This window comes from Streptosporangium sp. NPDC049644 (assembly GCF_040675205.1).
Taxonomy (GTDB): domain Bacteria; phylum Actinomycetota; class Actinomycetes; order Streptosporangiales; family Streptosporangiaceae; genus Streptosporangium; species Streptosporangium fukuiense.
Map to the genome: position 1 here is coordinate 57,672 of NZ_JBFAOJ010000005.1, position 56,889 is coordinate 114,560.

The following is a 56,889-nucleotide window of genomic DNA, read 5'->3' on the forward strand; positions in this document are numbered from 1 at the left end:
CCAGTTCAGTGGCTCGGGCCGCGTCACCGTCCCGGTCACCACGTCAAGCCAGGTGGCGGCCCCGTAGGCCACGACGCACAGCGCGGCGAGAACCGCCGCCCCAACCGCCAGGCGCCGGTCCACGGCAGAGGCACCACCGACTGTGGAGACAGCATGGCCACCGGAGGCGTGCCCCGGCGGGACCTGGACGCAGCCGGCGAGGGAAGGGTCGGGCACATCGCCCAGAGTGCCATATAGCGCCCAGCCATGCAGGGGTGACATCCCGGCCGGGACCCGCGTCCTGCCTGGAGTGGACACAGCCGGGCCTGCCGATGGTTCGCCCCATCACGCGGAACTACACCACTTGCCGGATTTCTTTACCTTCCACCGTCACGAGACGGCGAGACCGGAATCCGGCCCGATCAAGCAGACAGCCAGGCCGGACCCTGTCCGACCTGGCTGTTGAGAAGTGCCCCCTGCAAGATTCGAACTTGCGCTCCCGGCTCCGGAGGCCGGTGCTCTATCCCCTGAGCTAAGGGGGCCAACGCGTCATTACATTACCAGCATCCTGGGGTTGACCGACACTCACTTCGGGGAGCGAGCGATCTTCGGGGAGAGCTCGGGGACGGAGGATCATCCGGCGGGCCGGCTCGGAGAGGGGCGGACGGCGCCCCGGTAGCGGGAGAGGTGGTAGGCCGAGGCGGCGAAGTCGGTCGTCCTGACGACGTCACCGGCCCCCGGGGCGTGGACCATGACGCCGTCCTTCACGTAGACGCCCACGTGGGTGGGGTCTTTGACACCTCCGCCGAAGAAGACCAGGTCTCCCGCTCGGAGCTGCGAGAACGGCACCCGGCGGCCCTGCCTGAACTGGGCTCCGGTGTAGTGGGGGAGCCTGGCCCCGGCCCTGGACCAGGCGTGCAGGGCGAGCCCTGAGCAGTCGAAGCCCCCACCGGTCGGGCCGGCGCTCGAACCGCCGCCCCAGACGTACGGCCTGCCGACCTGGCGGAGCGCCGCGACCGCTGCGATCTGTCCCCGCGAGGGCGCGCCGCGTCCACCCGAGACCGCCGCCTGCCCGCGTGCGGACGCCGCCCGCCCCCTGGATGGGGCTTTCCGGCCGAGTGAGGGCGCCGCCCATCCGCCGGATGGCGTTTCCCACCCGCGTGGGGGGCGCTGTGACCGCTCGGCGAGCGCTCGCGAGGGCTCCGGCCGGGAGGAGACCCGAGGAGCCCTCCGCTTCGCCGAGGGGGCGGAGGCGGAACCCGAACCGACAGGAGGATCCACCGAAGCACCGGCGAGGGGACCCGTGCCGGTCCTGGCAGGGGAATCCGGAGGGGTGACGAGCCGTCGGACGCGGCGGGGGTGGTCGCCTCCCTGAGGGCTGTCGCTTCCCGGCCGTTCGTCATGCTCACCCTGGGAGCCCTGGGAGCCCTGGGAGCCCTGGGAGCCCTGGGAGTAGGCCGTCAGGCCGCCGTCAGGACTTCGAGGGGCGCCCGTCCACTCACCGTCCTCGTCCGCGAGGTCCACCGGCCGGTCGCCGTCCATGCCCGGGAGGACGGTGCCGGGCAGTGCCGGTGCGGGGCGGCCCCTCAAGGCTCCCGTGTCCTGGAGAACGGGGCGCCGGGTCTCGCAGGCGGAGGTGAGGACGGTGCGGATCTCCTCCGGCAGCCAGCGCGGGGCGGCCGTGGAGAGCAGGCCGGCCCAGATGTCGCAGGCTTCCGGGGAGAGGCGGGGCGCGGGGAGTTGGAGGCTCCCCGCGAGGGTCGCCGAGAGGATGGAGACGGTGACGAGTGCGGTGATCACGCACGCCCTCCTTGGGCTCGCTGAAGGATCGAGGCCCCAGGATCGGCGGGAGAGGGTGACCCCCAAGGAGCCGAACAGGATTCTGTGGAAAACCTGTCGCCTGTGGACAACTGTGCGTACACATCCGCGGAAACCCGCGCGGGGACGGGAAAGAGGAGTTAGCCTCACGCCGTGGGAGAGGTTCTGGGCAGAGTTCTGGTAGTGGATGACGACGACGTCATCCGGCAGCTCATCGCGGTCAACCTGACCCTGGAGGGGTTCCAGGTCGACACGGCCTCCGACGGGCAGGACTGCCTGGACCGGGTGCTGGACGTGATGCCCGACGTCATCACGCTGGACGTCATGATGCCCAGACTGGACGGCTGGATGACCGCCACCAGGCTGCGGGGCGACAAGGGGACCAGGCATATCAAGGTGGTCCTGATCACCGCGCGGGCGCAGGAGGACGACAAGCGGCGGGGCCTCGGGATCGGAGTCGACGCCTACCTGACGAAACCCTTCGACCCCGCCGAGCTGATCCAGGTCGTCCGCGATCTGGCCCTGACCGCGCGCAGCGGTTAGAGCAGGTCCTGACCGGGCGGGACGGAACGGGCCCCGATCACGCGAATCCGGCCACGACGGGTCGTGGTCGCACTGCCGATCGGAACGAGCCCGGCCCGGCGACCACGGTGGCTGGGTGAGTCAGAGCAGGCCGTCCCTGCGGGCCACCGCGGCGGCCTGGGTGCGGGATGAGACGCCCAGCTTGGCGAGAATGTTGGAGACGTGCACGCTCACCGTCTTCTGCGCGATGAACAGCCGCTCGCCGATCTCGCGGTTGGGCAGCCCCTCGGCCACCAGGGCGAGCACCTCCTGCTCACGAGCCGTGAGCAGGGCCGACGACGCGGAGACGAAGCGCGCCCTGCGGCCCAGCTCGGCCAGGGCCGTGACGAGCGGCCTGGCGCGCAGTGACTCGGCGGCCTCGACGGCGAGTTCCCATTCCTTCAGGGCGGCGGCGCGCTCGCCCGCGGCGAGCAGCGCCTCGGCCAGCCGCCACCGCGAGCGCGCGACCTCGTAGACGAATCCGAAGTCGAACGCCTCGACCACCGCGCGCCACGCCGCGACGTCGAGGCGGCCGTGCGCCCGGTGCCACTCGGCCTCGGCCCTGGCCAGCCAGGCCAGCCCTTCGGGGCCCATCGACCCCCGGCGTACGGTGCCGGGCCCGACCTCGGCGGGCACCCTGGCCCGTTCCAGCAGGGCGTCGGCCCCGTCGGCGCGTCCCAGGTCCGCCAGCGCCCACAGGGCGATGCTGCTGAGCCGGATCACGGCCGGGTCGTCGGGAGCATGGGCGTCGAGTCCCCCGAGGGCGTGTTCGAGCGCGCTCTCCGGGTCGCCGCGCCACAGCGCGTGCTCGGCCGCCAGGCCGCGGCCCATGGAGGTGATCGTGACGTCGGCGGGCCAGAAGGGCTCCAGCCAGGACAGGCGCTCCTCGACCCTGGGCAGCCCCCTGGCCACCTCGACGAAGAGCGCGAAGGACGACAGCAGCGCCTCGGCCGGGGTGCCGACGCGGACGCCGAACCCGGAGGCGACCTGCTCCGCCTGGTCCCACTCTCCCGCGACGTAGTGGATCAGAAGCCGCAGGAAGCGCAGGTCGGTGCCGAAGGTGCTCCAGTTGAGCCCGGTCTCCTGCGCCAGCCGGAGCCCCCGGTCGGTGGTGACCGCCGCCTCGGCCAGGTCTCCGTTCTCGTACTGCAGGCGGGCCTGGTTGAAGATGGCCCGCAGATCGATGGCGAGGTTGCCCGAGCTCTCCGCGGTGGCGCAGGCGAGCAGTTCCTTGGACCTGGAGATGTCGCCGGCGAGGGCCGCGAGAGTCGCGAGGGTGATCAGCGCGCTGGTCTCCGCGTCGGTGGCGCCGCTCGTGCGGGCCGTCTCCAGGGCTCGGACCGCCAGCGCCTCGACCTCGTCGTGCCGCTCGGTCCAGTAGAGCGAGCGGGCGTAGGTCGCGAGCGCGCGGGCGAGCACCGGCCCCTCCGGCGCCGCCTCGACCGCCGCGTGCGCGGCGGCGATCGCACCCTCGACGTCCTCGGTGTCGATGAGGGCGTACGCGAGCCGCTCGTTGATCTCCGCCGAGGGCGGGAGGCGCCGGAGCTGGGAGATCGCCCGGTGGTTGTCGCCGCTGTCGGCCGCCGCGTCGGCACTGCGCCTGGCGAGGCCGACGTGGTCGATCCCGGCCAGTCGCTCGGCGTCCGGGACCCGGTCCCAGAGCCCGAGCGCCCGGTCGAAATGGCGGTGCGCCTCGGCCGGGGCGCCCAGCCGCTCGGCCCTCCGCCCGGCCTCCACCGACGCCGCCAGCGCCCCCGGCAGGTCGTGGCCCGCCAGGTAGTGGTGGGCGAGTTCGGCCGCGGAACCACCTCGGGCGGTCAGCAGGCGGGCGAACTCGGCGTGCGTCCTGATCCGCTCGCCGGGCAGCAGGTCGGTGTAGACGACCTCCTGCAGGAGCGCGTGCCGGAAGGCGTAGCCGTACTCCCCGTCGAGGCGGAGCAGGCCGCGCGAGACGATCTCCCGCATGGCCTCGTCGAAGGCCAGGTCGTCGAGGCCGGAGGCCTGCTGGAGCAGGTCGTGGTCGGCTCGGCGGCCCGCAACGGCCGCGCTGCGGAGCACCCCCTGCGCGGGGTCGGAGAGCAGTTCCGCGCGGGAGAGCAGCAGGCCGGCCAGACCGTCGGGCATCGAGCAGCCGGCGGATACCGCGTCCAGCAGCTCCTGGGCGTAGAAGGGGTTGCCCTCGGCCCGGTCGACCACCTCCCGCATCACGCGGGCGTCGGTGCCGCCGAGCATGGCCAGATAGTCGGTCATCTCGTGCGGGTCGAGGGGTTCCAGCTCCACGGACGTCACCGAGGGGAGCCGCTTGAGCTCGGCGAGGACCCGGCGCAGCGGATGGCGGCGGTGCAGGTCGTCGGTGCGGTAGGTGCCGACGAGGCAGACGGCCTCGGTCTGCAGCATCCGGCTGAGGAAGACCAGCAGGTCACGGGTGGACTGGTCGGCCCAGTGCAGGTCTTCGAGCACCAGCAGCACCGGCCGGACGCCCAGGAAGCCGAGCATCGAGCCGAAGAGCTGCTGCTGCGTCAGGCCCGATGTGCTCTCCCTGCCCGGGTCGGTGCCGCCGGGCAGCAGCCTGCCGAGAACCGGCCGCGCGTCGAGTTCAGCGCGCAGTTCCCCGCGCACGGAGCGCAGCGCGTCGGCGAGCGGGAGGTACGGAAGAGCGTCGCCGAGTTCGGCGCACTGCCCGACGAGCACGGCGAACCCGGCGGCCTCGGCCCGCTCTGCCAGCTCGGTGACCATCCGGGTCTTGCCGATGCCCGCGTCACCTCCCAGCAAGGCGACTCCGGCCTGCCCCGCCGCGGCGGCGTCGAGCACGACGGTCAGCCGGCTGAGTTCTGTCGCCCGCCCAATAAGAACGTTTTGCACGCTTTCCTCCCCCCGTCGGCGAGTATCGCACGTGACACCGACCGGAACGGATGGCCGACGTCGCATCGGCTCGGGGATCGCCCGAGACCTCTCGTATGGGGCACCGGCGGAGCCGATTCCGGCCGGCTCCGCACCGCGGTCGCCATCGCGTCGCCGTCGCGTCGGCGTCGCGTCGCCGTCGCGTCGGCGCCGGGATCGATCGCCCGGCCGGAACGCCCCACAAGGCACCGGCGAGGCCGGTTCCGGCCGACGCGGGGACCCGATTGGTACCCCGCGAGGCCCGCGCATTGGCCCTGACGACGGAGAACCGGGCGACCCTAAGGTCGGAGCATGGTCTCCCCGTCCACATTGCTGATCTTCTCGGCCGCGTCACTGGCACTGGTCCTGGTGCCGGGCCCGAACCACATCTACATCATCACCCGCGCCGTCTCGCAGGGCCGCGCCGCCGGTGTGGCGAGCGCGTTCGGCGTGGAGGTCGGCACGCTGGTGCACATCGCCGCGGCGGCGGCCGGTCTCTCGTACGTGATCGCACAGTCCGCGACCCTGTTCAACGTGATCAAGTGGGCCGGTGTGGCCTACCTGGTCTACCTGGGTGTCCGGGCGCTGACGAGCAGGCAGGAGCTCGCAGCCCGGGAGACGGCCCGGCAACCACTGCGGGCGATCTTCCTTGAGGGCGTGGTCGTCAACCTGCTCAATCCCAAGGTCATCCTCTTCTTCCTGGCGTTCCTGCCGCAGTTCGTGGAACCGGAGGCGGGTGCGGTACCGCTGCAGATCGCCATCCTGGGCACGACCCTGCTGGTCCTGGGCCTGTTCTCCGACCTGATCTACGCGATGACCGCGGGTCTCCTCGGCAGCCGGCTGAGGATCAGGTCGACCCTGCTCGGCCACTTCAGCGGGGTCGTCTACCTCGTCCTCGGCGTCGCGACCGCGCTCTCCGGCCGCTCCGTCTGAACCTACGAAGTCTGGACGTACGAACCCAGCTGGTCGCACAGGTCCCCCGCCAGGCGGGCCAGCGGTCCGGGGGCCGCCAGCACGCCCAGGTGCCCCCGGTGGGGGATCAGGATCAGGCGCCCGTTCCGGCAGGCCCGGAGAAAGTCGCGCTCGTTCGCCCGGAACGGGTCCCGGGCGCCGTTGACCAGCCAGACGCGTCCCGGGTAGGCGGCCAGCGCCGCGAGCTGGTCGTGGCCGGTGACGGCCTCGACGACCTGGGGCATCACCTCGCAGGAGAGCCCACCCGCCACCATCGCCTCTCCGACGGGACCCGGCAGGAGGCGGCGGAGGCCGTAGGAGCTGATCCGGTTCGCGAGCGAGGGGTTCCTGGCGGCGAGCGAGGCGGCGAACCGGTAGGTTCCGGCCGCCGCCGGGCCACGGGCCGTACATCCCATCGCCATCAGCCCCGCCACCCGTCCGGGGAAGCGCTCGGCGGTGGCGATGCCGACGTACCCGCCGAGCGAGAGACCGGCCACCAGTGCCCTGCCGCCCAGCGCGTCGACGGCGTCGGCGACCGCCGACGTCGCCGCGTCCATGGTGAACGGCTCACCGGAGCGGGTGCCGTGGCCGGGCAGGTCGACCGCCATCGCGGGGCGGTCGAGGTGGGAGATGACGGGGCCCCACATGGTCGCGCTGAGCCGGATGCCGTGAACGAAAACGACGGGGAGCATGAGGTCTCCAGTTCGAAGAGGTGTCCCGATTAAAACACAACGCACCGTTGCGTTGCTATGGTTGGACGTATGGCACCCCGTAAGGAACAGCAGATCTTCCAGGCGACGCTCGAACTGCTCGCGGCCAAAGGCTACGAGGGCCTGACCGTGGAGGGGGTGGCCGAGCGGTCTGGGGTCAACAAGACCACGATCTACCGCTGGTGGCCGTCGAAGGCGGCGCTGCTGGCCGCCGCCCTGGTCGAGGCCGACCTGCTCGCGATGGAGCCGCCGGACACCGGCGACCTCAGAGGGGATCTGGAGGCCCTGGTCGAAGGGGTGGCCGCGCTGCTCACCCGTCCTCCGGCCTCCGACGTCGCGGTGGCCGCCCTCGGCGCTGCCGTCCACCACCCCGAGCTGGCGGAGGCGACCCGGCACTTCTTCGCCGACCGGTTCGCGCGGGAGGCGGCCGTCTTCGAGCGCGCGCGGCGGCGCGGCGAGCTGTCCGCCGAGGCCGACCCCATGCTGATCGTGGACCTGCTCGCCGGAGCGGTCTGGCTGCGCGTGGTCTTCCGCGCCCTCCCCCTCGACGACGACTTCGCCGCCCGGGCCGTGAGCGCCGTCCTGGACGGCTCCCTCGCCCGGTGAGGTCAGGTGAGGGTCAGGCGGAGAGCGCGCCCGGGATTCGGTCCAGGATCGGGTAGGGCATGAGCCCGTACGCGTAGAAGTCGACCGCGTCCGCCCCCGAGGCCCGCACGGCGCGGACCTTGGCCGCGAGGCGCTCGGCCGAGTCGGTGTCGGGGAGGCCCGGCCGGAGGACGACCCGCAGTTCCCTGTCCTTGCCCGTCGAGCGGCGGTAGGCGACCACGTCGTCCGCCACCCTGCCCGCGTCGCGGGCGTAGGCGAGCACGCCGAGCGAGGGCACCAGGTCGCCGAGGGCGACCAGGTCGACGCCGAGTTGCCAGGAGTCGTGCGCGGCGAGCCCCGGCGAGGGCAGACCGTCGCGGTAGCCCTTGACGGAGCCGGTGGCGTCCAGGAAGACCAGTCGTGAGCCCTCGGCGGAGACGGCGGCGGAGACGTCGGAGACCAGCGAGGTCACCACCTCGGAGCGGGCCCGCGCGTAGGCGACCACCTCGGGACCCGCGTACGCGGTCAGTGCCGCGCGGGTCACCTCGCCCTGGACGGGCGGGGCGCCGTCCAGAACGGCCCCCACGATCCTGGTGCACTCCTCACGTGCCACCTCGGCGTTGACCCCCAGGCCGGCCGCTCCGCGCATGCAGAAGTCACAGAAGCAGAGACCGAGCAGGAACGCGTCCATCGGCCCGAGCGGGACGAAGCCGCACTCGTGGTGGCCGAGGCCGAACGTCGAGAAGTGCAGCGCCTCGGCCACCACGCTGTCGACGCCCTGCCTGGCCACCGCCCTGCCCAGCGCGACCGCGTACCGCCTGACGTCGGGGTGGGAGGGGCACAGGTCCGCGGGCGAACTCCGGTCACCGAAGCAGTTGCGTACCGTCACGTCCGGATTGGCCAGGCCGAGCGTGGTGTTCTGCAGGAAGACGGTCCAGCCGTGCAGCGCGAGTCCCCGCTCGGCGGTGGCCAGGCGGAGCGCGGCCAGCGGCTCCTCTTCCGCGCCCTCCTGGACCGGCGGGACCAGCCGCAGCTCGCCGAACAGGTCGGCGGGCGGTGTGAAGTGCGCGCCGTCGCTGCGGAGCGTCACCCGGGATCGGCCGTGCGGGGTGACGTCGCGGGCGCGGCGGTATGCCGCGGCCACGGTCATCCCCGTCAGGCCGTATCCGGTGATCCGGTCAAGGACCGCCTCCATGCCCTCCCCGCGTACGTCCTCGACGTAGACGTATAGCGAGCTGTCCAAGCCGCCGCCCTCCCATGAAGTCGGTCAGACTCTAACGCGGCTTGTAGGCCACGAAGTCGATCTCGACAAGGATGTCCATCAGGTCGGAGCCGACGGTCGTGCGGACGGGATAGGGGCGGGTGAAATAGGACTTGTACGCCTCGTTGTAGGCGGCGAAGTCACGCTTGAGGTGCTGCAGGTGCACCGTCGACTTCACCACGTCGTCGAAGCCGAGGCCGTGCGCCGCGAGGATGGCGCCGAGGTTGCGCATCACCTGATGCGTCTGCTCGGCCACCTCGGTCCCGACGACCTCTCCGGTCTCGGGGCTCAGCGGCCCCATGCCCGAGGTGTAGACGAAATCGCCGACCACGAGGCCCTGCGAGTACGCCCCCACGGGCGCCGCGCCCTCGTCGGTACGCAGCTCCTGCTTGCCGCTCATCTCGCCACTCCTCAAAAGGGGAAAAAGGGGGATCAGAAGAAGGTGTTTATCAGATCGACGACGACGTACTCCTCGTCGACCACCGGCATGACCCGCCACTTGTCGAAGGCGGTGCACGGGTGGGAGATGCCGAACGACACCAGGTCTCCCGGCTTCACCGGCGATCCCGGCGCCAGTTCCAGGATCGTGTGCTGGTCCTGAACCTTGAGCACCGTCGCGCCCGCGACGGCTCCGCGCGGGATCGGCAGCCCCTCGTCGAAGGGGGCGTCGCGCTTGCCGAATCCGACCACGGCCAGACCGGGCTCGGGAACGCTCAGCACGTGTGCCCAGATCTCCAGCGCGGCGCGCAGTTCCCCGTCCATCCGGGTGTACGGGGTGCGCTCGCGGTAGTAGCCGTCGTCGTGGGAGACGTAGGCGCCGCTGCGCAGCATGACCCTTGCCCGGCAGGTGGCGAGCTCACGGCCGATCACGTCGAACCACTGGCTGCCGCCCACGGACAGGATCGGGTCGCGCACCCGCAGGTGCTCCAGCGCCTCCAGCAGCCGGTGCAGGTAGGCCCGCACCTCGCCGGCGGAGCCCAGCGAACCCTCGTACCCGGCGACGCCGGCCAGTTGCACGCCCTCGGCCGCCTGCGCCGCCGAGGCGACCTCCAGCAGCTCGGCGAGAGTACGGCTGCCGCCCCGGCCGCCCTCGTGGCCCAGCTCCGCCAGGACCCGGAACGGTCTGGCCCCGGCGTGCCGGGAGAGCGTCTCGACCCCGGCGGGCGAGTCGACGAAGCAGAGGAACTCGAACGCGGGGTCCTCCGCCAGTTGCGCGGCGAGCGCGTCCAGGCCCGCGGGGTCGAAGACCTGGTTGGCGAGGACGATCCTTGCGACTCCGAACTCGCGCAGGGTGAGCGCCTGGCTGGGGGTGGCGACGGTCATCCCCCACGCGCCCGCCTCCAGCTGCGCCCTGACGAGCTCCGGCGACATGGTGGTCTTGGCGTGCGGGGCGAAGATCAGCCCGTACGCCCCGGTGAAGGCGGCGAGCGTCGCGATGTTGTGTTCCAGTGCGCTCGCGTGGGCCACCATCACCGGGAAGGTGAACGCCCCACCGAACAGCGAGGCCCCCAGCGCCCCCTCGGGATCCACGATCCCCTTCACGTCCCGGCCCTTCCTGTGGTCACCTATGCGGATTTAGCGGGCCATCTGCCGTTGAATCCGGGCGTGGGAGATCACATCCCCGTTGGTCGCCCTGAGGACCCTATCCTCCTGGCGCCCTCTCCGGTGCCGTGTTGTCAGAGCCGCAACTCGTCAGGGCCGCGGCTTTTCAGGGCTGCGGCTTTCAGGGGCACGGCTTTCAGGGGCGCAGCGCCCTGCCGGGGGTGGCGCCGGTGAGCCGGCCTCCGGCGAGGACCGGGACCCCGGAGACGAGGACGTCGTCGATCCCGGTGGCCGGGGTGCGCGGAGCGGCGTAGGTGGCCAGGTCTGCGACCGCTCCCGCGTCGAGGACGACCAGGTCGGCGACCTGTCCTGGGCGGACGAGCCCGCGCCCGTCGAGGCCGAAGCGGCGTGCCGGGTGCGAGGCGAGGTGGACCGCCGCCTGCTCCAGGGTCCAGTCCCCGGTCTGGCGGACGTGGTGGCCGAGCATCCTGGCGAACGCCCCGTAGCCTCGGGGGTGGGGGTGGCCGCCCACGTAGATGCCGTCGGAGCCGCCGGTGTGCGCCGGGTGGCGCAGGATCGCACGGACCGACGCCTCCCCCTCGGGACCCTCGTCGGGGCGGGCCACCACGCATCCGGCCTCCAGCCGGGTGTCGATCAGGATCCGGCGGCAGAACTCTCCCGCCTCCAGCCCCGCCTCGTCGGCGGCCTCGGGCAACGTCAGGCCCTCGGCCCACTCGGCACCCGGCACGTGGGAGAGGGTGACCCTCGGCCAGAGCCGCTCGTCCCACTCGATCCGTTCGGACTCCAGCGTCTCCATCGCCCGGTCGACGTCGGCGGCCGGGACCCACGAAGGCAGCGCGACCATCGCCAGGATGGTGCTGCCCCGCAGGTAGGGGTAGGTGTCGAAGGTGACGTCCAGCCCCCGGAGCCGGGCCTCGTCGACCAGCGGCAGGAGGGTCGCGGCCGGGCCATGGTAGTGCGAGACGTGCACCGCGACGCCCGAGCGCCGGGCGATGTCGGTCGCCTCGGCCATCCCCTCCGGGGCCGCCGCCCCGTACCCGCGCATGTGCGTCACGTACGGCAGGCGGCCGAGCGGCGCGCAGAGCGCGGCGAGCTCGGCGGCGTCGGCGTAGCGGCCGGGGGCGTACTCCAACCCGGTGGAGAGGCCGGCCGCCCCCTCGGCCAGGCCGCGCTCGACGCGGTCCAGCATCGCGGCCAGTTCGTCGGCGGAGGCGGCCCGTTCGGCGGCGCCCATCACGTCGTACCGGATCGTGCCGTGCGGCAGCAGGTAGGCGGTGTTCAACGCGGTCGCCCGGTCGTAGCCGTCGAGCAGTTCCCCGAGGCCGATCGGCCCGTCGGCCGAAGGGTGGACCCCGTTGACCGCCGCGAAGTAGCGGGTGGCGTAGGCGAAGGTCTGCGGGGTGGTGGAGGGTGCGAAGGAGAGCCCGTCCTGGCCGAGGACGAAGGTGGTCACCCCCTGCCGGAGCGCGGCGAACTGCACCTCCTTGTCGAGGACGAGCGCGTCGCCGTGCGCGTGGCAGTCCACCAGGCCGGGCATGACATGGCGCCCGGCGGCCTCGACCACCGTGGTGGCCGCCGCCGCGTCCAGGCGGCCCACCGCTGCGATCCGGTCACCGGTGACGCCGACGTCGGCCCGGCAGGCCGGGGCGCCGGTGCCGTCGAGCACCCAGCCATCCCTGATCAACACATCAAACGACATGCCCGGATTCAATCACCGGGAAGGTGTTCGAGGCACCCGACACCTGTCTGCGTTCTCCCTGGATTTCCCCCGCATCACACGCAACCGGGAATTTGGGCCCCCTGTCCTCTTGACCGTGAGGTGTCATGGATGGTGGCATCTTTTCCTAGTTAGGAATCTTTCCTAACTAGATGATCGCAGAGAGGGCACCCCCTGTGCATGCGAGACCGCGTCTCCAACGCCCCTCGACCGTCCTCGTCCTGGCACTGGCGTCGGCACTGATCGCATCGGTGTTCGTGCTGGCGGCCCCGCCCGGCTTCACCGCCGACTCCCTGCTGTCCCAGGGCCGTCCGGCCACCTCGTCCTCCAACGAGGACGCCACGTTCCTCCCCTCGGCCGCCTTCGACGGCAACACCGGCACTCGCTGGGCCTCCGCCGAGGGCCACGATCCCGAGTGGCTCCGCGTCGACCTCGGCGCCTCCGCCACGATCTCCCGGGTCAAGCTGACCTGGGAGGCCGCGTACGGCAAGTCGTACCGGATCGAGACCTCTCCCGACGGCAACGCCTGGACCTCCGTCTACTCCACCACCTCCGGCGACGGCGGCGTCGACGACCTGACCCTGTCCGGCACCGGCCGCTACGTGCGGATGTACGGCACCGCGCGCGGCACCGTCTACGGCTACTCGCTGTACGAGATGGAGGTCTACGGCAGCACCGGTGGCACCACCCCGAGTCCCACCCCGACGGTCACTCCCGGTGGCCCCGGCGTGCCGTTCGGCTCGCACACGATCCCCTACGCGGCCGGGATGCTGCGCCCCAGCGGCGCCCAGGCCACGCTCGACCAGAAGGTGATCGACTACTACCAGCGCTGGAAGGCCGCCTTCGTCAAGCAGAACTGCGGCAACGGCTGGTACCAGATCATCTCCCCCGACGCCGACCACCCGTACGTGGCCGAGGCGCAGGGCTACGGCATGGTCATCACCGCCACGATGGCCGGGGCCGACCCGGACGCGAAGAAGATCTTCGACGGCCTGGTGAAGTACGTGCTGGCCCACCCGTCGTCGATCACCCCCGGTCTGCTCGCCGCCGAGCAGAACACCGCCTGCCAGAGCGTCAACGGCGGCGACTCGGCCACCGACGGCGACCTGGACGTGGCCTACGGCCTGCTCCTGGCCGACCGGCAGTGGGGCAGCACGGGCACCTACAACTACAAGCAGCTCGCGATCAACCACATCAACGCGATCAAGGCCGGTGAGGTCAACCCGACCACCAAGCTGATGAAGCTCGGCGACTGGAGCAGCTCGGGCGACCAGTACTACTGGATCAGCCGCTCCTCGGACTGGATGATCGACCACTTCAGGGCGTTCCGCAAGGCCACCGGTGACACGACCTGGGACACCGTCCGCACCAACCACCAGAACCTGATCGCGTCCCAGCAGTCGACCTACGCGCCGAGCACCGGCCTGCTGGCCGACTTCGTGGTCAACACCAACACCAGCCCGAAGCCCGCTCCGGGCGAGGTCCTGGAGAGCCCCGACGACGGCAAGTACGGGTGGAACGCCTGCCGGGACCCGTGGCGGATCGGCAACGACGCGGTGACCAGCGGAAACGCCCAGTCCCTGGCCGCCGCGCGCAAGCTCAACACCTGGATCAAGAGCAAGACCGGCGGCAACCCGAACAACATCGCCCTCGGCTACGCCCTCAACGGCACCCAGATCGCCGGCGGCAGCGCCCCGGCCTTCTTCGCCCCGTTCGCGGTGGCGGCGATGACCGACTCCGGCAGCCAGGCCTGGCTGGACGCCCTGTGGACCAAGATGCTCAACACCCCGTTCACCGCGAGTGACTACTACTCGACCAGCATCCAGCTCCAAGTCATGATCACCGTAACCGGCAACCACTGGGTGCCCTGACCCTCACCTGACCCGACGCGGCCCCTGCCTTCCGGCGGGGGCCGCGCCTTCTCCTTACCTCGACTCCCGGCCGTGGGCGGGGCGTACGGGGGGCCAGCTGAAGATCAGGCGACCGGAGGTGATCGATGATGGTCCGCAGGGCATTGTGGAGATTGACGAAAACGCTGTCCGTGGTCGACGCCCCGGCGATGGCGTTGCCGATCCGCACCTGCCTCGTCGCGGCACGTGTCTGCTGCGCCGCGAAACCAACGGCCACCACGGCTACCGAGGGTGAAAGCGGCGTTACCCGTGATCATATCTCTGACCTAGGAGGGCAGATATTTTCCGGGTAACGCCGACCTTTGATCACCAGTACATGGAACCGGTGACCGCTGCCCCTCGTTGATCATATGGAAATGCCCCCCGAGATACGAGGGAATTTGTCCCCAAGCATTCTCCGGCCGTTGTGCACGATCCTCGCGGCCTTTCTGCTGACCGGTTGCGCGTTCGATTATCCGGTGCCCTTCCCCACGGAGGCGATCTCTGAGGATCCGGAGGACATCATGGAGCTGGAGGCCCCGGAGGACATCGAGGAACTGGAGGAGGATCCATCGTACATAGTGATCTGCGTCAGGAAGCGAACACGGATTCGCGTCGCCTATCGCCCGTGTGACGACGCTGAATCCGGCTTTGCCTGGTATTTCACGCCGATAGAGGTAAAAGTTCCGGCCACCGGCAGGAAGGCGAGGGGCGGCTCCTTCAGAGACCCGGGCTACGAGGGCAGCCGTGCCCGCGCCCGTGGAGGCCTCGGCTTTGAGGCGGCCCTCCTCCACAAGGACCGGGTCGAGGTGTGCGTGAAGCAGAGTACGCGCATCAGGACGGCAGACAGTAGGTGTGACGACTTCGAAGAAGGTTTCGCCTGGTACCGCATTCCCCTCGACGGCTACGTTCCCGCGCTGGGGAAGAAGGCCCATGGGGGCTCTTTCTACTCCACCGGTACGCAGGAGCTTCGGGCGAGCGAGAAGGGCGGTGCCGCGGCCAAGGCCGTCATCGAACCCAACAAGCCGAACAACGTCACACCCACGAAGAGACCTCGCTGCACTTGGACGATCAACGGAAGGTGCGCCGGTTCGAGCACTGTTCACGGAAAACCGCACGTGGCCCGGCGCGGGCCGCGTGCGGAGTCGGCGGGCCTTGTCACGTGGACTGCAGGTGTCCCCTGAACCGGTAGGAGAACCCCTTGCCGGCGGGTGAGGAAGCGTCGATCTCCTGATAGCCGCCCGTGGCGGTCACCGGGATGCGCAGCAGCAGATCGTCGCCGATGAGGTCGTCCTCCCACACCTCGATGGTGAACGAGCCTCCGGCGACGGTGGTCTGGCTCTTGTACGATCCGGCGGCGCGCTCTGTGGAGCCGGCGGTGCATACCGAATACTTCCAGACCCAGCAGGTTCCGGCCTTGGTGTCGACCTCGCCGCCGTCGGTGGGCCAGCCGATGTATTCGGTGCCGTTCTGACCTATGATCCGCACCCGGATCTCGTCCTCGCCGCTCTCCTCCAGGTCGAAGGCCTGGAGCGAGCCGAACACGATCTCAAGGAGGGGTCCGGCGGCGGCCGTATCGGCGCCGGGATTGCTGGGCTCGGCGGCCTGGGCCGGAGACGCAAGGGCGGCGACGAGTGTCAGCCCGGCGGCCAGAGTGCCGACCCTGGACAGGATGTTGTTCATGTGCTCCTCGTTTCCCGTTGACAGGCGGGCTCCAGGCGGAAATCGAGCCTGTGCTGGTAGCCGTTCACGTCGACCTGACGTTCGCCATACAGCCTGTCGGGGGTGTCTTGCCGATGGCTTGGAGCCTGCTGGTGGTGAAGAACGGCGGTTCAGACCGGATTACTGCCGCGATCCGGGTCAGCGCCATATGAGGGAGTAATAGGCCCAGTAAGCGAGCAATGCCATCAGAAGCAAGCTGGAGACAAATACCCCCAACGCGATTCCAAAGAAGCTGCCGCCCATCCCCTGGAATCTCAACAAGGCCCCGACAAGCGCCCCGGCCACAGGCAGTCCAACCAAGATGAGCACCTGAACGAGCAGTTGCCGCAGGCCGAATTCATTTACCTCGATCACCACATGGCGGATCGGCATTACCATAAAGATCGCGCCCAGCAAGACGAGCACGAAGGCGATGGGCTTGTAATTCCGCTCATTCGGGTCCGACTTTCCGGAAACCGCCTCACTCAACCCACCACCAGCCCTCGCCGAGATCATATGTTGGGCCTCCGATGTCGCCTTCCGCAGTTTGAATGATCGTCTGAGAGTCGGCCTTTCCCGGTATGTAGGCGAACCCCTCACCGGATTCGGCACGCCACTTGTCAACGAAAACCGGGAAATAAAGACCGCACTCTTGGGCTTGCGCGTCTCCCTCTATCGACAGGTATTCCATCCACGAGGGGATCTCCAGCGGCCGGCCGCTCTCATAGGAGGAGGCGAGGTTGGCGAATGTCTCATGGTGCAGCCGGAGCCAGCTCTCCAGATAAACCACTTTCCAGTCTGTCGTCCAGATCAGCGCACCCAAGATCGGGGTGATCACCAGCACCGCCATCGAGCGTCCATACGCTTTGACGGCCAGGTAGGAAGTCACCCCGGCGAAGGACCACAGCAGCGACCACAACCAGCCCCACACAAGCAGCAGCACATAAAGCAGAGGAGCCTCCAGAAACAGCGGTATTCGAAGGTAGGAAACGAGCGCCAAAAGAATCCAGCCGGCCGCCGCCAGCAAGGAGAGCAGCCACGATTTCTGCATAGCAGGGGGAATCGGCACCGAAAAAGTATGGCGACATCTCCGCACCGCTCGCCATGCCTTGCTCGACGTCTCTACCAAAGCTGCACAATCTCCGCACAAGCTTCCGCCGACGATCCAGATGAAAAGCACCGGCCTCCGAGTTCACCTGACGAACCGTGAGCAACTGAGCGCACCGGGATAAAGCAGCAGACGGTGGCGCGCTTCGAAGCGGACGGAACGATGCCGACCATCCTGATGCCGGAGCGGCTCGCGAAGGCTCTGGAAATGCGGTTGCCGCACGAGACGAGCTGACTCACCGCAACAGGAGTGGCTTCCCGATCACTGCCCGCCGCCATGGAACGCGGCTGTGATCCGGTCGTCCCGAAGAGACAGCATCGGCGCGACGGAAGATGGATTTTTGTGATCTGGGTGACGGGGCGCCTACCCGGCGTACAACATTCACCTGCGGTGGATCGACCGGCAAGCTCTCCTGACGCTCCACCTCCGAACCCGGTTCGTATGACAACAACAGGGTAATCTGTATGACAGGGAAGGTCGTGGATGAGCAAGCCACTCCCGATCATCGAACTGCCGTTGGATTGGGACGAGTGGAACATCGACCATGCACAGCGGCATGGCATCTCGCGAGAGGAGATCGAGCAGGTCGTCCGCAACCTGCCTGACGTGCGCCAGTCACGCAAGGACGGGAAACCGATCCCTGATCACTATCTCCTGATGGGAGTTACCGATGCGGGGCGGTGTGTCACCGTGGTCGTCCTCTACCCCGTCACCAGGAAGCGTGACTGGGGTGTGTACGAACTGGAAATCGCACGACCGGTTACCGCATACGACACACCAAAGAAGGGCTGAGCATGACTGAGAACGAACCGACCGCGCGGGACATCGCCGCGATGGACGAGGCTGAACGCGCCCAGTGGTTCTACGACAACCGCGAGCAGGTCGCCGAAGAATCCACACCTGCCGTTCTTGACCGAGTCGTATCAGTACGGGTCAGCCCCGATGACCTCGGCCTGCTGACCGAGGCCGCGGCGGCAGCGGGCATGAAACTGAGCGCCTGGTTGCGCAAGGTGGGGTTGGAAGCCGCAGCGATGGCATCTGCCGCCCCGCCTGCGGCAGTGCTGTCGGGCGAGGAGACGCGGCAGCTCCAGGATTCGGTTCTGAACATCGTGGAACTACTGGAGCGTAGTGGCATCAAGCTTGAGACGGCAGCGGGCGAACGCGACCAGTCGCTGGTTCTGAAGTCACTACGCCGTACGCGAAAGAAGAAGATCAAGACTGGAAAGTAGTCCGCGCTCAACGTCAGTGTCGTAGCCAGTCCGCAGGTCAGCTGCCGAAGAAGTCACACAGGGAGGCGGCGACCTCTGCGGGGGCCTCCTCCGCCATGTGGTGCCCGGAGTCGATCCCGTGGCCACGTACGTCGCCGGCCCAGTGCTCCCAGATCTTCACCGGGTCGCCGTACAGGTCTTCGAGGTCGTCTCGTAGCGACCACAGGACCAGGGTGGGGCACCGCAGCCGCACGCCGGCGGCCCGGTCGGCTTCTTCGTGACGCCTGTCGATCGTGAGATCGGCCCGATAGTCCTCCAGCATGGCCCGCACCACGGCGGGGTTCCTGGTGGCCTCGCGCCACTCGTCGTGGTTCGCCTGGCCCATGCTCCGCAGGTCACCGCGATACCAGCTGTCCGGGTCGGCGTTGATGACGCGCTCGGGTATGTCCGGCTGGGCGAAGAAGAACCAGTGCCACCACTGGGTCGCGAACCTCTCGGTGATGCGGGACAGGTGCTCGCTGATCGGCAGGAGTCCATGAACGCCACCTGGGAGACCGCGTCGTGGTGATCGAGAGCGAGGCGCAACGCGACCGCGCCCCCGCGGTCGTGCCCGGCGAGTGCGAACCGGCCGTGCCCCAGAGAACCCATCACCGCCACCGCGTCGTTCGCGACGGCGCGCTTGGAGTACCCGGCGTGGTCGGCCGTGGGTGCCGGACCGCGCGAACGACCGTACCCCCGCAGGTCGGGGCAGACGACCGTGAAGCCGCGCTCGACGAGTCGGGGCGCGACGCGATGCCAGGTCGCGGAAGTCCGAGGATGACCGTGCTGCAACAACAGCACCGGCGGGCCCCTCCCGCCATAGCGGACGAAAATGGATGCCTCTCCGACGTGAATCGGATCGGTTTCGAAGTCCTCGAACATCGCCCCAACATCTCCCATGAACAATGCCTGCCATCGGCATTCGGCCGCTCAGCAGCGAGCGGAGCCGTTTAGGACGAGTGCCCGCATTCGGTGCCCTTAAGAGTTCGATGAGGTCAGCGAGGATTCGGGAACCCGCCGCGACTGGTTTCCCTGGTCACTCTGCCCTGCCCGCCGCTGTGAAACACGGTCAGGATCCGGTCGGCGAGGCATTCCCCTGACGCGGCAAGGACACCGCACGTAGCCTGAGGCGGTCAGGACCATTACGGATACGTGCGGGACCTGCTCATGCGCGACGACAGTACGAACACCCCAGCCGCCGAAGAAGGCATCGGGCGGCGGATCGCTCAGGCGCGCAAGCTGCGCGGCCTGACGCAGCAGCAGCTCGCTGACCGGGTGCCCTGTTCAAAGAGCCTGATCGCCCAAGTCGAACGGGGACACAAACCGGCCACCCAGGCACTCATCACCGCCGTGGCGCGGACCCTGCGGATCGGACTCAGTGAGTTGACCGGTCAGCCGTACCGTGATCCTGGTACGCGAGAGGACCGGATTCACGAGTGCGTCCCGCGGATCCGGCGGGCGCTTCTGTCATGGGACCTCCCCGACGAGGACATCCCTCCGCCCTCGACAGAGCAGCTCCGTACGGACGTGCGGCGCGCGTCCGTGCTGGGCAGGCAGGCCCGGTACACCCAACTCGGGGAGATGCTTCCGGGTCTGCTGGAGGAGCTGACACGAGCCGTCCACGCCAGCGAGGGAGCCCGGCGTGACGAACTCTTCGGGCTGCTCTCCGAGGCGTACACCGGGGTGACCGCGATCGCCTACATGCTGGGCTATTTCGACCTGCGCGGCCTCGCTATGGATCGCGTGGCATGGGCGGCCCAGGCGTCACAGGATCCGTTGCGTGTCGCCCGCACGCAGTGGCAACGTTCGACACTGTTCCTGGCCACGGCCGCCTATGACAAGGGCCTGATCCTCCTGGATCGGGTACGACGAGACGTCGGCGAGGATCTCGGTCGGCTGAACGCCGCCGAGCTGAGCGTGTACGGCGCGGCTCATCTTCGATCCGCGATCTTCGCCTCCCGCGCGGCTGACCGGCAGAGGGCATTCGAACACATCGAGCACGCACGCGAGGCTGCCCGCCTCCTGGGCCGGGACGAGAACCACTACGGCCTCGAATTCGGCCCCTCCAACGTGGTCATGCACGAGGTCGCCGCAGCCGTGGAGATGTACGACGGCGGCGAAGCGATCCGCCGCGCCCAACATGCGGCGTTCCCGCCGTCAGTCGCATCGGTCCGGCTCGGCCATCACTACATTGATCTGGCGCGCGGCTGGCTCTACCACGGCGACCGCCAGAAGGCCCTGGAGACGCTGCTCGCCGCCCGCCGGGTCGCCCCTCAACAGACCCGCAACCATCCGATGGTCCGCGAGACCGTCCGGATGCTCGTCAACCTGGAACGCCGACGCCCCCGAAGCCTCAGCGGCTTCGCGAACTGGCTCGGCCTACCGTAGCGGATCCGAGTTTCACGAACTCGTGATACTTCACCGTCTCCCGTGACGGCCACGCTGTCTGCATGCGTCGAGACACGGAACCACCGCACACGTCGGATGCCGGGCAGAGCCCCGCCCTCCGCACCGGGCGAACGGCCTCCTGTGTCCTGCCTCGCGCCGCACACACCCCGTCTTCGTACCGGCCCGCCCAGCCCGTACGGCGTACCCCTCCACATCCTTCCTTGCCCCATGAAGCGGGCCCGCCCATCGCTGCGAACGATCGGACGGGCCCGTGACCGGATGGAGGTCCAATCAGTGAACGATGCCAAATCCACCGGCCCCGAGTCGACCATTCCCGGCTGGCGGTTGATCCTCAGTGATGCCGGACGGCTGTGGGCCAGCAGGGAGCAGCCCTTCTGCGCCCTCGGGTTCCACGCCGGGGCCGAGCGGACGGTCGACGCCGACAGCCTGGAGGCGCTGCGGGCCGAGACCGAGCGACAGGAGACCATCGCGCGACAGGCACGGCGGCGGGCCGCCGGACAGGTGGTCTCGTGATCCGCCGCTGCCTGGCCGCCGCGCGCGGCCGCCACCGCGACGGCCAGACCGTCGCCCCGGTCCCGCACTACACCTGGGACCACGAGGCCCGCGCCGAGGCCGCGATGTTGCAGATCACCTGGCCCGGCTGGGCCGTGCTCTACGGCACCGGCAGCCGCCTCTTCCACGCCATCGCCACCTGGCCCACCCCCGAACCGCTGCTGCTGTGCGACCGGACCATCGACGGACTGAAGGCGCAGATGCGCGAGGCCGAGACGACCTCGCTCCTGCAGCGTTGGGCACTCACCTCCACCTCGGCCACCATCGGCCACTTCTGAACGGGCACGGCGGCCCCGAGCCGCCGTGCCACCGGTCGCGTACCGCACGGGGATGAAACGTGGCAGTCGAAGACGCAGACGGGACCGCCCGTCCAGCCCGCGTCGTCCGGACAAAGGAGCCCCCCATGACTGAGCACGAACCAACCGCGCAGGACATAGCCGCGATGGACGAGGCGGAACGCGCCCAGTGGTTCTATGACAATCGCGAGCAAGTGGCCGAAGAGTCCACACCTGTCATCTTTGACGGGTGTGGCGCGCCCAGCCTTCGTCGAGGAGTCGGAACCCTGCATCGATGGTTGATTCTGGATCTGCCTCGTGGGTGGCGCTGAGCTGGATCTGCAGGGCGAAGCGGACGTAGAAGCGGATCTCGTCGTTCGGCTCCGTGAGCCCGAACTCCTTGGTGATCGCGGCAACCAGGGCGCCCTCATGGCGGAACCACATCTTCTCCGCGTAATCGACAAGGGCCGGCGTCTCTTCCATGAGGGTGAGGATCTGGCGTTGGGGCCCGGACCTCATCGCGGCGATCTCGGAGAGGTAGTGCGCCTTCAGCGCGTCGGAGATCGTAGTCCCCGGCGCCCGGCCGCTTACCGCGGCCACGAGGCGCTCATGCCGTTCGTCCTCGTCGCTGAAGACAAGCGCCTCCTTCTGCGGGAAATGCGTGAAGACCGTCTTGGGTGAGACGTCCGCCTTGTCCGCGATCTCGCGAACGCTGACCCCGTCGAAACCGCGCTCCAGAAAGAGCGCCGTTGCCGCCTCCAGGATCGCCGCCCGCGTTGCCGCCTTCTTGCGCTCACGCCGTCCCACGGCCGTTCCATCAACCATGGCCAGATCCTACTAGTGCCGAACTCCAACTACATTGACGGTAAAAGTAGTCTCGATATACTAAGTGTGTGAGTGAAGTTAAGTCGGCGGCTGGGGCCCCGATGCTGCACCGACCCCGGCGCCCAGCGCCGACACCAGAAAGGACCATGACCATGGCCGGCAACATCAACTCGCTCTCGAACCTCGAACGAAACGAACCCGTGAACGACGCAGAGCCTGAAGCGCTCGTCCCCGACGCGCGTCGGCCTTCGCAGCGCCGAACCGCGGGAGTACTGCTCATCGCCGGGCCGGTGATCTTCTTGCTCGCCGAGTTCATCGCCGCCGCGGCATGGACAGATCCGCCCTACAGCTACACGTATCACTTCATCAGCAATCTCGGAGTCCACGGGCCCTCGACACTGTTCGGGCAGTACATGTATTCACCACTGGCATGGGTGATGAACACCGGCTTCTTCCTGTTCGGGATCACAATCCTGGCCGGTGTGGCCGTGCTGCGCGGTCTGCTGGGTTGGCACCGCTGGGCAGCGCTTGTGCCTGCGACGCTGCTGGCCGCCGGCGGCGTCCTGCTGGGATTGTTCCCCGGATCCGGCGAGGCGATGAACGACGGCACCGGCGACTTCCATGCCTTGGGCGCCTTGGCAGGCTTCGTCGGCGCTAACGTACTGGCCATCGTGCTCGGGAGCATGCACCGACGCGTCGGACTCTCTCTGAAACTCGGGCGAACGCTGGTCACGGTCGGCGTGATCGGTCTGGTTTCGATGGTGGCCTACTTCGCCGACCTCATTTCCGGGGCCAACGTCCTCGTCGGCCTCATCGAACGCGGCGCCGTCCATCCGTTCCTGCTCGGCCTCAGCTGCGCGGGAGTTTCAATCGGGCGTAGCTCTTCCTCAGTGACGTGATCTCAGCCGAGTTCCGGTAGGTGGTCGTGCTCGAAATGCGTGAGGACAAGCGCGGCGCGAGCGATGTCACCGACTACGCCGGGGCCGGCGGCGACCCGAGCCTCGTGCAAATCAGGTGCTTGATCCCTTCGGCGCTGTAGCGGTAGGCCGTGGCGCGAGGGACACGGTGATCGCAGCCGGGTTTGGGGATGTCGTGCTCGCTCCGGAACCAGCGCAGGATCAGCACCGCCTGCCAGAACGGCGTCAGGGCACGGCCGCCTCGGGGAGTCCCGAGGCGGCGACGTTCGGGGTCACTCAGTCCTGGTTGGGGATCTCCAGGCGGGAGAGGGTCTGCGAGCAGGAGGCGTTCCTGATCGCCGGTCGCCGGGCCAGGAGTTCCCGCGCCTCGCGGCGGGCCAGGTTCCAGCCGTTCCAGGGGTCTGGTCCGGCCAGGTCGTTGGCCGCGATCACGTCCAGCAGGACGCAGCTGCGGGACGGTTCCGGCAACCGGTCCAGTGCGGGGACCGCCTCGGCGCCGAGGTCGCCCAGGTATTCGAGATCGATCCGGTTCACGCCCCGTACCGCGATCTGGGTCTCCGCGACCCGCAGGTCGGGGTTCCACGCCGCGAACGCCAGCAGCGAGGCGCTCGTCATCAGCACCAGGGTCCTGGGCAGCCAGCGCGCGTGCCCGCGCCTGGTGAGCCGGGCCGCGCCCGCCATGAGGACCAGCGCGAAGACCCCGCCCAGCCACCAGATGGTCGCCACCACCGAGGCCCGCAGCCGGGAGAGCCCGTAGACCTCGGTGTACAGGTCCAGGCGGTGCAGCGCGGAGAAGAGGATCACCAGGGTCAGCACGCAGAGCAGGCCGAGCAGGCCGGCCATCAGCCACCGGTCGAAGCCCTTGAGATCCAGCGTCCCCGAGGCGACCGCGACGATCGCCAGCACGAAAACGCTGACGACGACGAGCTGGAAGAACCCCGAACGCGCGTACTCGGCGTAGGTCAGCCCGGTGGCTGAGGCCACCCACCGGGTGGTGCCGAACAGCACGGTGAGCTGCATCCCCACGAACGTGGCGAACAGCAGGTTGAGCGCCGTCAGCGGGGTCACCCAGAGAGCGCGGCCGGCCGTGATCTTCAGGTCGGGGGCCTTCGGCTCGGCCACCGGCCGCAGGCCGACCAGCACCGCGGAGGCCACCACGACCGCGAAGACCACGAAGAGCAGGATCCGCAGCGGCAGCGACTCGGCCCAGTCCTGCGCGCTGAACAGCTGCTCGACGGCCTCGGCGAAGACCGCGTCCGCCGAGGCGAACAGCGCCCCGAACACCGCCAGCAGCACGACGGTCAGCCCGCCCCCCAGCAGCAGGGGGACCATCTTCCTGATGTTCGTGAGACCCTTCAGCCGCGCGCCGAGGAACCACGGCACCGGCAGCAGGCCGAGAAGCACCGACGCGCCTCCCCTGAGCACCCCGAACCAGCCGCGCCCGGCCCCCGACAGAGCGAGCGCGGCCAGCAGGAACCCGGCCAGCAGGACCATCCCGACCAGCCAGTCGGCGTCCCTGAACAGCACCGTCGCGACCAGCCCGTAGGCGATCGCCCCCATCCCGGCCGACCACGGGGTGATCCTGCCGCGCACCGCCGGAATCGCCGCCGCCCCCATGGCCGCGGAGACCAGCACGAGCCCGAGCCCCGCCCTGCTGTACGGCACCGCGATCGCGGCGAGCAGCCCGACGGCGACGGAGACCGGCAGCACCCACCGAGGGGTGTCCGGCAGGTCGGGCCGGGGGAAGAGGGGCGGCGCCTCGTACCCGCCGGGGCCTCCGGGGCTTCCCTGTGGCCGAACAGCCGGTCGGTACTCCTCCCGGACCGGCGCGAACCCCCCCGGGGCTCCCACCGGTTGCGCCGCTCTCCCCTTCTCCTGGACCTCCGGTACGGTGACGCGCTGCGCGAGGGGTCCCCGCGCGGGGGGCCGCTCCGGGAGCGGTTCGCCGGCGGGCCAGGTCTCGTTGGTGGGCGTGGTGGCGCCGATGACCGTGCCGACGAACGCACCGATCGTGGAGAGAACAGCGCCGACGAAAGCGGCCAGCAGGACGTCGAAGACCGCGAGGCCGAGGCCCGCGATCACCGCGCAGACCAGTCCGGCGACACCTCCGAGGAAGAGTCCGAGGAACGCCCCGGGCCAGTTCCGCACCACGACCTGCTCCCGGCGCGCATCCCCGGGCCGCCTGTCCCGGACGAGGACCGGCCGGGGGGGAAACGGCTGCGCGGGCGGAGGGGGTGGCCCGATGGGCGCTTCGGAGTCCGTGGGGGCGGACACCATCCGGGGTCCGGGCTCCCCGGCGGTGACCTCCCGTCGAGGAGCACCGGTCGCGGTCGGCCCGGAGGCCCCGGCCGGTTCGCCGGAACCGGAGTCGATCCCGGCGGCCTCGCGAGGATCCGGCTGCCGATCATCCCCTGAGATCTCGTGAGGTTCCCGAGCACTCCCGGTGACCTCGTGACGCTCGCCGATCCCCGTTCGCGTACCGCTCACGTGCGGGACGGAAGGCGTGGACGCGGTGAGATCTTCGGGGACCTTCTCCGGGACGGAAGGCGTCGAGACGGCGGGATCCACAGGGACCTCGTGCACAGTGGACGGGGCGGGCACCGGATCCGTACGAGTCGTGCTCACAGGGGCCTTGTCCGGGGCGGAAAGCGCGGAGGCACCGGAGGGCACCGAGGTCCCGGGATCCACAGGGACCTTGCCCGGGACGGCGCCGTTCACCTCCGGGGAATTCACCTCCGAGGAATTCACCCCGGAGGAGGAAGGCTCCTTGGCGGGCGAGGACGGGGTGGTCATCTCAATCCTTTCCGGGAGGTCGGTCACGATGTGGCAGCCGGGACCGTCCGCTACGTGGATGGAGCCGCCGTGCAGCTCGACGATCTCCTTGGTGATGGCCAGGCCCAGCCCGGCGCCGCCGTCGTCGGCGGCCCGTCCGGCGTCCAGGCGGGAGAAGCGCTCGAACGCCCGCGCCCGGTCCTCGGCCGCGATCCCCGGCCCCTGGTCGCTCACCCGGAGCCGGACGCCCTCTCCCCCGGCCGCCGCCGCCAGCACCACGGTCCCGCCGTCGGGACTGTGCCGCACCGCGTTGTCCAGCAGGTTGGCGAGGACCTGCGCGAGCAGGTCGGGGTCGGCGCGCACGCTCAGCCCTTCCGGAACCTCGCAGCGGGCCGTCACGCCCTCCCTGGCCAGTACGGCCTCCCGGAGGGCCTGCTCGCAGAGCGGGCGCAGCTCGACGTCCTCACGCTCGATCAGCCGGGCACCCGACTCCAGCCGGGACAGGTCGAGCAGTTGCGCGACCAGCCGGCCCAGCCGCTCGGTCTGGGCGAGCGCGGTGCCGAGGGTGACGGGATCGGGCTCCGAGACCCCGTCGACCACGTTCTCCAGTACCGCCCGGAGCGCGGTGATCGGCGTGCGGAGCTCGTGGCTGACGTTGGCCACCAGATCCCGCCGCTGCCGGTCCACCTCGCCCAGGTCGGCGGCCATCGCGTTGAAGGCCCGGGCGAGCTCGCCGACCTCGTCACGGGAGGTCGCGGTGACCCGCAGGCCGTACCGGCCCTTGGCGATGGTCTGCGCGGCGGCGGCCATCTCGCGGAGCGGTTTGGTCATCCCCCGCGCGAGCAGCTGCACCATGATCATCGCGAACACGGCGGCCACCGCGACGCGCACGTCGCGCGAGTAACCGGCGTTGAGGCCGACCTCGTTGACGACGAACGCCGCCGCCACGGCCAGCAGGATCACCATGCCGAGCTTCGCCTTGATCCGGCCAAGGAAGTCGAGAGGTCTCAAAGGTCGGCGCATCCCGGTGTCGGAGGGAAAGGGCATACAGGGGTTGAGTGCCGGGGAGGGCGATCGGTTCGCGCCGAGGGCTCCCGGCCGTAGCGGAACCCGCGTCGACGGCGTGTGCTCCATTCCGCAGCGGAGGTCGCGAGCGCGTGGCCGCGGACCCGAGGTCGCCGGGGCGTGCGTTCACTGCCGCACCAGGGCGTAACCGACGCCGTGGACGGTACGGACGACGCCGGGGCCGAGCTTGCGGCGCAGGGCGCGGACGTGGCTGTCGACGGTACGGGTGGCCGCGGCCTCGGAGAAGCCCCAGATGTCGGCCAGCAGCCGCTCCCGCTCGAAGACCTGGCCGGGGCGCTCGGCGAGGCGGCAGAGCAGGTCGAACTCGGTCCTGGTCAGCTGGGCCTCGTCGCCCCGCACGTAGACCCGCCGCTCGGCGGTGTCTATCTCGACGTCGGCGACGCGGATGACCGTGTCGGCCACGGCCAGTTGGGAGGCCCGCTCGACCCGGCGGAGCAGGGCGTGCACCCGGGCGACCAGCTCGCGCATGCTGAACGGCTTGGCCATGTAGTCGTCGGCCCCGACCCCGAGCCCCACCAGCAGGTCGGTCTCCTCACCCAGCGCGGTGAGCATGAGCACCGGGACCGGCCTGGCCGCCTGCATCCGCCGGCACACCTCAAGGCCGTCGAGTCCGGGCAGCAGCCGGTCGAGCACCACCACGTCGGGTGCCGTCTTCGCGTAGGCGGCCAGCGCCGCCTCCCCGTCCCCGACGACGCGCACGTCGAAGCCCTCGGCGGCCAGCCTGTGGCGTACGGCCCGCGCGATCGTCTCGTCGTCCTCGACCACGAGGACACGTCGTTGCTGAGGGGTTGCCATGCCCGGCAGCGTAGACCGGAGCCGTGCAGAAGACCTGTGGTGAATTGTGAAGGTTCTGCGCACTCACCGGGTGCGCCGTCTCCGGTGAACACGGATGGACGACACCGCATCCGGCGATCGCGGGTTCCCTCCGTCCGGTCGCGTCCACGGAGGTGAGGTATACGAGTATCCGAGTTCGGGTGGGCGGATCAGAGTCGCGCGGTGGGGGCCGGGACCGCTCGACCGTGCCGGACCCCGTACCGCCCCGGATTAGGGTCTCGCTGCGGGGTGGGTAGGAGGTCAGCGGACCGTGATCCGGTACCCCACCCCTGGCGTCGTGGTGATGGCCGGGGGCTCGCCGAGTTTGCGGCGCAGGCGGCCGATGGTGACCGTGACGGTATTGGTCAGGGGGTTGGCGTGTTCGTCCCACACCTGTTCGAGCAGGTCCTCGGCGCTGAGGAAGGCGGGGGCGGCGCGCAGGAGGGCTTCGAGCAGTGCGAACTCTTTGACCGACAAATCCAGATGCCGGCCGTCGCGGGTGGCGGTACGGCGCAGCGGGTCGAGCTCGATGCCGGCCGCGCGCAGCGTGCGGGGCCGGGCGGTGGGCCGGCGGCGGGCCAGGGAGCGGATGCGCAGCACCAGCTCGGGGAAGTGGAAGGGCTTGGCCAGGTAGTCGTCGGCCCCCAGGGTCAGGCCGGTGACTCGGTCGACGGGCGAGTCGGCGGCGGTCAGCATCAGGACCATGACGCGGTCGTCGCGTTCAGTGATCATCTGGCAGAGGGTGTCGCCGTGGATGCCTGGCAGGTCTCGGTCGAGGACGATCACGTCGTAGGCGTTGAGGTCCAGCTTGGCGGCGGCCTCCAGGCCGTCGTAGGCCACGTCCACGGCCATGCCCTGATCGCTCAGACCTTCGACGAGTACGTCGGCGAGGGGGCGGGCGTCCTCCACCACGAGCACCCTCATGCCGGAACCTCCGCCGGCACGGCCGCCAGGGGCAGCGAGACGGCGACTCGGAGGCCGCCCTCTGGCCGGGCCCGCAGGTCGAGGGCGCCGCCGTGTGCGGCGGCGATGGCTGTGACGATCGAAAGGCCGAGCCCGGAGCCGTTGCCGGAGTGGGTGCGGTCGGCGCCGAGTCGCTGGAAGGGCTGCGCCAGTCGGCCGACCTGCTCCTGGTCGAGGACGCGTCCGCCGGTCTCGACGACGAGCTGGGCTGTTGTGCCGTCGGTGGTGGTGGCCAGGCGGATCCAGCCGCCTTGGTGGTTGTGGGTGATGGCGTTGTCGATGATGTTGTCGATCATTCGGGTGAGGAGCGTCCTGTTTCCCTGTGCCCACGCGCTGTCGTCGACGGCGTCCGTGGAGTGGACGGTGAGGTTGTTGGCGGTGATGTCGGCGGCCCGGGCGTCCAGGGCGACGGTCGCCAGCCGGCGGAGCGAGAGCGTCGTGCGGTCGGCCAGGGCACCGTGCTGGGTGCGGGCGAGCACGAGGAAATCTTCGAGGAGCCGGTCGACCTGGTCGAGCTCGGTGCGGAGCCGGCCGGCCAGCGCGGCGGTCTGCCGAGGTACGGGCTCCGGCTTGGCCAGGGCCACGTCCAGGGACGCGCGCATGGTGGCCAGTGGGGTGCGGAGCTCGTGGGAGGCGTTGGCGACGAACCGGCGTTGCGCGGCGAACGAGCTCTCCAGCCGTTCCAGCAGCTCGTCGATGGTGTCGGCGAGGTCCTTGACCTCGTCGGCCGGGCCCTGCGCGGCCAGCCGCTCGTGCAGGTTGTCGGCGGAGATCCGGCGGGTGGCCGCAGTGATCATCCGCAGCGGGCGCAGCACCCGGCCGGCGACGACCCGGCCCAGGATGACCGACACCACGGCCATGACCGTGAGCGCCACCGCCGAGCCGATCAGGAGCTGGCGTGACTGGGCCGCGTGGGTGTCCGACAATTGAGCCTGAAGCCAGGCGATGCGATCGGTGGCGGCGGCGAGCGTGGCCGGCTCGACCGGCGGGGTCCCAGGAGGTGCGGATTGGCTGACCCGCGTCCCTCCGAGGCCCACGAGATTGGTGATCGCCAACAGCCCGACGGCGGACAGCAGGAACATGGCACCGTACAAGACGGTGAAGCGCAGTCGTACGGTGCGCGCCGGTCGTCGCCACTTTCGCATGCGTTCCAGGATGCCGTGCCGGACCTAACAACGATGTGACAGCCTCTGTTCGGCCCGTGTTAGGGCCGGGTCCGTACAACCGATCGCATGCGAGCAACCATCGAAGTCAACGGGCTGCGTAAACGGTTCGGCCAGACCCTGGCGCTGGACGGCATGTCGTTCACCGTGCCGCCCGGCCGGGTCACCGGGTTCGTCGGCCCCAACGGAGCGGGCAAGTCCACCACGATGCGGGTGATTCTCGGCCTGGACGCGGCCGACAAGGGCCATGCGCTGATCGGCGGACGGCCGTACACCAGCCTGCGCAACCCGCTCACCCACGTCGGCGCGTTGCTCGACGCCGGTGCGCTGCAGCCGGGCCGCACCGCGCGCAACCACCTGCTGTGGCTGGCCCACTCCCAGGGCCTGGACGGCAGGCGGGTCGACGAGGTGCTCCAACAGGTCGGATTGCAGTCCGCGGCCCGGCGTAAGGCGGGCGGCTTCTCGCTGGGCATGCGCCAGCGGCTCGGTATCGCGGCCGCGCTGCTCGGGGACCCGCCGGTGCTCATGCTGGACGAGCCGGTCAACGGCCTGGATCCCGAGGGCATCGTGTGGATGCGCGGTTTCCTGCGGTCACTGGCCGGTGAGGGGCGGGCCGTGCTGGTGTCCAGCCATCTGATGGGTGAACTGGAGGACACCGCCGACCATCTCGTGGTGGTGGGCAAGGGCCGCGTCATCGCCGACACCAGCGTGGCCGCCCTGATCGCGACCGCCTCCCGCGGCCGGGTCACACTGCGTACGGCGGCGCGCTCGGAGGCGATGGCGGCGCTGGGTCACGCCGGCGCCACGACGGCCGCGGCCGATCGCGACACGATCGTCGTCTCGGGGCTGCCGCCGGAGCACATCGTGGCGGTACTCAACGCCAACGGGGTGCCGTTCTCCGAGGTGGCGACGGACCGGGTGACGCTGGAGCAGGCCTACATGGACCTCACCGCCGATGCGGTCGAATACCGGGGAGCGGCACGATGAGCGCCCCTCCACACCGCTCGGAACCGCAGGCCGGCCGTGGAGGCTTCGGGCGGTTGCTGCGCGCCGAGTGGACCAAGTTCAGGACGGTACGCGGCTGGGTGGTCACCATGACCGCGGCGGCGCTGGTGACCGTGCTGTTCGGACTGCTGTCCGCGTCCAGCAACCACGCCTCGTGCAGTGCCGGTCCGATCGAGGTCGCCTGTCCCCCGCCTCTGGTCGGCCCGGGCGGCGAAGCGGTGGACGACAAGTTCTATTTCGTGCACCGGCCGCTGGCCGGGGACGGCGGCATCACCGTCCGCCTCACCTCCATGACCGGCCGGATCCGTAAGCCCGATGTCATCCCGGGGCAGCGCAACGTGGTGCCCGGGGTCGTGCCATGGGCGAAGGCCGGAGTCATGATCAAGGAGAGCACCAGGCAGGGCTCCGCCTACGCGGCGGTGATGATGACCGGCGAGCACGGGGTGCGGATGCAGCACGACTTCACCCACGACGTGGCCGGCCGGCCGGGCGGCGTCTCCCGGCAATCGCCGCGATGGCTCCGGCTGATCCGCTCCGGCGACACCCTCACCGGGTACGAATCCGCCGACGGCACCGAGTGGGCCCAGATCGGCACCGCGACCCTGACCGGACTACCGCAGACCGTCCAGGTCGGCATGTTCGCCACCTCTCCCGGCGACCTCACGGTCACACGGGGAGATCTCGGCGGGTCCGGCTCTGCGGCCCGCTTCACCGAAACCACCGGCGAGTTCGACCAGGTCATGCTCCAGGGCAACGCGTCCGGCGCGTGGCGCAACGACGACATCGGTGCCATCGTCGCGCCCGACGGGTCGGCGCACCACCCGGGCCGCGCCGGCCGGTCCGGCGGCACCTTCTCCGTAACCGGCGTCGGCGACATCGCGCCGACCATCGAGGGCACCACCCCCGAACGTCCCCTCAGCAGCGCGCTGATCGGCCTGATCCTGGTGATCGTGGTGGCGGTCATGTTCATCACCGCCGAGTACCGGCACGGCCTGATCCGCATCACCCTGCTGGCCGGCCCGCGCCGCGGCCGGACGCTGGCGGCCAAGGCACTGGCGCTCGGCCTGGTCACCTTCGCCGCCGCCCTGCCCGCCATCGCGATCACGTTCACGGCCGGCGGGCGGATCCTGCGCGACAACGGCAACACCGTCCTCCCGGTGTCCCTGCTCACCCAGATGCGCATCGTGGTCGGCATGGCGGCGCTGTTCGCACTGGCCGCCGTGCTCTCCCTCGCCCTCGGCACGCTGCTGCGGCGCAGCGTCGCGGCGGTCATCACCGCCATCGCGGTGATCGTGGTCCCGCACGTCCTGGCGACCACCTCGGTCCTGCCCGACAGCGCCGCGCGATGGCTGCTGCGCCTCACCCCGGCGGCCGGCTTCGCCATGCAGCAGAGCATCCCGCAGTACGCGCACGTGCTCGGCCACTACGCGCCCACCGCCGGGTTCTACCCGCTGCCGCCGTGGGCCGGTCTGGCCGTACCGGCCGGCTATACCGCGCTCGCCCTCGGCTTGGCCGTCCACCGACTCCGCCGGAGGGACGCATGAGACATCCCCATCGGGACCTCCCCTGGTGCCGCGGGAGGAGTGCGTGACAGAGCGCCTGCATGCGGAATGGACGAAACTCCGTACCCTGGCCGGCACCGGCCGGCTGCTGCTCGCGATCGTGGTGCTGACCGTCGCCGGCAGCGTCGCGGCCTCCGCCGTCGTGTCCTGTACCTCGGAAGGCTGCGGCTACGACCCCGCCAGGATCAGCCTCTTCGGGGTCCAGGTGAGCCAGGCGGTCGTCGCCGTCCTGGCCGTCCTGACGATCACCGGCGAGTACGGCACCGGCATGATCCGCCTCACCCTGACCGCCATGCCGCGCCGGACCGGCGTCCTGGCCGCCAAGGCGATCATTCTGGTCGGCTTGACCCTGATCGCCGGGAGCGTCGCCGTGCTCGCCTCCGCGCTTGCCGCGCCGCGCATCCTGCTCGGCAACGGCTTCCCCGCCGAAACGCTCATCCTCACCAGCGGTCCCATGCTGCGCGCCGCCGTCGGCTCGGTCCTCTACCTGGCGCTGATCGCCCTGTTCAGCCTGGGGGTCGCCACCGCCGTACGAGATTCCGCCACCGCCGTCGGGGTCGTGCTCGGCCTGCTCTACCTCTTCCCCGCCCTCATTCTCATGATCGCTGACGATGACCTGCAGCGGCTTCTCTGGCAGATCTCCCCGATGAATGCCGGGCTCGCCGTCCAGGCCACCACCAACCTCGCCACCCTCCCCCTCAGCCCATGGGCCGGCCTGGGGGTACTCGCCGCATGGGCCACCGCGGCGCTCCTGGGCGGCGGGCTGCTCCTGCGAATGCGCGACGCATAGCCGCCAGCCGGATCTCGGGCGACAGGTGGGGCCGGACGCCCCGGGCAGGAACCGCCATCATCACCGGCGCCGTGCCCCTGCTACCCGCGCCAAGACCCGAGGCGTGGCCGTCGGCCCCGCCGGGGAAGCACCGGGCGGGGCCTCCGCGAGGGCGAAGACCCCGCTCGGTTCTCACCGTCAGGCGAGGACCAGGCGGCGGCCGGTGATCCGGTAGCCGATCCGGGCGAACGATGCCGCCATGGGCCTGTTGCCCACATCGGTGTTGTCGTTCACCTCGGGCTCACCCTCGGCGCTGAAGATGTGCAACGCCTCGATGGCCAGGTCGTCGGCGTAACCGTGACCGCGGTGGGCCGGGTCCACCCCGAGATAGCCGATCGTGGCGCTCCTGGAGTTGCGGGTGGGCATCACGATGCCGACGAGCTCACCCGACGCGTCACGGGCGAGCCGCCACCGGGCGCGTCCGCCCGGCATGTCCGCGACGTCGGCCACGGTCTGCTCGGCCGTCGCCCGCGCGCCCTGCTCCGCGAGGTGGCGCCGGTCCCAGTCGTCGAGGCTGCCCTCTGTGACGCGTGCCAGCAGGTCCAGCATCGTCTCGTCGTCGTCGACCGGGGCGAAGGTGAGCCGGGCGGGCCTGGGCGGCAGGCCGTACTCGGGAGACCAGCGCAGGTTGAGCCGCTCGACGGACTGCCGCAACCCGGCCCGCTCGGCGGCGGCGATCCGGTCGGAGGCGTCGGCGAGCGCGTCGGGACGCTCCCGCCAGTCGGCGGGCAGGAACAGGTGGTAGTCGGGCCGGGCGCCGGACGGGGTGGCGTACCCGGGCGTGACCAGCACCGCGTACGCGGCCCGCAGCAGGGCGGCGCCCACCTCGACCCGGTCGGGCCCGAAACCGGGGTCGAACCAGTCGAGGCTGAAGGGATGCTCGGAGCCGGGAGGCCCCCAGAATCCGGCCCTGGCGACGACCTCGTCGCCGCGCAGCGCGACCCAGACCCATCCGGACCGGTAGTCGAGCTTGTCGAAGGGCAGGCTGCGGGCGCCCACGCCGGAGGCGGGCAGCGCGCCGTAACGGTGGAACAGGTCGAACTCGTCCGCGTCGAGCGGACGGAAAAGCAGATCGGACAAGGAAGACTCCAGAAAGCGGGTGCGCTTCCCGGTTCTCAGGCGGTCTGTCGCCCGAGGCGGGAGCGCGTGACCAGGGTGGCGAACATCTGCTCCTCACCTCCTCACATTCGAAGGGACGGTCAGGCTACCGGTGTGCCCGTCCCGCCCTCAACCGGACAAACCCGGCGGGGCCGGCGACCGGGATGACCGGCGCCGTACGGCCTGCCTCCCGCGCACCTCGTATCGCGGCGCCGGGCGCCGTACCTGACCTCGCCGGACGCGCCACGAGCAGGCATCGCTAGATCTGTGACCGTCCCGGCGTTACCTTGACGGAGTGATCGATGTCACCGCGTACCTCCGCAGGATCGGCGTCAGGGTCGACGGGCCCCCGAGCGTGGAGTCGCTGCACCTGCTGCACCGGGCACATGTGCAGCGAGTGCCGTACGAATGCCTGGAGATCTGGCTGGGCCGGCCGACGACCGTCGACCCCGCCGAGTCGGCCGCGCGGATCATCGGGGGCCGGGGCGGCTACTGCTACCACCTCAACGGGGCGTTCTCCCTGCTGCTGGAGGCGCTCGGCTACCGGGTGCGGAGGCATGTGGGCGGGGTGCAGGGCAAGGCCGAGGGGCCGCCGAACATAGACGGCGGCCATCTCGTGCTCACCGTCTCCGGCCTGCCCTGCCCGGACAACCCCGGCGGTGAGTGGCTGGTCGACCAGGGCCTCGGCGACGCGATCCACGACCCGCTCCCGCTCGTCGAGGGCACCTACCGGCAGGGCCCCTTCACCTACGGCCTGCGCCCCTCCGGGGTGGAGCCCGGCGGATGGCGGTTCGACCACGATCCGCGCGGCGGCTTCCTCGGCATGGACTTCCGGATCGGCCCCGCCGAGATGTCGGAGTTCGCGGTGATGCACGAGTTCCTGTCCACCTCCCCCGAGTCGGGCTTCGTCCGGGTGGCCACGGTCCAGCGGCGCGACGCGAGCGGTGTCGACGCGATGCGGGGCCTGGTCCTCACCCGGGTCGGCGACCGCGAGCACACCCTGGTCGCGCAGAGCGAACGTGACTACTTCGAGATACTGGCCGACGTCTTCGCCCTCCATCTGTCCGACGTCACCCCTGCCGAACGCGCCAAACTCTGGCAGCGCCTGTGGACCGCCCACGAGAGATGGTCTGATTTCCAGTGATTCGGCCGAACCGGGAGATCTGACCTCCCCCGCCCGTACAGGCGCCTGATCTCGGCTCCAGGCTGTCGATGGCTCGGGATGCGCGGGCGCCCGCCCCGGCTCCATCGCGTTGTGCGGATGCCCATGGCACCGCGTAAGCGGAAACCAGGGCTCAATGCGGCATGCGGAATCCCTTTTCATTGGTTCATGTGCCACTAAGTGACTATGTTGCTGTCCGCGATGGGATAGCGAACGGGGTGAGCAGGATCGACACTCAAGTGCTGGCGGACCGCTATCGGCTGCTCAACCCTCTCTCCGAGGGCGGGGCGGGCACGGTCTGGCTCGCCGCCGACGAGATGCTCGGCCGTGACGTGGCGGTGAAGGAGGTGCGGCTCCCGCCCGACCTCGATCCCGCCAGACGGCAGGAGGTCCTCGCCGCGGCGCTTCGCGAGGCCAACCTCGCCGCCCGGCTCAGGCATCCCTCGATCGTGACCGTCCACGACGTGGTCGTCGACCAGGAACGGCCCTGGCTCGTCATGGAGCTGCTGTCGGGCGCGTCCCTGGAGCAGACGGTCCGCGACCGGAGCCCGCTGCCGGTGCACCAGGTGGCCAGGATCGGCGTGGGCATCCTCGGCGCGCTCGGCGCCGCCCACGCCGCCGGGGTGGTCCACCGTGACGTGAAACCGGGCAACGTCTTCCTCACCAGGACCGGCAAGGCGGTCCTCACCGACTTCGGCATCGCGGTCGTCGACGGCGAGGTCACCTCGGGCCGGACCGGCCACCTGATCGGCTCGCCCAACTACATCGCGCCGGAACAGCTGCGCGGCGAGCGCGGCGGCCCCGCCTCCGACCTGTGGTCCCTCGGCGCCACGCTCTACTTCGCCGTCGAGGGGATGCCGCCGCACCCGGCGGAGACCCCCATCGCGGCGATCGGCCGGGTGCTCACCGAACCGCCCAGGCCGCCGGAACGCGCGGGCGCGCTGGGCCCGCTGCTGATGCGCATGCTCGACCCGGCTCCCGAGGCCCGGCCGTCGTTCGACGCCGTCGCCCGCTCCCTGGCGGAGCTGGCCACCGGCCAGCCGGCCGCCGGAGCCGCCGGAGCCGCCGGGGTCGCCGGGATGCCGGCCGCCGCATCGCCCCCCTCTCCGCCGCCCGCGACCCCTGCCGTCCCTGCCGTCCCTGCCGTCATCGACCCCGTTCCCGCCCTGGTACGGCCGCCCGCGCCGGGCCGGGGGCGTGCGCTGCGATGGGCCGCCGCCGAGATGGCCGGGATCGCGGTGGTCATCGGGGTCACCTTCGGGGTGACGTTCCTGCTGACCTCGGGCCCGACCGCGGCCGAGCAGGTGGTCAGGCTCAGCGAGAGTCCCGGTGCCTTCAGCACCCCGGTGGACGTGTGCAAGCTCATTCCCGCTACCAGGGCCAGGCAACTGCTGCCCGCGCTGGCGGGCGAGGGCAAGCCCACCAACGACGGGGGCTGCCAGTGGCCGGCCAAGGGCATGGGACTGGAGGTGCGTCTCCCCGGTACCGGCAAGCAGTGGGGCAAGAGCCCCCGGCAGGCCCACGAGCTGTTCGTGAACCAGCGCCAGAGCACCATACCGAGCGGGGAGAACGCCTGGAGCTGGCCGGAGATCCAGGCCGGTGTCCGCTCCGCCCGATCCACCGCGCCGAGGGCCGTGGCCCCCGTCGGGGAGGAGTCGTTCGGCTACGACGTCTACGAGAACCGCATGACAGGCAGGCTGGAGCAGAGCTACGTGATCATCCGCGTGGACGGCCTCGTTCTGGAGGTCGGTTACACCGTGGTGGACGGCAGCAAGGACGGTCCGGCGATCCAGGCGGGCGCCCACACAGCCGCGACATGGGTCGCGAACGCGTTGAACAACCAGAAAGCGGGCGAATGAACCATCCAGACGTCCCCCTATCGCAGGGCAGGCACGCGGGCGGGCACACCGCTCCCGCGCCGGGGCCGGGGATCGCCGGAGCCGGGGTCCCGCCCATGCTTGACCAGAGCTCGCTGGAGCAGGTGATCGCCCGGTTCGGGCCGATGTCCCCGCAACGGGCCGCGGTGGTCGGCTTGGCCGTGCTGGACCAGCTCGTGGTGATGCACAGGCAGGGCATGCTGCACGGGGATGTGCGACCGAGCTCGGTGCTGCTCGGCCCGTACGAGCAGATCATTCTCGCCGCGCCTTCCCTGCCGTCCTCGCTCTTCACCTCTCCCGAGGGCGTGACCAGCCCCGCCGCCGACCTGTGGTCGCTCGGCGCGACCCTCTACACCGCCGTCGAGGGCCGTCCGCCGTCGCCGGGCGGCTCCCTGGACAACGCGGGCCCGATCGCGCCCGTGCTGTTCCGGCTGCTCGCGGGCGACCCCTCCCAGCGGCCCGACCCCGACACCCTGCGCAAGATCCTGCTCGACATCTCCCAGCACCGTCCAGAATCTCCCGCCGCACCACTCCCCGTGGGCGCGCCCTCCCAGGTCTCCGGCCCTGCGGGCCCCGCGGCCTCCGTCCCCTTCACCCCCGGGGCTCCGGCGGCCTTCGGGCAGGCGACCCCCCAACCGCAGAGGAGCTCCGGACAGGAGGGTGGGACCGTTCCGGTCACCGAGGCGGAGGTGACCGCGCCCTTGAGAAAGAACCTGACCGAGCAGATATCCGCCGTCACCGCCGGGCTCACCCTCCAGGACGTCCCGGCCCCTCAGCAGGCCGCGCCCCCTCCCTCGAACGCGCCGACCGCCTGGCAGGGCCCGATCCCTCCCCTGGACACACCGTCCGCCTGGCAGAGCCCGCCCCTGGGCCCGCCCCTGGGCCCGCCCCATCCTGGCGTGCCCTTCCAGCACGGTTCCCCGCCGCCTCACTCGAACCCTCCGGACGCGCCCACCTCGGTTGAGCAGGTCCCCGTCCCCGACCCGGTGCGGGAGACGGCGGACGAGCCCACAGAGCGTTCCACCCGGGCGACCGGGGTACTCGTGCCCCGGCCGGTCGTGGCGCTGACCGGGGTGCTGCTCTTCGGCATGGCGGTCAGCATCGGCGTCCTGCTCACCTCGGTGCTCGCCAACGCGGACGACGACGTCTCCGCCGAACCCTCCGGGGCCAAGGGGCGCTTCGCCGCGGCGCCCCGGGCCTGCGGCCTGCTCGACGACAAGCAGGTGAACCAGCTGGTGCCGGGATTCAACAGCTCGGAGGTCGAACACTCGGCGTGCGACTGGCTCAACCGGTACGACTGGCGCAAGCCCAACGTGGAGAAGTACGACCTGCGGGTCCGGCTGATCGCCCAGAAGCAGAACGGGTCGGAGGTCGCCAGGGCGAAGGAGTACCTGGCCGGCAAGAAGAAGGACATCCTCGACAAGGGCCAGTTCGCCACCCCCAAGCCGATCCCGCCCAAGGACCTGCGGGGGATCGGCGAGGAGGCGTTCACCTCCGGCGGGCACAACTCCATCAACCTGTACGGCGGGTCCTACAAGGCGACCGTGGTCTTCCGGATCAGCAATCTGATCGCCGAGGTCGACTACGAGCGGGGCGGCGTCAAGGAGGACCCGGACGGCAAGATCGCCGAAGGCGCGTTGCAGGCGGCGCGCTGGCTCGCCGAGTCCCTGAAGACCGATGGCTGATCCGGTGGCCGGCCCGCTGCCCGTGCTGGCGGGCCGCTACCGGGCGCTCGCACGGCTCGGCGCGGGCGGGATGGGCGTGGTGTGGCGGGCCCGTGACGAGCTCCTGCACCGCGAGGTGGCGATCAAGGAGGTCATCCTCGCTCCGCACCTGTCCCAGGAGCACCGCGACGAGATGCGGGAGCGCACCATGCGCGAGGCCCGCGCCGCCGCCAGGCTCGGGCACCCGTCCATCGTGGCGGTCCACGACGTCATCGCCCAGGACGGCCGCCCTTGGATCGTGATGGACCTGGTCAGGGGCCGTTCGCTGGACGACGCGATCCGCGCCGACGGACCGTTGCCGCCGCGCCGGGTGGCCGCGATCGGCCTGGCCGTACTGGACGCGCTGGCCCTCGCGCACAGCCGGGGCATCATGCACCGCGACGTCAAACCGGCCAACATCATGCTCGCCCAGGACGGCGGGGTGCTGCTGACCGACTTCGGCATCGCCACCGTGGAGGGTGACACCCAGCTCACCTCGCCGGACGCGCTGGTCGGCTCCCCCGGCTACATCGCCCCCGAGCGGCTGCGCGGCACCGGCGACGGCCCGTCCGCCGACCTGTGGTCCCTGGGCGCGACCCTGTACGCGGCGGTCGAGGGCCAGGGGCCCTTCCGGCGCGACACGCCGGTCGCCACCATCGGTGCGGTACTCACCCAGGAGACCCCCTTCCCCTCCCGGGCCGGAGAGCTGGCTCCCGTACTGCTGGCCATGCTGGCCAAGGATCCCCGGCAGCGGCCGGGAGAGACGGGGCTGCGCGCCGCGCTGCGACAGGTCGCCCAGGGACTGCCGCCAGGACCGCTCTCCCCGGCGACCGCGCCGCAGGTACCGCCGCCCCAGGCCGCGGCCCCCCGGTCCACGGCTCCGGCACCGGCGCCGGCAGGACCGCGGCGTACCGGACTGATCGTCGGCGCCGTGCTGGCCGTGGTCGCGACGGCGGTGACCGGTACGGTGCTGCTGACCATGGGCGGGCCGGAGACCCCCGAGGCACCGTCGCGGGCGGCGAACCCCGGGCGGTTCGCCACCGCCCCCGACCCGTGCACGCTGCTGACCGGGCCCCAGGTCAAGGTCGCGGTGCCGAGCGCGTCGCCGCTGTCCATGGAGGCCACCCAGAACAGTGAGCCCTACTGCGGCTGGGACGACCCCCTGGGTGGCAGCCGCACCGACCGCAGGTTGCGAGTCGCGGTCGGTCACAAGGCCCCCACCCCCGGCAAGAGCGGCCCCGACACCGCCCACGCGTTCTTCGTCGCCGAACGCACCTCGGTCGTCGCCGACCAGGGCAACGGCCTCCTGGGTTCCACCGGCCCGCTCAGGAACATCGGCCGGGTCGGGGCGGAGGCGTTCGCCTACGACGTGGTCGCCCTGGACCGGATCCACTCCGTGATCCGGTTCCGGGTGAGCAACCTGCTGGTCGAGGTCAACCTGTCGGAGGCGGGAAAGCGTGCCGGAACCGCACTGCGGCAGGATGCCCTGAAGATCGCACGCCAGGTCTCCGAGGAGCTGAACAGCCGTGACTGAGAAACGCGCCGCGACGGAAGGGTTCGTGTGACCGATCCCAGCCTCCTGGCCGGGCGCTACCGCATGCTGGAGCGCCGCGACCGCGCGGGTACGAGCTGGCGCTCGCGCGACGAGCTGCTCCGCCGCGACGTCACGATCTCCGAGGTGCCGCTGCCGCCGCCCGGACCGGCCCGCGACCGCCTCCTCGACCAGATCCGCGCGGCCGCGGGCCTGCGGCACCCCGGCGTCACCGCCCTGCACGACGTGATCTCGGGTCCCGACCGGTTGTGGCTGATCATGGAGTCGGTCGAGGGACGCTCGCTGCTCCAGCACGTCCGGGCGGACGGCCCGCTCCCCGCCGAGCGGGCGGCCGAGATCGGGCTCCGCGTGCTGGACGCACTGGCCGCCGCCCGCGAGCTGGGCGTCCACCTGGCCGCCGCTCCCGACAGCGTGCTGCTCGCCCCCGGCGGGCGGGTGGTGCTGACCGGCGTCGCCGCCCTCGGGTCCACCGACGAGCTGCGCGATCTGGGCAGCACCCTGTTCACCGCCGTCGAGGGCCGGGCTCCGCACACCGGTCCCCGCCCGGCTCCACTTATGGCGGGCGGTACGCCACTGGCCGAGCCAGGCAGCGGTCCGACGGCTTCCGGCCCGCTGGCCCCGCTGGTCGAGGAACTGCTCGCCGCCGGGCCCGGCCACCGGCCCGACGCCACCTCGGTACGGCTGACCCTGGAGCGGTTCCTCCCCCGGCCTACCCACAGCGGACACGGCGGGGAGCCCGGAGCCGGCGGCGGCCCCCGCAGGACGTCTCTCCTCGCCGTCGCCGCCGCCGTCCTCGCCGTACTCCTCCTGGGCGCCGCCTACTGGTTCTGGCCTCGCCCCACCGAATCCGCGACGAAATCCACGCCGGTCGCACTGCCCACCGCCTTCGCACGCACACCCGACCCCTGCTCGCTCATCTCCGCCAAGCAGGCGGACGACCTGGCACTGGACACCACCCCCACAAAGACAAACAAAGAGTGCAAATGGGTGACCAATGATTCCGATCAGCCTCCGAACCTGCGGTACACCCTGTGGATCTCCGCCTTCGGCTTCACCTCCGACGAGGCGGCCCGGCGTAACTACGCGAGGTTCCTCAAGGAGACCCGCGAACGGACCAGGACGGACGTGGGAGCCGCCCTCACCCACGTCAGACCGGTGGAGGCACTGGCCGGGATCGGTTCCGAGGCCTACCGCAACGAGGTCACCAACGGGCTGACCCACAGCAGCTCCGTGGGCTTCCGCGCGGCCAACCTCGTGATCATCGTCCAGTACCAGCGCGGCGTCCCCGAAGACCCCGACGGCACCACCGGCGAGGGAGCGCTCAAGACCACCCGGTGGATCCTCGAAAGGCTCAGCCGCGAAAGCTGAGCCCCGGTCCGGACCTCGGCCGGGCAGCGGGAGATCGTTCCGGCCGCCGGCGAAACCGCCGATCCACCGCTGTCCGGACGGTCCCGGCGGGACCGCGGTCACGGAACGCGCCGGGACGCTCAGGGCACTGGCGGAACAGCGGGAATCACGATATATCTCGGTTGGAACCGCGCGGCGGGTCCACACGTTGGACTGGCGACGCACAATGAAAACAGACGGGGCATCCGCCCCGCGTTCGGAGGATGTTGAGGATGTCGCCAATCCAGAAGTACGCGATCGGCGCCGGAGCAGTGGTGTTCCTGTCGTGGCTGTTCCTGCCGGGTTTCCTTACGCTGCTGATCCTCCTGGGCGTCGTCGCCGCCCCGGTCGTCGGCTACCTGATGCTCGACCCGTCCCAGCGCGAGCGGCTCAAGCGCGCCCGGCGCCGCGGTCTCGGCCGCTGACGCGAAGACCGTCCCACCCGTCGAGGCCCGGCCTCGCGAGCCCGCGTCTCGGGCCGCGACCGCCGGGCCTGCGGGGGAACCCGTGGGCCCGGCCGGTCAGGCGGTGGCGGTCACCAACTCCGCTTCCACCCGGCGGGTGACCTTGCGCTCGAACACGAACGAGAGCAGCGGCACGGTGCCGGCCAGCATCACCCCGAGAATGTACGGCCACGTCCAGCGCGCCTTCATGCCCAGGTTCATCGCGGCCACCAGATAGAGCATGTAGAGGAAGCCGTGGATCGGGGAGACGAACTTCGAGGGCTCCTCGATGCCGAAGCCGTACCTGAGCACGATGCAGGTGACCAGGACGAGCAGCATCACGCCGACGATGTACGCCAGGATGCGAAAGGGCTTGAGAGCGGATTCCACGGTCGGTTACCTCGGTCTTGGGGTTCGGTTCACGGGACGGTGCGAGCTGGCAGAGCGGGGGCTTCCGGAGCGGCGGGCTCAGTACCGGCATCGGGGCCGGGGGCGTCCTTCTGCGCGCGGCCGCGCAGCGCGTCGCGTACGAAGTGCCACCACATGAAGACCGCGAACAGCCCGAAGATCCACCACTGGGCGGCATAGGCGAGGTTGCGCCAGGTGAGCACCCCGGACTCGGTCGGCGGGGGGACGTTCACCGGCTTGGCCGCGACCGCGGGAGCCGGTGACTGCTCGGCGGCCACCACGAAGCCGTTGCGCAGCTTCGTGTCCCGCCAGAGGTTGATCAGTTCGGCCGACGACACGGTCAGCACCTGCCCCTGCGGCAGCTGCCGGGTCCGGCGCTGGACGCTGTCGGTGGCCTCCGAGGGCTGCAGCCGCCCGCCGACGGTCACCCTGCCCTCGGGCACGGCCGCCACGGCGGGATCCTGCGCCGTGGCCACCCAGCCGCGCACCACGGGGACGTAGGTTCCGTCGCCGAGATCGAACGCCGTGAGCAGCCACAAGCCCCCCTCGCGCTCGGCCACCAGCAACTGCTTCGAGGCGTCGAAGGTGCCTTCCGCGATCACCCTGCGGCCGGCCTCGTCGGCCGTTATGTGCTCTCCGGGCGCGGTGAGGGTGGCGACCGCCACGGGGGCGGGGTCGACCAGTGCCCGGGGCCCACCGGACTCCTCGAAAACGCCGAGCTGCCACCTGCCCAGCAGCCCGCACACGACGAGGGCTCCGATCGCGAGCAGGTGGAGCACCACCACGCGGGCGGAGAACAGGATGCGGAGCATGACACCACGCTATCCGCCCCGGTAGGCGGTCCGGTCCTCAGTACCCGCCTCGGCCCGGCACGGGACCGAGCTTCCCGGGAAAGTGGACAAATCACTGTTGGGGAGGCATCCGATATCGCTAAAGTCATCCCCATGTCTGATCCTCAGCAGATTGACCCCGCGGGCAACACCCAGGCGTTCCGCGCGTTCGCCCAGCGCAAGGACCCGGAGGCCGCCCCCGAGAAGCGGTCGCTGGCACTGCCGATCACGGCGGCCGTGGTGGTCGCGGTGCTGGTCATCGTCGTTGTGGCCGCATACCTGCTGCTCTAGCAACCGGACAGTCCGAAGCGCCGACGGCACCGCCCTCGGCGCTTTTCGCGTTCCCTGACGACGGGAGCGTGCCGACCGGTCGGTGTGAGGTGGCTCACCGTGCCGCGCGTATGGACGGCGCGACCGTCGCTCATTAAATTAGACGAAGAATCTAATAGCAACGAGCGCGGAACGCTCTCATCGCCGCAGCCGGAACCGGCGGGAAGCCCGTGCCGCCCGAGAGGTCACCGACGACAGAGGTCAGCAAGGAGATCGCATGAGCACGCATCCCGGGATCACGATCATCGGCACCGGCTTCGCCGGCCTGGGCATGGCGATCAAGCTCAAGGAAGCCGGATACCACGACTTCGTCATCCTGGAGAAGGCCGACGACCTGGGCGGGACCTGGCGGGACAACACCTACCCCGGCTGCGCCTGCGACGTCCCCTCGCACATGTACTCCTTCTCCTACCGGCTCAACCCCGGCTGGTCTCGGATGTTCGCCCCCCAGGCCGAGATCTGGGACTACCTGCGGGCCTGCGTCGCCAAGTACGACCTGACCCCGCACCTGCGGTTCGGCAAGGAGGTCGTCGGACTGGAGTACGACGACGCGACCCGCGACTGGCGGGTGAGCGTCGCCGGGGAGGAGACGTTCACCACCAACGCCGTGGTCTCGGGCATCGGCGCGCTGCACGTGCCCTCGCTGCCCTCGATCCCCGGTCGCGAGAGCTTCGCGGGCGTCTCCTTCCACTCGGCGGAGTGGGACCACTCGGTGGACCTGACCGGCAAGCGGGTCGCGGTCATCGGCACCGGCGCCTCGGCCGTCCAGTTCGTCCCGCGGATCGCCGGGAAGGTCTCCAGCCTCCACGTCTTCCAGCGCACGCCGCCCTGGATCCAGCCCAAGCCCGACTTCCCCTTCTCCTCCCGGGCGAGACGGATCCTCGGCCTGCCCGGCGCCGCCAGGGCGTTGCGCACCTCGATCTACTGGGTGCTGGAGACCCGCGCGCTGGGCTTCACCGTCGACCCGCGCCTGATGAAGGTCCACGAGAAGATGGCCCTGAACCACCTCGCCAAACAGGTCCCCGACCCGGCGCTGCGTGCCAGGCTCACCCCCGGCTACACGATCGGCTGCAAGCGCATCCTGATCTCCAACGACTACTACCCGGCACTGGGCAGGGAGAACGTCGAGCTGATCACCGAGGAGGTGCGGGAGATCCGGGAGAACTCGATCGTCGACTCCACCGGCAGGGAGATCGAGGTCGACGTGATCATCTACGGCACCGGCTTCAAGGTCGTCGAGGCGCTGGACGAGCAGCGGATCATCGGCAGGAACGGCGTGAAGATCCAGGAGGCCTGGCAGGACGGCGTGGAGGCCTACTACGGCATCACCACCGCCGGGTTCCCGAATTTGTTCTTCCTGCTCGGCCCCAACACCGGCCTGGGCCACAACTCGGTCGTCTTCATGATCGAATCCCAGGTCCGGTACGTCCTCGACTGCCTGCGCCTGCTGTCGAGGACGAAGGCCAGAGCCCTCGACGTACACCCCGAGGCGCAACGCGACTACAACGACCGCCTCCAGGGCCGGCTGAGCCGGCGAGTCTGGAACGAGGGCGGCTGCGACAGCTGGTACCTCGACGAGCACGGCGTCAACAGGACCATCTGGCCCGGCTTCACCTTCGAGTACTGGGCACGCACCCGGAGGCTGAGGCCGGAGGCCTACGAACTGATCCGCTGAAGGGGCCCGGCGGCCCGTTCCCGCTGATTCGACAACGCCGACGGCACTGCCCTTCGGCGTTCTCGGCGTTCCTGGGCCGGGGGACACGCCCGTCACATCGATGTGAGGTGCGTCATATTCCACCGGTATGGACCGTACAAGATCGGCCCTCCATCATGAACAAGGCCTCCAAAGCGTGAACCGCAACTGGATGCCAACTCTCGGTCGTGCCGCACGCGTCCGCGCCTCACCCGTCCTGTCCGAACTTCGCGAACCGCGCCGCCGGAGAACCCGGCACCGCGGAAGGACCGGCGCCGCCGGAACCCCAGCAAGGAGACGCATGAGCACGCGCCCCGGCATCACGATCATTGGCTCCGGCTTCGCCGGACTCGGCATGGCGATCAAGCTCAAGGAAGCCGGATACCACGACTTCGTGATCCTGGAGAAGGACCAGGAGGTGGGCGGCACATGGCGGGACAACACCTACCCGGGCTGCGCCTGCGACGTCCCCTCACACCTCTACTCCTTCTCCTACGAGCTCAACCCGAACTGGTCTCGGATGTTCTCCGGCCAGGCCGAGATCTGGGACTACCTGCGGGCCTGCGTCGCCAAGTACGACCTGGAGCCGCACCTCCGTCTCGGCACGAAGGTCAGCGAGCTGGAGTACGACGACACGGCCCGTCACTGGCGGGTGAGCGTCGAAAACGGGGAGGCCTTCACCACCAACGCGGTGGTCTCAGGCGGCGGCGCGCTGCACGTGCCGTCCTTCCCCGCGATCCCCGGCCGGGAGAGCTTCGCGGGCGTCTCCTTCCACTCGGCGGAGTGGGACCACTCGGTGGACCTGACCGGCAAGCGGGTCGCGGTCATCGGCACCGGCGCCTCGGCCGTCCAGTTCGTCCCGCGGATCGCCCCGCGGGTCTCCCGACTCCACCTCTTCCAGCGGACGCCGCCCTGGATCCAGCCCAAGCCCGACTTCGTCTTCTCCGCACGCGCGAAGAGGCTCCTCGCCCTGCCGGGAGCCGCACGGACGCTGCGCACCTCGATCTACTGGGCGATGGAGAGCCTCGCCATGGGCTTCGCCGTCGACCCGCGCCTGATGAAGGTCCACCAGCGGGCGGCCCTGTACCACCTGAACAGCAAGGTCTCCGACCCCGTACTGCGTGCCAAGCTGACCCCGGACTACACGATCGGCTGCAAGCGCATGCTGCTGTCCAACGACTACTACCCGGCGATGGTCAGGGAGAACGTCGAGGTGATCACCGACGGGGTGCGGGAGATCCGGGAGAACTCGATCGTCGACTCCACCGGCAGGGAGATCGAGGTCGACGTGATCATCTACGGCACCGGCTTCAAGGTCACCGACACCCTGAGGAACCAGCGGATCATCGGCAGGAACGGCAGGAAGATCCAGGAGGCCTGGCAGGACGGCGTGGAGGCCTACTACGGCATCACCACCGCCGGGTTCCCGAACCTGTTCTTCCTGCTCGGCCCCAACACCGCCCTGGGCCACAACTCGGTCGTCTTCATGATCGAATCCCAGGTCCGGTACGTCCTCGACTGCCTGCGCCTGCTGTCGAGGACGAAGGCCAGAGCCCTCGACGTACGCCCCGAGGCGCAACGCGACTACAACGACCGCCTCCAGGGCCGGCTGAGCCGGCGAGTCTGGAACGAGGGCGGCTGCGACAGCTGGTACCTCGACGAGCACGGCGTCAACAGGACCATCTGGCCCGGCTTCACCTTCGAGTACTGGGCACGCACCCGGAGGCCGAGGCCGGAGGCCTACGAACTGATCCGCTGAGAGGTCCGGCGACCCGTTCCCGGCCGGCGGCGGAACGGCCACCTGGTCGCTCAATCGCTCGCTCGGTCATCGAAACCGGCGGCGCGGCCGAAGCCGCGCCGCCGGGCGTCCGTGCGTACCGCCGCGAGCGGCTACCTTCGCTCGCTCACCACCAGCGCGCTACCGCCGCCGCGCCGGGTCGGTTCCGCCACCGCCTGGAGCCTCCCGTGCCGCAGGAACTCGACGGCCGTGGCCGCGCCGATCTCGGGGTTCAGCACGAGGCTGTGCCCCCGGCGCGTGAGCTCGGCGCCGTAGCGATCGATGAACGCCTGCTCGGCCTGGGTCTGGGCGGTGTTGCGCTGCGTGGCCCGGGGGGCGGCGAGCGCCTCGGGCAGCGACATGCCGAAGTCCCAGCGGTTGACCAGGATCTGCAGCACCGTGGTGATGATCGTCGAGCCGCCGGGGGACCCCAGCGCGAGCAGCGGCCGGTCATCGTCCAGGACGATCGTCGGCGCCATCGAGGAGCGGGGGCGCTTGCCCGGCCCGGGCAGGTTCGGGTCACCGGGGGCGGGGCCGAAGGTGAAGTCGGTCAGCTCGTTGTTGAGCAGGAAGCCCCTGCCGGGGACGACGATGCCGTTGCCGCCGGTCGACTCGATGGTGATGTTGTAGGCGACCACGTTGCCCCACCGGTCCGCGACCACCAGGTGCGTGGTCTCCGGCCCCTCCTTCGCCGCCTCGGTGGCCTCCGCGGACGGCGCCGCCGGGCACGGCCCGTACATCCCGTCGGGGTCGCCGGGCGCGGCCGGGTGCGGCATCGCCCGCTCGCCGATCAGGCAGGCGCGCTCCTTGGCGAACCCGTCGGAGAGCAGTTCCCTGAGCGGGACGCCGGGGATGTCCCCGACGTACTTGCCCCGGTCGGCGAAGGCGAGCCTGGACGCCTCCAGGTATTCGTGCTCGCCGACCTTGGGCAGGGCCTCAAGGATGTTGAGCGCCTCGCCGACCGTCGAGCCTCCCGAGGACGGCGGCGCCATGCCGTACACGTCCATGCCCTTGTACGTCATCCTGGTCGGCGGCCGTTCGAGCGCCCGGTACGCCTTCAGGTCGGACAACTCCATCAGCCCCGGCCGCACGTTACGGGTGGATCCGGGGGTGACCGGCGGCTTCTTGACCGTGGCCACGACCTCGGCACCGAGGGCGCCGCCGTACAGCCACTCCCCACCCAGCCTGCCGAGCCTGCGGTAGGTGTCGGCCAGCTCGGGGTTGCGGAAGGTGGAGCCGACCGGCGGTGGGGCGCCGCCCGGCAGGTAGAGCCTGGCCGTTGAGGTGAAGTCCTTGAAGCGGGCGGCGTTGGCGGCGGTCTGGTCGTAGAAGGTCTGGTCGACCCTGAACCCCTTGGTGGCGACGTCGATCGCGGGTTTCAGCGCCTGGCGCAGCGAGAGCGTGCCGAACCTGCGCAGCGCCAGCTCCCACTGGGCCACACTGCCGGGCACCCCCGCCGAAAGTCCGCTGGTCACGGCGTCATCGAACGGGATGCCCTCCAGGGAGGCCGGGCCCATCGCCTTCGGCGCGGCCTCCCGGCCGTCGATGGTGTGGACCTTCTTGCGGCGCGCGTCGTAGTAGACGATGAACCCTCCGCCGGCCAGTCCCGCCGAGTAGGGCTCGGTCACGCCCAGGGTGGCGGCCGCGGCGACCGCGGCGTCCATGGCGTTGCCGCCCTCGCGCAACACGCCCAGCGCGGCCTTGCTGGCGTCGAGGTCGACGGTCGAGACCGCGCCACCGGATCCCTCCGCGACAGGTTTCTTCTCCGCCTGCGAGACCGGTGGAGACACCGCGGACGGGGACAGCGCCGGTGGAGACGCCAGCGCGGGCTGGACAAGCAGTAAGGAACTTCCCACCAGGATCCCCGCCAGGGGGGTGATGCGACGACTGATCATGATGACCTCCCGCAGACAGCTTGACTCAGCCTGTGAGCCTTGTCAGCCCCTTCCCTCACCCGAAGGGTGTAGTGCCACATACATCACTGAAGGGACGCAAACGCTGCGAAAGCGCACGTAAAGTGCTGAGCGTGCGTGCCGAATCCCGCCGGGTCGACCTCCTCCTCCCACTGTTCGTGGGGACCCTCCAGGTCGTGGGCACACTCGGTGTGCAGTGGTGGCAGGTCCACGACACCGGCATGCTCCGCGTCCCGCTCGGTCCGCTGGGCTACGCGCTGCTGCTGGCCGGGCCGCTGGCCCTGACCGTCCGGCGCCGCCACCCGGCGCTCAGCGTGATCGTCTCGGTGGACGCGACCCTGCTCTTCATCGGCCTGGGCCACGCCTACGGCCCGGTCTTCCTCAGCCCGATCATCGCGTTCCACACCGCCGTGGTCGGCGGCCACCGGCGGGTGGCATGGCCGCTGTGGGGCCTGGCCTACGTGTTCTTCGTGGTCTACCTGTCCTGGTTCGCCCCCGCCCCTCCTCCCGGCTGGTTCCACAACGTCGCGATGGCCGCGCTGATGGGCCTGGTGCTGGCGGTGGCGGAGTTCTCCCGGGCCAGGAACGAGCGGCAGGCCGAGCACAAGCGGGTGGAGCGGGAGGAGGTACGACGGCAGGCCAGCGAGGAGCGGCTGACCATGGCGCAGGAGCTGCACGACGTGCTCGCGCACAACATCTCCCTCATCCACGTCCAGGCCTCCACCGCGCTGCACCTCATCGAGGACCATCCCGAGCAGGCGAAGACCGCGCTCACCACGATCAAGCAGGCCTCCAAGGACGTGCTGACCGAGATGCGCTCGGTGCTCAACGTGCTCCGGGACGGCGCGCCCCGCTCCCCGACCGCCGGTCTGGACCGGCTCGACGAACTCATCGAGCGCAGCGGGCTACGGGTCGTCAAGAACGTCACCGGCGAGGCCAGGCCGCTGCCTCCCGGGGTCGACCGGGCCGGTTACCGTATCGTCCAGGAGGCCCTGACCAACGTCACCAGGCACGCCCCGGGCGCCTCGGTCACGGTCGCCCTCGACTACGGCCCCCGCGCGCTGACCCTTCAGGTCACCGACTCGGGCGGCAACGCCCCCGGCGAGAGTCTCGGCAGCGGCAACGGCGTCCCCGGCATGCGGGAACGGGCCTCGGCCCTCGGGGGAACGCTGACCGCCGCACACCATGGAAGGGGCTTCCGCGTCGAGGCCCGGCTGCCGATCCCGGAGGAGTCCGAATGATCAAGATTGTCCTCGCCGACGACCAGGCCCTCGTCAGGGCGGGGTTCCGGGCCCTGCTGGACGCGCAACCGGGGATGACCGTGGTGGCCGAGGCAGGCGACGGGGCCCAGGCCCTGCGGCTGGCCGCCGAACACGAGCCGGACGTGGTCCTGATGGACATCCGGATGCCCGGCATGGACGGGCTGACCGCCACCAGGAAGATGCCTCCCGGGCCGAAGATCATCATCTTGACCACCTTCGAGCTCGACGAGTACGTCTTCGAGGCCCTCCGCAACGGCGCCAGCGGCTTCCTGGTCAAGGACACCGAACCGGCCGAGCTCATCCAGGCCGTCCGGGTGGTGGCCGGAGGCGACGCGCTGCTCTCCCCCAGCGTGACCCGCCGCCTGATCGCCGAGTACGCCAGCCGCGCCAAGGAGCCGCACCGCAGCCGCGATCTCGACCTGCTCACCGACCGCGAGCGTGAGGTCCTCGCCCTGGTCGGCACCGGGATGACCAACGACGAGATCGCCGGCAAGCTCTTCATGAGCCCCGCCACCGCCAAGACCCACGTCAGCCGGACCATGATGAAACTCCATGCCCGCGACCGCGCCCAGCTCGTCGTCATCGCCTACGAATCCGGCCTCGTCCGCCCCGGCTGGGTCTGACGGCTCAGATCCCGGTAAAGGCTCCCGCCCGCTCGGCCCACTTGCGATACTCAGCGTGTTCACCAGAACACGAAGGGACATATCTTCATGGTCGTCAACGACCCCGGCCTGAAGGCCGGAGCCTGAGGTGCCGCACCGCGCACCGCTGGCTCCACGTTGACCAGCCCCAGCCATCACGATGTGGAGGTGCGAACCAGATGGCTACGTTGAACACACGCCGGCAGACCGACTCCGGGGTGCTTCCTCAGCCCCGGACCCTCGAATCCACCTCAGCAGACACCCCGCAGGGTCGGGACGAAACGGGACGTGGACGCCGCAAGGCAACGGGTGTTCGACCTGGGCGAGGGGAGACCGGCCAGACCGCACCAGCTGACCGGCGTCACCCCAAGGGCGCTGAGGCGTCCGAGGGAGCGAACCGTGAGGTTCACCCGGCCGTGTTCGTCCTGGACGTGCACAGCCGCCCGCTTGACCCGTGCCACCCTGCTCGTGCCCGTCGCCTGCTGGCGGCGGGCCGGGCGGTGGTGGTGCGCCATACCCCGTTCGTCATCCGCCTGCGCGACCGCACCGTGGCCGACTCCGTCGTCCAGGGCGTGCAGGTCGGCATCGACCCCGGCAGCAGACACACCGGCATCGCGGTGTTCCGCACCGGCCATGCCAGCCATGCCAACCGCACCGGCCTGTACGGCATTCAGCTCGACCACCGGGGCAGGCAGATCCGCGACAAGCTCACCGTCCGCGCCACGCTACGCCGGGGGCGCCGGTCGCGGAACCTGCGCTACCGAGCCCCCCGCTTCAACAACCGCACGAAACCGCAGGGGTGGCTGGTGCCGTCGCTGCGCCACCGCGTCGACACCACCATGTCGTGGGCGACCCGGCTGACCCGGTGGGCGCCCGTACGGACCGTCCACGTCGAGCGGGTCGCGTTCGACACCCACGTCCTGTCGGCGGGCAGGCCGCTCGAAGGAGTGGAATACCAGCAGGGCACCCTCGCCGGGTGCGAGGTCCGCGAGTACCTGCTGGCCAGGTGGGGGCGGGCGTGCGCCTACTGCGGCGCCCGCGGCGTGCCGTTGAACCTCGACCACCTCCACCCGCGCAGCCGAGGCGGCTCCGACCGCATCGACAACCTCGTCGTGGCGTGCATACCATGCAACCAGGCCAAGGCCGCCACCTTGGCCGAGGAGTTCCTGACCGACCGGCCGAAGGTACTGGCAAAGGTGCTTCGGCAGGTCAAGACCCCGTTGCGGGACGCCGCCGCTGTGAACACCACCCGGTGGGCACTGTGGCGGGCACTGAAGATCACCGGCCTGCCGGTCGCCGTCGCGTCCGGCGGGCGCACGAAATGGAATCGGTCCCGCACCGGCGCCGCGAAATCCCACACCCTCGACGCCCTGCACGTCGGCCACCTCAACACCGTGACCGGTTGGCCGTCCGTGGTCCTGGTGGTCGCGGCGACCGGGCGCGGCACTTATTCCCGCACCCGCAGCGACCGCTACGGATTCCCCCGGCTGGCCCTACCCCGAACCAAACGCCACCACGGTTACCAGACCGGTGACCTGGTCCGCGCCGTCGTCCCGGCCGGCACCAAAACCGGGACGCACACGGGACGGGTCGCGGTCCGCTCCACCGGCAGGTTCAACATCCGCACCCGGCACGGCCTCGTGCAGGGCATCCACCACCGCCATGTTCGCCTGCTCCAACGAGCCGACGGCTATGGCTACATCATCCGCCCAGAAGCGCGGCACAGTGCCGCGTTCTCTCCCCCGCCCGAAGGCGGGGGTATCCATGCTGGAAGTAACCGATGACATCGCGACGGAGCCACGCCCACCTGCGCCCCTCCCCCGAGACCTCGTCCCAGCCCCTGCCGAGTACGGCGCGCGAGCTCTTCGACGCGCTCCCGCAGCTCCCCGGACTGCGGACCGAGATCATCAATGGGAGACTGATAGTGAGCCCAGTGGGTACCCCCGAGCACGGCTGGCTCGCCATGCTGCTCGCTTACGAGCTACATCCACTGATCATGAGAAATGGTTGGCGTTCGTACACGGGAAACGTAGACGTCTGCATCGACGGACCTCGCGACCCCGTCGAACCCGACTTCGTGCTGGCGCGGGTCGACTGCCCGCGCTGGGGCGCCCGCGAGCTGCTCTCCTCCGGCCTGCTCATGGTGGCCGAGATCGTGTCGCCGGGAAGCGTCACCGACGACCGCGACGCAAGCCCGACATCTACGCCTCCGGTGGCGTCCCGGTGATGCTCCTCGTCGACCCGGTGGCCACCCCCGCCACCGTGATGGTCCTCAGCGACCCCAAGGAGGGGGCGTACCGGACCTCCACCCGGGTCGAGATGGGCTCGCACCTGCACATTCCCGAGCCGGTCGACTTCACCCTCGACACGTCGATCTTCGCGAACATCCAGGACGCGACATGACAGATGGGCTTACGCCCCGTACAGCGGGGTGATTCGCGGCGGGAGCGGTCCGGCGCCGCGCGGAGGGCGGTCTGGGCGTCGCACCCCCACCGGGAGGGCGCCGGGCGTCCAGTAAGGGCGATGTGAGCGCTGGGTAAGGAAATGTCACTGTCGGTTGACCTCCGGCGGGATTAGGTTTGCTCCGTGGGGATCTGGAGTGGCACCGGAGACATCCGCTGAGCGCGGGGGCGGCCACGCTGCTCGCCGGAGGGTTCGCCGCGGGGCTGGTGGCGGGCACCACCTCGTGCGCGGCCATGCAGGGCGGCCTGCTCACCGGACTCTCCTCAGGTGGCCGATCGGCCTGCTCCGGCGGGCTCGGCGGGCTCGCCCCGGGGCCGTCGAACCCCGCGAAGCCGTCGAGCCCGGCGGCCGTCGCGCTCTTCCTGGCCGGGCGCGCCGGCTCCCACGTGGCGGCCGGGGCACTGCTCGGACTGGCGGGATCCGCCGTACAGCTGGGACCTCAGCTCAGGGCCGCGCTGCTCGTCGTGGCCGGGATCGCGGTCATGATCTTCGGAATCCGCACGTTCGGCCGCGAGCGGGACCCAGGACCCGGCGGGCACGGCTGCGAACAGGCGCCGCGAAGCGGTGAGCCGGACGGCGGCCGCGGACCTGACGGACCTGACGGGGCCGACGGGGCCGCAGACGGGCGCGTCTCCTGGCGCGGCGCCCTCTCCCGGATCACCGCTCCCCGGCCCAGGGCGGTGGCGCTGGGTGCGGCGACGGTCCTGCTGCCGTGCGGGGTGACGCTCAGCGTCGAGATGGTGGCGGTCTCCAGCGGATCCGCGCTGGGCGGGGCCGCGGTGATGGCGGGGTTCGTGGCCGGGACGGCACCGGCGTTCGCGCTGCTCGGACTCATCCTGCGGCGGGCCGCCACCACCAGGCTGGCGGCGCTGGCGGGGGTCGTCGCGTTGGCGGCGGGCCTGTGGACCGTCTCCTCAGGGCTGCGCCTGGGAGGCTGGCTCCCCGGATCCGGCGGCCCGGCACTGGCGGCGGGCCTTCCCGCGCCGGGGACGGACGGCCCGGCGGAGGCGGCCACGCGCTCCGGTGGCGTGCGGCGGATCGAGATCTGGGCCACCCGCGACGGCTACCGTCCCGGTGTGGTGACCGCCCGCGCGGGAGTGCCCACCGAGCTCGTCTTCCACCTCGGGGGCGACCCGGGCTGCACCCGGACGCTCACCGTCGACGGTCGCGACGTGGCGCTCCCCGCCACCGTGCGACTCGGCGCACGGGACGCGGGCTCCCTGCGTTACAGCTGCTCGATGGGAATGTACGTGGGGTTCGTGAACTTCGTCTGAGCCGGACGCGAGACGGAACTCCAGGATTACCCTCCGCGATCGAGCGGTTACGTGGCACCCTGTGATCTGTCGGCTGCGTGCCGTCGGCAAGGAGGGGACATGGGGTGGTGGCCTGACGACCCGGAGGCGAGCGCGGGGCTAATACCCACCCCCCGGAGCACTGAGCACGAGAACGACACGGACGGCGAGACGGAGCTGCTGCTCTCCGCGCACGGCGGTGACGTGCAGGCCGCTCACCTGCTCGGCCGCCACTTCGCGCAGCGGGGCGACCGCTCGGCGGCGCGGCACTGGTGGGAGCGCGCGGCGGCCGCGGGCAATCTCGACAGCGCCTACAACCTGGGCGTCTGGCACGAGAAGCACGGCACCCCCGCGGAGGCCGCGAGGTGGTACGAGCTGGCGGCCGACGCCGGCGATGTCGAGGCTGCGGTGAACCTGGCGACGCTCCTGCTCGACCAGCACGGCGACGTCCCGGCCGCCCGGCGGTGGTACGAGACGGCGGCCAGGGCGGGCTCCCGTGCCGCGGCCAGGAGGCTCGCGCTGCTCTGCGAGGACGCCGGGGAGACGAAGTGCGCCGGGGAGTGGCACCGCAGGGCCGCCCTGGACGGTGATCTGGCCTCGGCCCACGACCTGGGGTTCCTCTCCTACGCCTCCGGCGAGGACGACGAGACGCTGCGCTGGTGGGAGCTGGCCGCCCGAGGCGGCCACGCCGACGCGGCCTACCACCTCGGCCTTTTCCTACAGGCCAACCGCGATCCGGAGGGGGCGGAGGCGTTCTACCGGCTGGCCGCCAGGAACGAGCATCCCGGAGCCGCGTCCGCGCTCGGCGGGATCGCGCTCTCCCTCGGCGACCTGCGCACCGCTCGCGCCTGGTTCGAGCGGGCCGCCTGCACCGGCAGGATCGACGACCAGCGGACCGCGGGGTTCGTGTGCGTGGAGATGAGCGACGCGCGGGGGGCCAGCCACTGGTTCAGCCGGGCCGCGGCGGGTGGCGATCCGGAGGCCGCTTTCAATTTCGGTCTGCTGCTCATCGCCGAGCACAGCGACCTGCGGGGCGGGCAGCACTGGTTCCGTCAGGCGGCACAGGCCGGGCACCACAGGGCAGCGGTCGAGCTGGCCGCGCTGCTGTCGGCCGCGGGTTTCTCCCGTGAGGCGGAGCGGTGGCTCGCCGATCCTCCGTCCCCGCTCTGGGATCGGAGCACCGAGCCCGAGCTCGTCGCCCGCGCCGAGCTGGCCGCGGCCGCCGTGGCCCGGCGGGGCGGCACCCCGCTGAGGGTCGGCGACCTGACCGAGCTCCTCGGCACCTGGGATCTCGTCACCCGGCCACTGCGCGACCATACCGACGTCACGGCCTGGCTGACCGAGCGGAGCGGGCTGCCGCCGGACGCGATCGAACACCTGGCGTCCATCCGGGCCACGCTGCTCCGCCCCGGCGGCGCCCCCTGGCCGGCCCCGGCGGAGGTCGAGCAGGCCCTGGCCACCGCCCGCGCCCTGCGCTCCGCCTGGTCCCCGTGACCGACACGGCCCGCGTCCCGATCAGTTGGGACGCGGGCCGTGCGGCGCCCGGATCAGGCGGCGACGACCTCGGAGACCGGCACGTAGGGCAGGCCGAGGGCGATGGCGACCTGCTCGTTGGTGAGCCGTCCCGCGTGGGTGTTGAGGCCCAGCGCGAGGGGGGCGTCCTGGCTGAGCGCGTCCTTCCAGCCGAGGCCGGCCAGCTTGACCGCGTAGGGCAGCGTGGCGTTGGTCAGGGCGTAGGTGGAGGTGTTGGCGACCGAGCCCGGCATGTTGGCCACGCAGTAGAAGACCGAGTCGTGGACCCGGTAGGTCGGCTCGGCGTGCGTGGTCGGCCGGGAGTCCTCGAAGCAGCCGCCCTGGTCGATGGCGATGTCGACGAGCACGGAGCCCGGCCTCATGGAGGAGACCAGCTCGTTGGAGA

General features: G+C 70.6%; 53 protein-coding genes and 1 tRNA gene (2 of these 54 running past the window's edge). 30 read left to right on the top strand and 24 right to left on the bottom strand.

Annotated elements, in window-relative coordinates:
- From AB0J58_RS04095 to AB0J58_RS04105, 3 genes are all read right to left on the bottom strand, one after another.
- Positions 1-216, bottom strand: the 5' portion of a protein-coding gene (locus AB0J58_RS04095) for a histidine kinase (protein ID WP_364209944.1). 1,893 nt of this gene lie to the left of the window's left edge; 216 of the gene's 2,109 nt are visible here — the first part of the coding sequence; it begins with the start codon at positions 214-216; the stop codon falls past the left edge of the window.
- Between the two features lie 233 nt (positions 217-449).
- Positions 450-521 (bottom strand) — tRNA-Arg (locus AB0J58_RS04100).
- A gap of 91 nt (positions 522-612) precedes the next feature.
- Positions 613-1,779: an NlpC/P60 family protein gene (locus tag AB0J58_RS04105; RefSeq protein WP_364209947.1), complete on the bottom strand. Its 1,167-nt coding sequence runs from the start codon at positions 1,777-1,779 to the stop codon at positions 613-615.
- A 183-nt stretch (positions 1,780-1,962) separates the two neighbouring features.
- On the opposite strand from AB0J58_RS04105, the gene AB0J58_RS04110 reads away from it, so the two are divergent.
- Positions 1,963-2,340 carry a response regulator gene (locus tag AB0J58_RS04110; RefSeq protein WP_343976011.1) on the top strand — a complete coding sequence of 126 codons (378 nt, stop codon included), beginning with the start codon at positions 1,963-1,965 and terminating at the stop codon, positions 2,338-2,340.
- Positions 2,341-2,460: 120 nt separating this feature from the next.
- Here the strand turns inward: AB0J58_RS04110 and AB0J58_RS04115 are convergent, their stop codons facing one another.
- On the bottom strand, positions 2,461-5,220 hold the full coding sequence (locus AB0J58_RS04115) for an AAA family ATPase (protein WP_364209950.1): 2,760 nt from the start codon (positions 5,218-5,220) through the stop codon (positions 2,461-2,463).
- Between the two features lie 330 nt (positions 5,221-5,550).
- Between AB0J58_RS04115 and AB0J58_RS04120 the strand changes: the two genes are divergently transcribed.
- Positions 5,551-6,171, top strand: coding sequence for a LysE family translocator (locus tag AB0J58_RS04120; protein WP_364209952.1), 621 nt, complete (start codon positions 5,551-5,553; stop codon positions 6,169-6,171).
- 2 nt (positions 6,172-6,173) lie between these two features.
- On the opposite strand, the gene AB0J58_RS04125 is transcribed toward AB0J58_RS04120, so the two are convergent.
- Positions 6,174-6,881 carry an alpha/beta hydrolase gene (locus tag AB0J58_RS04125; protein WP_364209954.1) on the bottom strand — a complete coding sequence of 236 codons (708 nt, stop codon included), beginning with the start codon at positions 6,879-6,881 and terminating at the stop codon, positions 6,174-6,176.
- Between the two features lie 69 nt (positions 6,882-6,950).
- Here AB0J58_RS04125 and AB0J58_RS04130 point away from each other — a divergent pair, with 69 nt between their 5' ends.
- Positions 6,951-7,505, top strand: coding sequence for a TetR/AcrR family transcriptional regulator (locus AB0J58_RS04130; RefSeq protein WP_364209956.1), 555 nt, complete (start codon positions 6,951-6,953; stop codon positions 7,503-7,505).
- A gap of 13 nt (positions 7,506-7,518) precedes the next feature.
- Here the strand turns inward: AB0J58_RS04130 and AB0J58_RS04135 are convergent, their stop codons facing one another.
- The 4 genes from AB0J58_RS04135 to AB0J58_RS04150 form a co-directional block, all read right to left on the bottom strand.
- Positions 7,519-8,727, bottom strand: coding sequence for a hypothetical protein (locus AB0J58_RS04135; RefSeq protein WP_364209959.1), 1,209 nt, complete (start codon positions 8,725-8,727; stop codon positions 7,519-7,521).
- 31 nt (positions 8,728-8,758) lie between these two features.
- Positions 8,759-9,145 (bottom strand): Rid family detoxifying hydrolase, encoded by a 387-nt coding sequence (locus tag AB0J58_RS04140; protein ID WP_030906870.1) that lies wholly within the window; start codon positions 9,143-9,145, stop codon positions 8,759-8,761.
- A gap of 32 nt (positions 9,146-9,177) precedes the next feature.
- Complete coding sequence (locus AB0J58_RS04145) at positions 9,178-10,287, bottom strand: alanine racemase (protein WP_364209962.1); 1,110 nt, start codon at positions 10,285-10,287, stop codon at positions 9,178-9,180.
- Positions 10,288-10,483: 196 nt separating this feature from the next.
- Positions 10,484-12,007, bottom strand: coding sequence for an amidohydrolase family protein (locus tag AB0J58_RS04150; RefSeq protein WP_364209965.1), 1,524 nt, complete (start codon positions 12,005-12,007; stop codon positions 10,484-10,486).
- Between the two features lie 194 nt (positions 12,008-12,201).
- Here AB0J58_RS04150 and AB0J58_RS04155 point away from each other — a divergent pair, with 194 nt between their 5' ends.
- Both AB0J58_RS04155 and AB0J58_RS04160 read left to right on the top strand, forming a co-directional pair.
- Positions 12,202-13,896 (top strand): glycosyl hydrolase family 8, encoded by a 1,695-nt coding sequence (locus tag AB0J58_RS04155; RefSeq protein WP_364209968.1) that lies wholly within the window; start codon positions 12,202-12,204, stop codon positions 13,894-13,896.
- A gap of 443 nt (positions 13,897-14,339) precedes the next feature.
- On the top strand, positions 14,340-15,098 hold the full coding sequence (locus tag AB0J58_RS04160) for a hypothetical protein (RefSeq protein ID WP_364209971.1): 759 nt from the start codon (positions 14,340-14,342) through the stop codon (positions 15,096-15,098).
- Here AB0J58_RS04160 and AB0J58_RS04165 read toward each other — a convergent pair.
- The 3 genes from AB0J58_RS04165 to AB0J58_RS04175 all read right to left on the bottom strand — a co-directional run bounded on the left by AB0J58_RS04165 (position 15,073) and on the right by AB0J58_RS04175 (position 16,684).
- Entirely contained in the window at positions 15,073-15,597 is a 525-nt protein-coding gene (locus tag AB0J58_RS04165; protein WP_364209974.1) for a hypothetical protein, read from the bottom strand. The genes AB0J58_RS04160 and AB0J58_RS04165 overlap by 26 nt on opposite strands.
- A 177-nt stretch (positions 15,598-15,774) precedes the next feature.
- The gene (locus AB0J58_RS04170) at positions 15,775-16,104 is read right to left on the bottom strand and encodes a hypothetical protein (protein WP_364209977.1); all 330 of its coding nucleotides are present in this window, start codon (positions 16,102-16,104) and stop codon (positions 15,775-15,777) included.
- On the bottom strand, positions 16,097-16,684 hold the full coding sequence (locus tag AB0J58_RS04175) for a hypothetical protein (RefSeq protein ID WP_364209980.1): 588 nt from the start codon (positions 16,682-16,684) through the stop codon (positions 16,097-16,099). The genes AB0J58_RS04170 and AB0J58_RS04175 overlap by 8 nt, the downstream gene beginning before the upstream one ends.
- Before the next feature lie 522 nt (positions 16,685-17,206).
- Here AB0J58_RS04175 and AB0J58_RS04180 point away from each other — a divergent pair.
- Together AB0J58_RS04180 and AB0J58_RS04185 are read left to right on the top strand one after the other, a co-directional pair.
- Positions 17,207-17,515, top strand: coding sequence for a DUF4258 domain-containing protein (locus AB0J58_RS04180; protein ID WP_364209983.1), 309 nt, complete (start codon positions 17,207-17,209; stop codon positions 17,513-17,515).
- Positions 17,516-17,517: 2 nt separating this feature from the next.
- Positions 17,518-17,952: a hypothetical protein gene (locus AB0J58_RS04185; protein WP_364209986.1), complete on the top strand. Its 435-nt coding sequence runs from the start codon at positions 17,518-17,520 to the stop codon at positions 17,950-17,952.
- Positions 17,953-17,989: 37 nt separating this feature from the next.
- Here AB0J58_RS04185 and AB0J58_RS04190 read toward each other — a convergent pair whose 3' ends face one another.
- Positions 17,990-18,112 carry a hypothetical protein gene (locus AB0J58_RS04190; RefSeq protein ID WP_364209989.1) on the bottom strand — a complete coding sequence of 41 codons (123 nt, stop codon included), beginning with the start codon at positions 18,110-18,112 and terminating at the stop codon, positions 17,990-17,992.
- Positions 18,109-18,870 carry an alpha/beta fold hydrolase gene (locus AB0J58_RS04195; RefSeq protein ID WP_364209992.1) on the bottom strand — a complete coding sequence of 254 codons (762 nt, stop codon included), beginning with the start codon at positions 18,868-18,870 and terminating at the stop codon, positions 18,109-18,111. The genes AB0J58_RS04190 and AB0J58_RS04195 overlap by 4 nt, the downstream gene beginning before the upstream one ends.
- Positions 18,871-19,122: 252 nt before the next feature.
- Here AB0J58_RS04195 and AB0J58_RS04200 point away from each other — a divergent pair, with 252 nt between their 5' ends.
- From AB0J58_RS04200 to AB0J58_RS04210, 3 genes are all read left to right on the top strand, one after another.
- Positions 19,123-20,358, top strand: a complete 1,236-nt coding sequence (locus AB0J58_RS04200; RefSeq protein ID WP_364209995.1) for a helix-turn-helix transcriptional regulator — start codon at positions 19,123-19,125, stop codon at positions 20,356-20,358.
- A gap of 294 nt (positions 20,359-20,652) precedes the next feature.
- Positions 20,653-20,892: a hypothetical protein gene (locus AB0J58_RS04205; RefSeq protein WP_364209998.1), complete on the top strand. Its 240-nt coding sequence runs from the start codon at positions 20,653-20,655 to the stop codon at positions 20,890-20,892.
- On the top strand, positions 20,889-21,209 hold the full coding sequence (locus tag AB0J58_RS04210) for a hypothetical protein (RefSeq protein ID WP_364210001.1): 321 nt from the start codon (positions 20,889-20,891) through the stop codon (positions 21,207-21,209). The genes AB0J58_RS04205 and AB0J58_RS04210 overlap by 4 nt, the downstream gene beginning before the upstream one ends.
- A gap of 234 nt (positions 21,210-21,443) precedes the next feature.
- Here AB0J58_RS04210 and AB0J58_RS04215 read toward each other — a convergent pair whose 3' ends face one another.
- Positions 21,444-22,031, bottom strand: coding sequence for a helix-turn-helix domain-containing protein (locus tag AB0J58_RS04215; protein ID WP_364210004.1), 588 nt, complete (start codon positions 22,029-22,031; stop codon positions 21,444-21,446).
- A gap of 152 nt (positions 22,032-22,183) precedes the next feature.
- Between AB0J58_RS04215 and AB0J58_RS04220 the strand changes: the two genes are divergently transcribed.
- On the top strand, positions 22,184-22,930 hold the full coding sequence (locus AB0J58_RS04220; RefSeq protein WP_364210007.1) for a DUF998 domain-containing protein: 747 nt from the start codon (positions 22,184-22,186) through the stop codon (positions 22,928-22,930).
- Between the two features lie 294 nt (positions 22,931-23,224).
- Here the strand turns inward: AB0J58_RS04220 and AB0J58_RS04225 are convergent, their stop codons facing one another.
- From AB0J58_RS04225 to AB0J58_RS04240, 4 genes are all read right to left on the bottom strand, one after another.
- A complete protein-coding gene (locus tag AB0J58_RS04225) occupies positions 23,225-26,731 on the bottom strand; it encodes a DUF4153 domain-containing protein (protein WP_364210010.1) in 3,507 nt (1,168 codons plus the stop codon).
- A 180-nt stretch (positions 26,732-26,911) separates the two neighbouring features.
- On the bottom strand, positions 26,912-27,601 hold the full coding sequence (locus AB0J58_RS04230) for a response regulator transcription factor (protein ID WP_030906926.1): 690 nt from the start codon (positions 27,599-27,601) through the stop codon (positions 26,912-26,914).
- A 279-nt stretch (positions 27,602-27,880) separates the two neighbouring features.
- Complete coding sequence (locus AB0J58_RS04235) at positions 27,881-28,543, bottom strand: response regulator transcription factor (RefSeq protein WP_364210013.1); 663 nt, start codon at positions 28,541-28,543, stop codon at positions 27,881-27,883.
- Positions 28,540-29,727 (bottom strand): HAMP domain-containing sensor histidine kinase, encoded by a 1,188-nt coding sequence (locus tag AB0J58_RS04240; protein WP_364210016.1) that lies wholly within the window; start codon positions 29,725-29,727, stop codon positions 28,540-28,542. The genes AB0J58_RS04235 and AB0J58_RS04240 overlap by 4 nt, the downstream gene beginning before the upstream one ends.
- 87 nt (positions 29,728-29,814) lie before the next feature.
- Here AB0J58_RS04240 and AB0J58_RS04245 point away from each other — a divergent pair, with 87 nt between their 5' ends.
- The 3 genes from AB0J58_RS04245 to AB0J58_RS04255 are packed head-to-tail and all read left to right on the top strand — an operon-like array spanning position 29,815 to position 33,102.
- Positions 29,815-30,732 carry an ATP-binding cassette domain-containing protein gene (locus tag AB0J58_RS04245; RefSeq protein ID WP_364210019.1) on the top strand — a complete coding sequence of 306 codons (918 nt, stop codon included), beginning with the start codon at positions 29,815-29,817 and terminating at the stop codon, positions 30,730-30,732.
- Positions 30,729-32,294, top strand: coding sequence for an ABC transporter permease subunit (locus tag AB0J58_RS04250; protein ID WP_364210022.1), 1,566 nt, complete (start codon positions 30,729-30,731; stop codon positions 32,292-32,294). Before AB0J58_RS04245 ends, AB0J58_RS04250 begins: the two co-directional genes overlap by 4 nt.
- Positions 32,295-32,337: 43 nt before the next feature.
- On the top strand, positions 32,338-33,102 hold the full coding sequence (locus AB0J58_RS04255; RefSeq protein WP_364210025.1) for an ABC transporter permease: 765 nt from the start codon (positions 32,338-32,340) through the stop codon (positions 33,100-33,102).
- 177 nt (positions 33,103-33,279) lie between these two features.
- On the opposite strand, the gene AB0J58_RS04260 is transcribed toward AB0J58_RS04255, so the two are convergent.
- A complete protein-coding gene (locus AB0J58_RS04260) occupies positions 33,280-34,221 on the bottom strand; it encodes a GNAT family N-acetyltransferase (RefSeq protein ID WP_364210028.1) in 942 nt (313 codons plus the stop codon).
- A 313-nt stretch (positions 34,222-34,534) separates the two neighbouring features.
- On the opposite strand from AB0J58_RS04260, the gene AB0J58_RS04265 reads away from it, so the two are divergent.
- The 6 genes from AB0J58_RS04265 (at position 34,535) to AB0J58_RS04290 (ending at position 42,344) form a co-directional block, all read left to right on the top strand.
- The gene (locus AB0J58_RS04265) at positions 34,535-35,383 is read left to right on the top strand and encodes an arylamine N-acetyltransferase (protein WP_364210031.1); all 849 of its coding nucleotides are present in this window, start codon (positions 34,535-34,537) and stop codon (positions 35,381-35,383) included.
- Between the two features lie 236 nt (positions 35,384-35,619).
- Entirely contained in the window at positions 35,620-37,260 is a 1,641-nt protein-coding gene (locus AB0J58_RS04270; RefSeq protein ID WP_364210034.1) for a serine/threonine-protein kinase, read from the top strand.
- Complete coding sequence (locus tag AB0J58_RS04275) at positions 37,257-38,963, top strand: hypothetical protein (RefSeq protein ID WP_364210037.1); 1,707 nt, start codon at positions 37,257-37,259, stop codon at positions 38,961-38,963. The genes AB0J58_RS04270 and AB0J58_RS04275 overlap by 4 nt, the downstream gene beginning before the upstream one ends.
- Complete coding sequence (locus AB0J58_RS04280; RefSeq protein WP_364210040.1) at positions 38,956-40,515, top strand: serine/threonine-protein kinase; 1,560 nt, start codon at positions 38,956-38,958, stop codon at positions 40,513-40,515. The genes AB0J58_RS04275 and AB0J58_RS04280 overlap by 8 nt, the downstream gene beginning before the upstream one ends.
- A 27-nt stretch (positions 40,516-40,542) precedes the next feature.
- Positions 40,543-41,901 carry a hypothetical protein gene (locus AB0J58_RS04285; protein WP_364210043.1) on the top strand — a complete coding sequence of 453 codons (1,359 nt, stop codon included), beginning with the start codon at positions 40,543-40,545 and terminating at the stop codon, positions 41,899-41,901.
- Positions 41,902-42,152: 251 nt separating this feature from the next.
- Positions 42,153-42,344 (top strand): hypothetical protein, encoded by a 192-nt coding sequence (locus AB0J58_RS04290; RefSeq protein ID WP_326636344.1) that lies wholly within the window; start codon positions 42,153-42,155, stop codon positions 42,342-42,344.
- 96 nt (positions 42,345-42,440) lie between these two features.
- Here the strand turns inward: AB0J58_RS04290 and AB0J58_RS04295 are convergent, their stop codons facing one another.
- Together AB0J58_RS04295 and AB0J58_RS04300 are read right to left on the bottom strand one after the other, a co-directional pair.
- Positions 42,441-42,752, bottom strand: coding sequence for a DUF3817 domain-containing protein (locus AB0J58_RS04295; protein WP_364210046.1), 312 nt, complete (start codon positions 42,750-42,752; stop codon positions 42,441-42,443).
- A 29-nt stretch (positions 42,753-42,781) separates the two neighbouring features.
- Complete coding sequence (locus AB0J58_RS04300; protein WP_364210049.1) at positions 42,782-43,582, bottom strand: SURF1 family protein; 801 nt, start codon at positions 43,580-43,582, stop codon at positions 42,782-42,784.
- A gap of 132 nt (positions 43,583-43,714) precedes the next feature.
- Here AB0J58_RS04300 and AB0J58_RS04305 point away from each other — a divergent pair, with 132 nt between their 5' ends.
- The 3 genes from AB0J58_RS04305 to AB0J58_RS04315 all read left to right on the top strand — a co-directional run bounded on the left by AB0J58_RS04305 (position 43,715) and on the right by AB0J58_RS04315 (position 47,382).
- Positions 43,715-43,891, top strand: a complete 177-nt coding sequence (locus tag AB0J58_RS04305) for a hypothetical protein (protein ID WP_169750083.1) — start codon at positions 43,715-43,717, stop codon at positions 43,889-43,891.
- 256 nt (positions 43,892-44,147) lie between these two features.
- On the top strand, positions 44,148-45,605 hold the full coding sequence (locus AB0J58_RS04310) for an NAD(P)/FAD-dependent oxidoreductase (RefSeq protein ID WP_364210052.1): 1,458 nt from the start codon (positions 44,148-44,150) through the stop codon (positions 45,603-45,605).
- A 319-nt stretch (positions 45,606-45,924) separates the two neighbouring features.
- Positions 45,925-47,382, top strand: coding sequence for an NAD(P)/FAD-dependent oxidoreductase (locus tag AB0J58_RS04315; protein ID WP_364210055.1), 1,458 nt, complete (start codon positions 45,925-45,927; stop codon positions 47,380-47,382).
- 131 nt (positions 47,383-47,513) lie between these two features.
- On the opposite strand, the gene AB0J58_RS04320 is transcribed toward AB0J58_RS04315, so the two are convergent.
- Positions 47,514-49,295, bottom strand: a complete 1,782-nt coding sequence (locus AB0J58_RS04320; RefSeq protein ID WP_364210058.1) for a gamma-glutamyltransferase family protein — start codon at positions 49,293-49,295, stop codon at positions 47,514-47,516.
- Between the two features lie 131 nt (positions 49,296-49,426).
- Here AB0J58_RS04320 and AB0J58_RS04325 point away from each other — a divergent pair, with 131 nt between their 5' ends.
- The 7 genes from AB0J58_RS04325 to AB0J58_RS04355 all read left to right on the top strand — a co-directional run bounded on the left by AB0J58_RS04325 (position 49,427) and on the right by AB0J58_RS04355 (position 56,465).
- Positions 49,427-50,554 (top strand): sensor histidine kinase, encoded by a 1,128-nt coding sequence (locus AB0J58_RS04325; RefSeq protein ID WP_364210061.1) that lies wholly within the window; start codon positions 49,427-49,429, stop codon positions 50,552-50,554.
- Positions 50,551-51,198 (top strand): response regulator transcription factor, encoded by a 648-nt coding sequence (locus tag AB0J58_RS04330; RefSeq protein WP_343973523.1) that lies wholly within the window; start codon positions 50,551-50,553, stop codon positions 51,196-51,198. Before AB0J58_RS04325 ends, AB0J58_RS04330 begins: the two co-directional genes overlap by 4 nt.
- A gap of 434 nt (positions 51,199-51,632) precedes the next feature.
- Complete coding sequence (gene iscB / locus AB0J58_RS04335; protein ID WP_364210063.1) at positions 51,633-53,000, top strand: RNA-guided endonuclease IscB; 1,368 nt, start codon at positions 51,633-51,635, stop codon at positions 52,998-53,000.
- Complete coding sequence (locus tag AB0J58_RS04340; protein ID WP_364210066.1) at positions 52,997-53,443, top strand: Uma2 family endonuclease; 447 nt, start codon at positions 52,997-52,999, stop codon at positions 53,441-53,443. The genes iscB and AB0J58_RS04340 overlap by 4 nt, the downstream gene beginning before the upstream one ends.
- The gene (locus AB0J58_RS04345) at positions 53,443-53,619 is read left to right on the top strand and encodes a hypothetical protein (RefSeq protein ID WP_364210069.1); all 177 of its coding nucleotides are present in this window, start codon (positions 53,443-53,445) and stop codon (positions 53,617-53,619) included. The genes AB0J58_RS04340 and AB0J58_RS04345 overlap by 1 nt, the downstream gene beginning before the upstream one ends.
- Before the next feature lie 176 nt (positions 53,620-53,795).
- Positions 53,796-54,953 (top strand): sulfite exporter TauE/SafE family protein, encoded by a 1,158-nt coding sequence (locus tag AB0J58_RS04350; RefSeq protein WP_364210072.1) that lies wholly within the window; start codon positions 53,796-53,798, stop codon positions 54,951-54,953.
- Positions 54,954-55,052: 99 nt separating this feature from the next.
- Positions 55,053-56,465, top strand: coding sequence for a tetratricopeptide repeat protein (locus AB0J58_RS04355; RefSeq protein ID WP_364210075.1), 1,413 nt, complete (start codon positions 55,053-55,055; stop codon positions 56,463-56,465).
- A gap of 53 nt (positions 56,466-56,518) precedes the next feature.
- Here the strand turns inward: AB0J58_RS04355 and ald are convergent, their stop codons facing one another.
- Positions 56,519-56,889, bottom strand: partial view of an alanine dehydrogenase gene (gene ald / locus AB0J58_RS04360; protein ID WP_364210078.1) — the final stretch only. The gene runs 745 nt beyond the window's last position; 371 of the gene's 1,116 nt are visible here — the last part of the coding sequence; its start codon lies beyond the right edge, outside the window; its stop codon occupies positions 56,519-56,521.

Excerpts from the sequence above, each read along its gene's own strand:
- AB0J58_RS04120 (WP_364209952.1), top strand. The coding sequence starts at position 5,551 with ATGGTCTCCCCGTCCACATTGCTGATCTTCTCGGCCGCGTCACTGGCA.
- AB0J58_RS04125 (WP_364209954.1), bottom strand. The coding sequence starts at position 6,881 with ATGCTCCCCGTCGTTTTCGTTCACGGCATCCGGCTCAGCGCGACCATG.
- AB0J58_RS04130 (WP_364209956.1), top strand. The coding sequence starts at position 6,951 with ATGGCACCCCGTAAGGAACAGCAGATCTTCCAGGCGACGCTCGAACTG.
- AB0J58_RS04140 (WP_030906870.1), bottom strand. The coding sequence starts at position 9,145 with ATGAGCGGCAAGCAGGAGCTGCGTACCGACGAGGGCGCGGCGCCCGTG.
- AB0J58_RS04150 (WP_364209965.1), bottom strand. The coding sequence starts at position 12,007 with ATGTCGTTTGATGTGTTGATCAGGGATGGCTGGGTGCTCGACGGCACC.
- AB0J58_RS04165 (WP_364209974.1), bottom strand. The coding sequence starts at position 15,597 with ATGAACAACATCCTGTCCAGGGTCGGCACTCTGGCCGCCGGGCTGACA.
- AB0J58_RS04180 (WP_364209983.1), top strand. The coding sequence starts at position 17,207 with ATGAGCAAGCCACTCCCGATCATCGAACTGCCGTTGGATTGGGACGAG.
- AB0J58_RS04185 (WP_364209986.1), top strand. The coding sequence starts at position 17,518 with ATGACTGAGAACGAACCGACCGCGCGGGACATCGCCGCGATGGACGAG.
- AB0J58_RS04195 (WP_364209992.1), bottom strand. The coding sequence starts at position 18,870 with ATGGGAGATGTTGGGGCGATGTTCGAGGACTTCGAAACCGATCCGATT.
- AB0J58_RS04215 (WP_364210004.1), bottom strand. The coding sequence starts at position 22,031 with ATGGTTGATGGAACGGCCGTGGGACGGCGTGAGCGCAAGAAGGCGGCA.
- AB0J58_RS04220 (WP_364210007.1), top strand. The coding sequence starts at position 22,184 with ATGGCCGGCAACATCAACTCGCTCTCGAACCTCGAACGAAACGAACCC.
- AB0J58_RS04230 (WP_030906926.1), bottom strand. The coding sequence starts at position 27,601 with ATGGCAACCCCTCAGCAACGACGTGTCCTCGTGGTCGAGGACGACGAG.
- AB0J58_RS04235 (WP_364210013.1), bottom strand. The coding sequence starts at position 28,543 with ATGAGGGTGCTCGTGGTGGAGGACGCCCGCCCCCTCGCCGACGTACTC.
- AB0J58_RS04240 (WP_364210016.1), bottom strand. The coding sequence starts at position 29,727 with ATGCGAAAGTGGCGACGACCGGCGCGCACCGTACGACTGCGCTTCACC.
- AB0J58_RS04245 (WP_364210019.1), top strand. The coding sequence starts at position 29,815 with ATGCGAGCAACCATCGAAGTCAACGGGCTGCGTAAACGGTTCGGCCAG.
- AB0J58_RS04250 (WP_364210022.1), top strand. The coding sequence starts at position 30,729 with ATGAGCGCCCCTCCACACCGCTCGGAACCGCAGGCCGGCCGTGGAGGC.
- AB0J58_RS04275 (WP_364210037.1), top strand. The coding sequence starts at position 37,257 with ATGAACCATCCAGACGTCCCCCTATCGCAGGGCAGGCACGCGGGCGGG.
- AB0J58_RS04280 (WP_364210040.1), top strand. The coding sequence starts at position 38,956 with ATGGCTGATCCGGTGGCCGGCCCGCTGCCCGTGCTGGCGGGCCGCTAC.
- AB0J58_RS04290 (WP_326636344.1), top strand. The coding sequence starts at position 42,153 with ATGTCGCCAATCCAGAAGTACGCGATCGGCGCCGGAGCAGTGGTGTTC.
- AB0J58_RS04300 (WP_364210049.1), bottom strand. The coding sequence starts at position 43,582 with ATGCTCCGCATCCTGTTCTCCGCCCGCGTGGTGGTGCTCCACCTGCTC.
- AB0J58_RS04305 (WP_169750083.1), top strand. The coding sequence starts at position 43,715 with ATGTCTGATCCTCAGCAGATTGACCCCGCGGGCAACACCCAGGCGTTC.
- AB0J58_RS04310 (WP_364210052.1), top strand. The coding sequence starts at position 44,148 with ATGAGCACGCATCCCGGGATCACGATCATCGGCACCGGCTTCGCCGGC.
- AB0J58_RS04315 (WP_364210055.1), top strand. The coding sequence starts at position 45,925 with ATGAGCACGCGCCCCGGCATCACGATCATTGGCTCCGGCTTCGCCGGA.
- AB0J58_RS04320 (WP_364210058.1), bottom strand. The coding sequence starts at position 49,295 with ATGATCAGTCGTCGCATCACCCCCCTGGCGGGGATCCTGGTGGGAAGT.
- AB0J58_RS04330 (WP_343973523.1), top strand. The coding sequence starts at position 50,551 with ATGATCAAGATTGTCCTCGCCGACGACCAGGCCCTCGTCAGGGCGGGG.
- AB0J58_RS04340 (WP_364210066.1), top strand. The coding sequence starts at position 52,997 with ATGACATCGCGACGGAGCCACGCCCACCTGCGCCCCTCCCCCGAGACC.
- AB0J58_RS04345 (WP_364210069.1), top strand. The coding sequence starts at position 53,443 with ATGCTCCTCGTCGACCCGGTGGCCACCCCCGCCACCGTGATGGTCCTC.
- AB0J58_RS04355 (WP_364210075.1), top strand. The coding sequence starts at position 55,053 with ATGGGGTGGTGGCCTGACGACCCGGAGGCGAGCGCGGGGCTAATACCC.